Source organism: Aeromonas sp. 601039, assembly GCF_049174415.1.
Taxonomy (GTDB): domain Bacteria; phylum Pseudomonadota; class Gammaproteobacteria; order Enterobacterales; family Aeromonadaceae; genus Aeromonas; species Aeromonas veronii_A.
Genome location: NZ_JAAKTL010000009.1, coordinates 57,097 through 114,767, shown reverse-complemented (window position 1 = coordinate 114,767; position 57,671 = coordinate 57,097). Strand labels below are relative to the sequence as shown.

General features: G+C 56.4%; 52 protein-coding genes and 1 tRNA gene (2 of these 53 only partly in view). 32 read left to right on the top strand and 21 right to left on the bottom strand.

The features are described from left to right. Positions 1-330: the 5' portion of a TlpA family protein disulfide reductase gene (locus G5195_RS09905; RefSeq protein WP_279486932.1), read on the bottom strand. The gene continues 153 nt to the left of window position 1, outside the view; only the first 330 of its 483 coding nucleotides appear in the window; the start codon lies at positions 328-330; the stop codon falls past the left edge of the window. 60 nt (positions 331-390) lie between these two features. On the opposite strand from G5195_RS09905, the gene arsC reads away from it, so the two are divergent. Both arsC and G5195_RS09895 read left to right on the top strand, forming a co-directional pair. Then, entirely contained in the window at positions 391-741 is a 351-nt protein-coding gene (gene arsC, locus G5195_RS09900; protein ID WP_005333838.1) for an arsenate reductase (glutaredoxin), read from the top strand. Beyond that, entirely contained in the window at positions 738-1,121 is a 384-nt protein-coding gene (locus tag G5195_RS09895; RefSeq protein WP_005344724.1) for a DUF2069 domain-containing protein, read from the top strand. The genes arsC and G5195_RS09895 overlap by 4 nt, the downstream gene beginning before the upstream one ends. Positions 1,122-1,177: 56 nt before the next feature. Here the strand turns inward: G5195_RS09895 and G5195_RS09890 are convergent, their stop codons facing one another. Together G5195_RS09890 and G5195_RS09885 are read right to left on the bottom strand one after the other, a co-directional pair. After that, positions 1,178-1,786 (bottom strand): ACP phosphodiesterase, encoded by a 609-nt coding sequence (locus G5195_RS09890; protein WP_279486933.1) that lies wholly within the window; start codon positions 1,784-1,786, stop codon positions 1,178-1,180. An 83-nt stretch (positions 1,787-1,869) separates the two neighbouring features. Further along, a complete protein-coding gene (locus G5195_RS09885) occupies positions 1,870-2,175 on the bottom strand; it encodes a hypothetical protein (protein ID WP_421236080.1) in 306 nt (101 codons plus the stop codon). Between G5195_RS09885 and G5195_RS09880 the strand changes: the two genes are divergently transcribed. Together G5195_RS09880 and iadA are read left to right on the top strand one after the other, a co-directional pair. After that, positions 2,174-2,956 carry an ABC transporter substrate-binding protein gene (locus G5195_RS09880; RefSeq protein WP_421236079.1) on the top strand — a complete coding sequence of 261 codons (783 nt, stop codon included), beginning with the start codon at positions 2,174-2,176 and terminating at the stop codon, positions 2,954-2,956. The two genes, G5195_RS09885 and G5195_RS09880, sit on opposite strands and share 2 nt — an antisense overlap. A gap of 66 nt (positions 2,957-3,022) precedes the next feature. Then, positions 3,023-4,153 carry a beta-aspartyl-peptidase gene (gene iadA / locus G5195_RS09875; RefSeq protein ID WP_421236078.1) on the top strand — a complete coding sequence of 377 codons (1,131 nt, stop codon included), beginning with the start codon at positions 3,023-3,025 and terminating at the stop codon, positions 4,151-4,153. Between the two features lie 103 nt (positions 4,154-4,256). Here the strand turns inward: iadA and G5195_RS09870 are convergent, their stop codons facing one another. Beyond that, positions 4,257-5,159: a lysine exporter LysO family protein gene (locus G5195_RS09870; protein ID WP_058059015.1), complete on the bottom strand. Its 903-nt coding sequence runs from the start codon at positions 5,157-5,159 to the stop codon at positions 4,257-4,259. Positions 5,160-5,691: 532 nt separating this feature from the next. On the opposite strand from G5195_RS09870, the gene G5195_RS09865 reads away from it, so the two are divergent. The 11 genes from G5195_RS09865 (at position 5,692) to G5195_RS09815 (ending at position 16,719) form a co-directional block, all read left to right on the top strand. Continuing rightward, positions 5,692-6,462 carry an ABC transporter ATP-binding protein gene (locus G5195_RS09865; protein WP_005337310.1) on the top strand — a complete coding sequence of 257 codons (771 nt, stop codon included), beginning with the start codon at positions 5,692-5,694 and terminating at the stop codon, positions 6,460-6,462. A 49-nt stretch (positions 6,463-6,511) separates the two neighbouring features. Further along, a complete protein-coding gene (locus G5195_RS09860) occupies positions 6,512-7,285 on the top strand; it encodes an ABC transporter substrate-binding protein (protein ID WP_005337307.1) in 774 nt (257 codons plus the stop codon). Positions 7,286-7,496: 211 nt separating this feature from the next. After that, positions 7,497-8,237 (top strand): ABC transporter permease, encoded by a 741-nt coding sequence (locus G5195_RS09855; protein WP_005352911.1) that lies wholly within the window; start codon positions 7,497-7,499, stop codon positions 8,235-8,237. 3 nt (positions 8,238-8,240) lie between these two features. After that, on the top strand, positions 8,241-8,933 hold the full coding sequence (locus tag G5195_RS09850; RefSeq protein ID WP_005337302.1) for an ABC transporter permease: 693 nt from the start codon (positions 8,241-8,243) through the stop codon (positions 8,931-8,933). Positions 8,934-9,110: 177 nt separating this feature from the next. Continuing rightward, positions 9,111-9,770: a TIGR01621 family pseudouridine synthase gene (locus G5195_RS09845; RefSeq protein WP_421236077.1), complete on the top strand. Its 660-nt coding sequence runs from the start codon at positions 9,111-9,113 to the stop codon at positions 9,768-9,770. Next, the gene (locus G5195_RS09840) at positions 9,770-10,480 is read left to right on the top strand and encodes an HAD family hydrolase (RefSeq protein ID WP_421236076.1); all 711 of its coding nucleotides are present in this window, start codon (positions 9,770-9,772) and stop codon (positions 10,478-10,480) included. Before G5195_RS09845 ends, G5195_RS09840 begins: the two co-directional genes overlap by 1 nt. 224 nt (positions 10,481-10,704) lie before the next feature. Further along, entirely contained in the window at positions 10,705-11,841 is a 1,137-nt protein-coding gene (gene hppD, locus G5195_RS09835; RefSeq protein WP_421236075.1) for a 4-hydroxyphenylpyruvate dioxygenase, read from the top strand. Further along, a complete protein-coding gene (locus tag G5195_RS09830) occupies positions 11,834-12,985 on the top strand; it encodes a homogentisate 1,2-dioxygenase (RefSeq protein WP_421236074.1) in 1,152 nt (383 codons plus the stop codon). The genes hppD and G5195_RS09830 overlap by 8 nt, the downstream gene beginning before the upstream one ends. 10 nt (positions 12,986-12,995) lie before the next feature. Further along, complete coding sequence (locus G5195_RS09825) at positions 12,996-13,991, top strand: fumarylacetoacetate hydrolase family protein (RefSeq protein ID WP_421236073.1); 996 nt, start codon at positions 12,996-12,998, stop codon at positions 13,989-13,991. Positions 13,992-14,130: 139 nt separating this feature from the next. Then, positions 14,131-14,766: a maleylacetoacetate isomerase gene (gene maiA, locus G5195_RS09820; RefSeq protein WP_005361400.1), complete on the top strand. Its 636-nt coding sequence runs from the start codon at positions 14,131-14,133 to the stop codon at positions 14,764-14,766. A 456-nt stretch (positions 14,767-15,222) separates the two neighbouring features. Continuing rightward, positions 15,223-16,719 carry a C69 family dipeptidase gene (locus G5195_RS09815; RefSeq protein WP_421236072.1) on the top strand — a complete coding sequence of 499 codons (1,497 nt, stop codon included), beginning with the start codon at positions 15,223-15,225 and terminating at the stop codon, positions 16,717-16,719. A 169-nt stretch (positions 16,720-16,888) separates the two neighbouring features. Here the strand turns inward: G5195_RS09815 and G5195_RS09810 are convergent, their stop codons facing one another. Then, a complete protein-coding gene (locus G5195_RS09810; RefSeq protein ID WP_216953357.1) occupies positions 16,889-17,413 on the bottom strand; it encodes an acyloxyacyl hydrolase in 525 nt (174 codons plus the stop codon). A 1,170-nt stretch (positions 17,414-18,583) separates the two neighbouring features. Here G5195_RS09810 and G5195_RS09805 point away from each other — a divergent pair. The 12 genes from G5195_RS09805 (at position 18,584) to G5195_RS09750 (ending at position 34,023) form a co-directional block, all read left to right on the top strand. Continuing rightward, positions 18,584-18,958, top strand: a complete 375-nt coding sequence (locus G5195_RS09805) for a hypothetical protein (protein WP_201996467.1) — start codon at positions 18,584-18,586, stop codon at positions 18,956-18,958. A gap of 25 nt (positions 18,959-18,983) precedes the next feature. After that, entirely contained in the window at positions 18,984-20,753 is a 1,770-nt protein-coding gene (locus G5195_RS09800) for a polysaccharide biosynthesis/export family protein (RefSeq protein WP_421236085.1), read from the top strand. 64 nt (positions 20,754-20,817) lie between these two features. Continuing rightward, positions 20,818-21,618: an ABC transporter permease gene (locus G5195_RS09795; protein ID WP_421236071.1), complete on the top strand. Its 801-nt coding sequence runs from the start codon at positions 20,818-20,820 to the stop codon at positions 21,616-21,618. Positions 21,619-21,629: 11 nt separating this feature from the next. Further along, positions 21,630-22,280 (top strand): ABC transporter ATP-binding protein, encoded by a 651-nt coding sequence (locus G5195_RS09790; protein ID WP_421236070.1) that lies wholly within the window; start codon positions 21,630-21,632, stop codon positions 22,278-22,280. A gap of 15 nt (positions 22,281-22,295) precedes the next feature. Then, positions 22,296-23,513: a sugar transporter gene (locus tag G5195_RS09785; protein ID WP_421236069.1), complete on the top strand. Its 1,218-nt coding sequence runs from the start codon at positions 22,296-22,298 to the stop codon at positions 23,511-23,513. A gap of 76 nt (positions 23,514-23,589) precedes the next feature. Next, positions 23,590-24,585 carry a KpsF/GutQ family sugar-phosphate isomerase gene (locus tag G5195_RS09780; RefSeq protein ID WP_421236068.1) on the top strand — a complete coding sequence of 332 codons (996 nt, stop codon included), beginning with the start codon at positions 23,590-23,592 and terminating at the stop codon, positions 24,583-24,585. A 204-nt stretch (positions 24,586-24,789) separates the two neighbouring features. After that, positions 24,790-28,326 carry a hypothetical protein gene (locus tag G5195_RS09775; RefSeq protein WP_421236067.1) on the top strand — a complete coding sequence of 1,179 codons (3,537 nt, stop codon included), beginning with the start codon at positions 24,790-24,792 and terminating at the stop codon, positions 28,324-28,326. 9 nt (positions 28,327-28,335) lie between these two features. Further along, positions 28,336-29,133 (top strand): 3-deoxy-8-phosphooctulonate synthase, encoded by a 798-nt coding sequence (gene kdsA, locus G5195_RS09770; RefSeq protein WP_421236066.1) that lies wholly within the window; start codon positions 28,336-28,338, stop codon positions 29,131-29,133. Positions 29,134-29,229: 96 nt separating this feature from the next. Beyond that, positions 29,230-30,027, top strand: coding sequence for a 3-deoxy-manno-octulosonate cytidylyltransferase (kdsB, locus tag G5195_RS09765; protein ID WP_421236065.1), 798 nt, complete (start codon positions 29,230-29,232; stop codon positions 30,025-30,027). 95 nt (positions 30,028-30,122) lie between these two features. Beyond that, positions 30,123-32,114, top strand: coding sequence for a capsular polysaccharide biosynthesis protein (locus G5195_RS09760; protein ID WP_421236064.1), 1,992 nt, complete (start codon positions 30,123-30,125; stop codon positions 32,112-32,114). Between the two features lie 7 nt (positions 32,115-32,121). Beyond that, entirely contained in the window at positions 32,122-33,456 is a 1,335-nt protein-coding gene (locus tag G5195_RS09755; RefSeq protein ID WP_216953368.1) for a capsule biosynthesis protein, read from the top strand. 60 nt (positions 33,457-33,516) lie between these two features. Then, positions 33,517-34,023: a hypothetical protein gene (locus tag G5195_RS09750; RefSeq protein WP_227342501.1), complete on the top strand. Its 507-nt coding sequence runs from the start codon at positions 33,517-33,519 to the stop codon at positions 34,021-34,023. A gap of 317 nt (positions 34,024-34,340) precedes the next feature. Here the strand turns inward: G5195_RS09750 and asnB are convergent, their stop codons facing one another. The 4 genes from asnB to G5195_RS09730 form a co-directional block, all read right to left on the bottom strand. Further along, positions 34,341-36,005, bottom strand: a complete 1,665-nt coding sequence (gene asnB, locus G5195_RS09745) for an asparagine synthase B (RefSeq protein WP_005352808.1) — start codon at positions 36,003-36,005, stop codon at positions 34,341-34,343. 192 nt (positions 36,006-36,197) lie between these two features. Beyond that, positions 36,198-36,566, bottom strand: coding sequence for a cupin domain-containing protein (locus G5195_RS09740; RefSeq protein WP_421236063.1), 369 nt, complete (start codon positions 36,564-36,566; stop codon positions 36,198-36,200). A 130-nt stretch (positions 36,567-36,696) separates the two neighbouring features. Then, positions 36,697-38,271: a cation:proton antiporter family protein gene (locus tag G5195_RS09735; RefSeq protein ID WP_005352794.1), complete on the bottom strand. Its 1,575-nt coding sequence runs from the start codon at positions 38,269-38,271 to the stop codon at positions 36,697-36,699. A gap of 54 nt (positions 38,272-38,325) precedes the next feature. Then, the gene (locus G5195_RS09730) at positions 38,326-39,075 is read right to left on the bottom strand and encodes an HAD-IIA family hydrolase (RefSeq protein ID WP_005337281.1); all 750 of its coding nucleotides are present in this window, start codon (positions 39,073-39,075) and stop codon (positions 38,326-38,328) included. 197 nt (positions 39,076-39,272) lie between these two features. On the opposite strand from G5195_RS09730, the gene G5195_RS09725 reads away from it, so the two are divergent. After that, positions 39,273-40,337 (top strand): adenosine deaminase, encoded by a 1,065-nt coding sequence (locus G5195_RS09725; protein WP_421231788.1) that lies wholly within the window; start codon positions 39,273-39,275, stop codon positions 40,335-40,337. 111 nt (positions 40,338-40,448) lie between these two features. Here G5195_RS09725 and G5195_RS09720 read toward each other — a convergent pair whose 3' ends face one another. From G5195_RS09720 to G5195_RS09705, 4 genes are all read right to left on the bottom strand, one after another. Next, positions 40,449-41,435, bottom strand: coding sequence for a zinc-binding dehydrogenase (locus G5195_RS09720; protein WP_421236062.1), 987 nt, complete (start codon positions 41,433-41,435; stop codon positions 40,449-40,451). Between the two features lie 147 nt (positions 41,436-41,582). Then, positions 41,583-42,704 carry an alkene reductase gene (locus G5195_RS09715; protein ID WP_421236061.1) on the bottom strand — a complete coding sequence of 374 codons (1,122 nt, stop codon included), beginning with the start codon at positions 42,702-42,704 and terminating at the stop codon, positions 41,583-41,585. A gap of 196 nt (positions 42,705-42,900) precedes the next feature. Beyond that, positions 42,901-44,436, bottom strand: a complete 1,536-nt coding sequence (locus tag G5195_RS09710) for a TerC family protein (RefSeq protein WP_266135625.1) — start codon at positions 44,434-44,436, stop codon at positions 42,901-42,903. Positions 44,437-44,737: 301 nt separating this feature from the next. Beyond that, positions 44,738-45,664 carry a cation diffusion facilitator family transporter gene (locus G5195_RS09705; protein ID WP_266135624.1) on the bottom strand — a complete coding sequence of 309 codons (927 nt, stop codon included), beginning with the start codon at positions 45,662-45,664 and terminating at the stop codon, positions 44,738-44,740. Between the two features lie 166 nt (positions 45,665-45,830). Here G5195_RS09705 and G5195_RS09700 point away from each other — a divergent pair, with 166 nt between their 5' ends. The 4 genes from G5195_RS09700 (at position 45,831) to G5195_RS09685 (ending at position 52,096) form a co-directional block, all read left to right on the top strand. Continuing rightward, positions 45,831-48,902 carry an FAD-binding and (Fe-S)-binding domain-containing protein gene (locus G5195_RS09700; protein ID WP_421236060.1) on the top strand — a complete coding sequence of 1,024 codons (3,072 nt, stop codon included), beginning with the start codon at positions 45,831-45,833 and terminating at the stop codon, positions 48,900-48,902. Then, the gene (locus G5195_RS09695) at positions 48,902-49,390 is read left to right on the top strand and encodes a hypothetical protein (protein WP_421236059.1); all 489 of its coding nucleotides are present in this window, start codon (positions 48,902-48,904) and stop codon (positions 49,388-49,390) included. Before G5195_RS09700 ends, G5195_RS09695 begins: the two co-directional genes overlap by 1 nt. Before the next feature lie 168 nt (positions 49,391-49,558). Then, complete coding sequence (locus tag G5195_RS09690) at positions 49,559-50,020, top strand: hotdog fold thioesterase (protein WP_227342547.1); 462 nt, start codon at positions 49,559-49,561, stop codon at positions 50,018-50,020. Positions 50,021-50,200: 180 nt separating this feature from the next. After that, a complete protein-coding gene (locus G5195_RS09685) occupies positions 50,201-52,096 on the top strand; it encodes a DEAD/DEAH box helicase (protein ID WP_199258754.1) in 1,896 nt (631 codons plus the stop codon). 450 nt (positions 52,097-52,546) lie between these two features. Here G5195_RS09685 and G5195_RS09680 read toward each other — a convergent pair. From G5195_RS09680 to G5195_RS09645, 8 genes are all read right to left on the bottom strand, one after another. Beyond that, positions 52,547-52,634, bottom strand: a tRNA-Ser gene (locus tag G5195_RS09680). 145 nt (positions 52,635-52,779) lie between these two features. Beyond that, a complete protein-coding gene (locus tag G5195_RS09675; RefSeq protein ID WP_120414070.1) occupies positions 52,780-53,397 on the bottom strand; it encodes a TPM domain-containing protein in 618 nt (205 codons plus the stop codon). A gap of 20 nt (positions 53,398-53,417) precedes the next feature. Then, positions 53,418-54,143, bottom strand: coding sequence for a TPM domain-containing protein (locus G5195_RS09670; protein ID WP_005346567.1), 726 nt, complete (start codon positions 54,141-54,143; stop codon positions 53,418-53,420). Beyond that, on the bottom strand, positions 54,140-54,730 hold the full coding sequence (locus G5195_RS09665; protein WP_005346564.1) for a LemA family protein: 591 nt from the start codon (positions 54,728-54,730) through the stop codon (positions 54,140-54,142). Before G5195_RS09665 ends, G5195_RS09670 begins: the two co-directional genes overlap by 4 nt. An 85-nt stretch (positions 54,731-54,815) precedes the next feature. Further along, on the bottom strand, positions 54,816-55,553 hold the full coding sequence (gene mepA, locus G5195_RS09660; RefSeq protein WP_421221592.1) for a penicillin-insensitive murein endopeptidase: 738 nt from the start codon (positions 55,551-55,553) through the stop codon (positions 54,816-54,818). After that, positions 55,547-56,452, bottom strand: a complete 906-nt coding sequence (locus G5195_RS09655) for an amino acid ABC transporter permease (protein ID WP_216978993.1) — start codon at positions 56,450-56,452, stop codon at positions 55,547-55,549. The genes mepA and G5195_RS09655 overlap by 7 nt, the downstream gene beginning before the upstream one ends. Beyond that, positions 56,452-57,273 (bottom strand): transporter substrate-binding domain-containing protein, encoded by an 822-nt coding sequence (locus G5195_RS09650; protein ID WP_043823663.1) that lies wholly within the window; start codon positions 57,271-57,273, stop codon positions 56,452-56,454. The genes G5195_RS09655 and G5195_RS09650 overlap by 1 nt, the downstream gene beginning before the upstream one ends. Before the next feature lie 2 nt (positions 57,274-57,275). Beyond that, on the bottom strand, positions 57,276-57,671 hold the 3' end of the coding sequence (locus G5195_RS09645) for an amino acid ABC transporter permease (protein ID WP_216978992.1). 402 nt of this gene lie beyond the right edge of the window; only the last 396 of its 798 coding nucleotides appear in the window; its start codon lies beyond the right edge, outside the window — the gene reads right to left on this strand; its stop codon occupies positions 57,276-57,278.

The following is a 57,671-nucleotide window of genomic DNA, read 5'->3' as shown; positions in this document are numbered from 1 at the left end:
ATTGGCAATAAGGAGCGGCACCTTGATGTGGTACTGCGCAGCCAGCTTGTCCAGCTCTGCTGGCGTGGTCGGGTCGTAGTTGATGGCCACCACTGTGATCTGGCCTTCTGCCGCCAGCGCGTTGAGGTGCGGCATCTCCCGCAGGCAGGGGGCGCACCAGGGGGCGAAGTAGTTGATCAGCAGCGGCTTGCCGGCAAAGTGGCGCAGGCTAACCGGCTGCCCTGTTGCATCGGTAAATTCGGGGGCGGGTGTGCAGGCGCCCAGCAGGCCCACCACAATCAGCCAACAAATTCGTTTCAATTCCTTTCCACTGCTGCTTACCCTGACCATCACTTTCCCCTACAATAGCGCCGTTTCTAATCCCATCTTGCGATTAATCAGGGAGTTACCATGAGCGAGACCCAAATCTACCACAATCCGCGCTGCTCCAAGAGTCGCGAAACCCTGGCCCTGCTGGAACAGCACGGGATCGCCCCTGATGTGGTGCTCTATCTGGAGCAGGCCCCGAGCGAAGATGAGATCCGCAACCTGCTCTCTCTGCTTGGTTTTAACGATCCCCGCCAGCTGATGCGCACCAAGGAGGATCTCTACAAGGAGCTGGGATTGGCCGATGTCAGCGGTGATGCCCTCATCCGCGCCATGCACCAGCATCCCAAGCTGATCGAACGCCCCATCGTCATCAAGAATGGTCAGGCCCGTATTGGTCGCCCGCCGGAGCAGGTGCTGGAGATCCTCAAGTGAGCACCCGCTTCGCACGTTGGCTGACTCTGGTCGGCTTCTTTGGTCTGCTGGGCTGGGTCATCCTCTGGCATCTGTGGCTGTCGCCCCATCCGGACCTCAACCCCTGGCTGCTGCCGGTGATCTGGACGGTGCCGCTGCTCTTCCCTCTCAAGGGGATAGTGCAGGGCAACCCCTACACCCACGCCTGGGGCAACTTCGTGTTGATGCCCTATTTCCTCCACGCCCTCACCCTGATCACCACGGATGAGGGGGAGCGGTGGCTGGCGGTGGTGGAGCTGGTCTTCACCACTATCGCCTTTGTCGGCACCATCTATTACGCCCGACTGCGTGGTCGGGAACTTGGCTTAAGCATTCGCAAAAAGAAAGATGAAGCCAACTGATGACAAACGCCCCGCAAGGGGCGTTTTTTATGGGGAAGCGGCTCTATCCAGAGGGATCACTGTGCCCCTTGGGCTGCCCGATATTGGGCAAGTTGCTGCTGGCTAAAGTCCATCAGCGCGGGATAGAAGCGCAGAAATCCCGCCTCGCATGTTTGCCACTGAGATTCATCGAGGGTCAGCAGCGCCTCTCCCAGTTGTACCGGGCGACGCAGTCGGCGGCCGATGCCATTCAGCGCTTGCCCCAGCCCCTCCCTGTGGCGGTAGGAGGCGAGCCAGTTCTGCTCGGCCATCCGTTTGAGGGGGAGTGGCAGTCCATCCGGCAGGCGTGGGTGATCCGCCAATAGCCGCTCATAACTGCGTTGCAGGAAGCGGGGCAGGGGCTCGGTGCTGAACAGTCCCCAGTGCAGGCTCAGCCAGTGGTCGTAGATCATATCCACCACTATGCCGCCAAAGCGGCGCCAGGGGGCCTCGAAACAGGCGACGGCCGCCTTGTGCTCGGGGTGGCTGTCGGTGAAGGCATCAATTTTGCGGTGCAGCCAGATCCCCTCATCGAAGTGGGCGGCAAGCCCCGTGGGCAGCGTGCCTTTGACGAAATCGCCGAGCAGATTGCCGGTGAGGGAGCTTCGGGTGTGGGCAGCCAGATGGAGATGGGCCAGAAAATTCATCGGTCGCTGTGTGTCTGTTATGGGATGGCAAGGTGCTTCGAGCCTAACGGATCCCGCCTGCCTTGACCATGATCGGGATTTTGCTACTGCCTGGCGGCTGCCTCTTGCCGGGCAAAATTCGGGCGTGCTAAGGTGATTGCCATCTTTGTCACAGGACGCGACAAACCACCATGATGCGCAAAGCCAGAGGCTTTTTTCTGGCCTTCTACTTCAAGCCTTTCTATCTCTCCGAGTGGTTCGACGAATAGATCGAACCCCTGGAGCAGTTCACTGACGCCCGCTCGGGCGTGATCTCGCTCATCCAGATTTTGCCGCTTTTGGTCATCGCATGTATTCGCCTGCGGTGCATTGTCCGCGCCTGTGCGCTTTTTATGTAATGGAGTACTCATGATGAAGATCAGACTGACCCTCTCAGCCCTGTTTGTTGCCGGCCTGCTGGCCACCCCCGCTATGGCCAAGGAGTGGAAAACCGTGCGTTTCGGGGTGGAGGGGGCCTACCCGCCCTTCTCCTGGACCGATGCGTCGGGCGAGATCAAGGGGTTTGATATCGACCTCGCCAACGCCCTTTGTAAGCAGATGGCGGTCAAGTGCGAGTTGGTGGCGCAGGATTGGGACGGCATGATCCCGGCCCTGCTGTCGCGCAAATACGACGCCATCATCGCCGCCATGTCGATCACCGACGAGCGGCGCCAGAAGGTCGATTTCACCGAGAAATATGCCCATATTCCCAATCGCTTTGTGGCGGCCAAGGGGACAGAGCTGACGCTGACCCCGGAAGGCATGGCGGGCAAGCGCATCGGGGTGCAGCGTGCCACCACCCACGACAAGTACCTGACCGACAATTTTGGCTCGAATGTCACCATCGTCCGCTACGGCAATGCCGATGAGGCCTATCTCGATCTGAAGGCGGGTCGGGTGCTGGCCCTGCTGGCCGATGCCTCTGCCATCGAGCAGGGGCTGCTTGGCAAAGAGGGGGGCGACAAGTTCGACTATGTGGGGCCCGCCCTGACCGATCGCCAGTGGTTTGGTGATGGCATGGGGATCGCCGTGCGCAAGAGCGATAAGGAGCTCAAGGGCAAGCTGGACGAGGCGATCAAGGCCCTGCGTGCCAACGGCACCTATCAGCAGATCAACCAGAAGTACTTCAAGTACGATATATATGGTGGTTGACGGGGGGAGGGAGCTTGCTCCCTCTCTTTTCATTGGGCAAGCGACAATCGTGCAAGGAGGATCGCCATGTTGACCCTGATCGAGGGGGCCGAGATCTTCAGCCCTACCCACCTTGGCCAGCAGGATCTGCTGGTGGCCGATGGCCGTATCGCCTGGATGGGCAAGGGGTTGACGGTGCCCGCAAACTGGCCGCTGCACAGGGTCGATGGTCGTGGCCGCTATCTGGTACCTGGGCTGGTGGATCCGCTGGCCCATATCACCGGCGGCGGCGGGGAGGGGGGCTTTGCCTTTCGCACCCCTGAGCTGGCGGCGAGCGAGGCGCTCAAGGTCGGCGTCACTACCCTGGTGGCGGCGCTTGGCACCGACAGCCTGACCCGCACTCCCGCGCAGGTGCTCGGCAAGGTGCGCGAGTTTCGCGCCGCCGGGGTGAGCGCCTTTATGTATACCGGCTCTTACCATCTGCCGGTCAAGACCCTGACCGGCACGGTGGAGTCGGACATCATCCTGATCCCCGAGGTATTGGGGGTGGGGGAGGTGGCCATCAGCGACCACAGATCCAGTGCGCCGACCCACGACGAGCTGGCCAGGCTTGCCAGCGAGGCGCGAGTGGCCGGGCTGCTTGCGGGCAAGAGCGGGGTCAGCTTCTTCCATGTCGGGGATGGCAAGGGGGCATTGGCGCCCCTGCGGGCCCTGCGCGATGAGACCGACATTCCGCTGCGCCAGCTCTATCCCACTCACTGCAACCGCAACCCCTGGCTCTTTGCCGAGGCCATCGAGTGGGGCAAGGCGGGAGGTTGGGTCGACCTCACCACCTCGAGCTTTCCCGATCTGCTGGAGGATGGGGAGCGGCTTGCCGCCGATGCGTTTCTCGAGCTGCTGGCTGCCAACGTGCCTGCCGATCGCATCACCTTCAGCTCGGATGCCAACGCCAGCCTGCCGCGCTTTGATGGCGAAGGGCGGCTAATCGAGATGCGCTGTGGTCAGATTGCCAGCCTGTGGCTGCAGTGTGTGCGCGCGACCCGGCTCGGTGTCTCGCTGGAGAGGGCGTTGGCCGCGGTGACGAGCAATCCGGCACAGGCGCTGGGGCTTGGCAGCAAGGGGCGTATCGGGGTCGGGCAGGATGCGGATCTGCTGCTGGTGCACGACCGGACGTTTGCTATCGAGCGAGTGATGAGTGGCGGCCAGTGGCGCGAATAAGGCTGCGGGCAATATCGCAGCCAGTGCGAGTGCGTGGTTGCTCCAAACAGCAAAAGCCCGACAACAAGGTCGGGCTTTTTTATCTGCAATGTGGAAATCAGGCTTAGATCGCCAGAAACCCGAGGATCAGGATGGGGCCGAGCAGGCTCAGGATAAAGCCGGAGACAATGGCCACCGGCACCACCTGAATGCCCCCTGATTTCTGGATAACCGGCAGGGTGAAGTCCAGCGCCGTGGCGCCGCCGTAACCGATGGCCGCCGAGGGGTGGCGTCGCATCAGGACCGGGATGATCAGAATGGCGATAAGCTCACGCCCAAGATCGTTGATAAAGGCAGCAGAACCGAGCACCGGCCCCAGTTTGTCGGCCACCAGAATGCCGGAGAGCGAATACCAGCCGAAGCTCGAGCTCATCGCCAGACCATGGGCAAAGGGCATCCCCAGCAATTGGGCCGCCAGCAGGCTGCCCAGCCAGCTGCTGAGGATGACGGTGGCGGCGATTTTCATTCCCCAGGGGTTGAGCAGGATCTGGCGCAGCCGCATGCCGGAGTTGCGCATCTGCACCCCGATGAGAAACAGCAGCAGCATCAGGGCCCACTCGCTCCACTTGTCGATGGGCAGGGCGCGCAGATCCACCAGCAACCCGAGCAGCACACCGCCGAGCACCACAAAGCAGAGCTGCAGGGATTCCCACAACAGGTGCAGCTTGCTCGGCATTTTGCTATCGCTCGCCTCGTGGGTCGGCGGCGTGCGCTTGTCGAGCCACCAGAGGGCCAGCAGGTTGCAGATCGTGATCGCGGTCAGCATCACCCCGGCGACTTTGAAGATCACCGCCAGATTGCTGCCCAGGTTTTCCACATAGGCAAGCCCGAGCCCCATCAGAAACAGAATGAGGTAGACCATCTTGCCCAGACTCTGGTTGACCAGCTTGATCAGCCGGGCAGAGGAGAGGGGAATCAGATAGCCGATTGCCAGTGGCAACAGGATCAGCAACACATTGAGCAGCATCGAGGCCTCGATCACAAAAACTGATAAAAATACCACCTTATCATTACTTATTGGCTCTGTGTCACATATCTATCGCTTTCATGGCCGAAAACAGCCCTTTTGGGGGCAGATTGTTACTTTTTTGCCACAACCTCTCTGTTTGATAAGGTTCTGTGCGAGCCCGAGTGCACCAATGAAATCAAGTCGATCCGATCGGAGGGCCGATATTTCGCTCGGCAAGGGGGTGCATAAAGCCATTTTGGTACCGGTTTGGCACACATCACGCTTTTCTCTTGCCACTGATATGATTGGGGTATAAAAAGGCGGTATCGGAATAGCCATTGAAACGGCTGTTTATGCAAACAAAGTGCTGAAAAATACGCAAAGAGCGAATAAAAATAGAGCGAATCCCCTGAAGACCCTCGTTCTGTATTGTTTTTTCACTATCCGGGTGATATTTTCGCTGAAGGTTGCCATCGGTTAACTTTTTGTTAAATGGACGATGGTTGAGTCACGCCCCTGCGGCGTCTAGGGACAGACAAGGTTGTAATGGATGAGCGACGTTGCCGCACTGGAAGTACGTGATCTGCACAAATATTTTGGCACCCACGAAGTGCTCAAGGGCATCGACATGACCGCCCACAAGGGGGATGTGATCTCCCTTATCGGCTCCTCCGGCTCGGGGAAGTCGACCTTTCTTCGCTGTATCAATCTGCTCGAAACCCCCTCATCCGGCACCGTCTCGCTCCATGGCGAGCTGATCCGGATGAAAACCAGCCGCGCCGGCGAGCGGTTGCCCGAGGATATGCGTCAGGTGGAGCGGATCCGCAGCCGGCTGGCCATGGTGTTTCAAAGTTTCAATCTCTGGTCACACATGACCATCATGCAGAACATCATCGAAGTGCCGATCCAGGTGCTCAAAGTGCCTCGCGCCGAAGCACTGGCCAAGGCAGAGCAACTGCTCAACCGGGTTGGACTCTGGGAGCGGCGTGACTACTATCCCGGCCACCTCTCCGGTGGTCAGCAGCAGCGGGCCGCCATTGCCCGTGCGCTGGCGGTAGAGCCCGAGGTGATGCTGTTTGACGAACCCACCTCGGCGCTGGATCCCGAGCTGGTGGGGGAGGTGCTCGGTCTGATGCGCGAGCTGGCCGAAGAGGGGCGCACTATGCTGGTGGTGACCCACGAGATGTCGTTTGCCCGGGATGTATCGAACAAGGTGATGTTTCTGCATCAGGGGCGGGTGGAAGAGGAGGGCAACCCCAAGGAGATTTTCGCCCATCCCAAATCTGAGCGGTTCAAGCAATTCATCTCCTCCATCTACTGATGGCGGGATGCCTGGTTACCCAATCAACTGTTTTATCAAGGAGAGATACATGAACAAGCTGATGCTGGCGACAGCCGTAGTTACTGCCCTCGCGTCCGGTAGCCTGATGGCAAAGGAGTGGAAAGAGGTCCGGATCGGGGTTGAGGGTGCCTATCCCCCCTTCTCCTGGACCGAGCCCAGTGGCGAGGTGAAAGGCTTTGATATCGACATCGCCAACGCCTTGTGCGAAGAGATGAAAGTGAAGTGCACCCTGGTCAAGCAGGACTGGGACGGCATCATTCCGGCGCTGCTGTCGCGCAAGTTTGACGCCATCATCGCCACCATGGATATCACCGAAGAGCGCAAGAAGAAGGTGGACTTCACCCAGAAGTACCAGCACATTCCGGCCCGCTTTGCCGCCAAGAAGGGCACTGATGTGCAGCTCGACAAAGCCTTTATGGAAGGCAAGTCCGTCGCGGTGCAGCGTGCGACCTCCATGGATACCTTTATTACCGACAACTTCCCCAACGCCACCATCAAGCGTTACGGCACGGCCGATGAAGCCTATCTCGATCTGAAATCCGGTCGTGTGGACTATGTGCTGGCCGACTCTGCCGCCATCACCGACGGTCTGTTGAAGAAAGAGGGCGGTGATGCCTTCGAATTCGTCGGCCCGAAACTGACCGATCCCAAGTGGTTTGGCGAGGGGGCCGGTATTGCGGTGCGCAAGGCTGACAAGGATCTGAAAGAGAAATTCAACGCCGCCATTCTGGCGCTGCGTGCCAACGGCAAGTACAAGGAAATCAACGACAAGTACTTCGAGTTCGACGTTTACGGAGAGTAAAACAAAGAGACGTTTACGGCGAGTAAGTCCAAAGACGTCTACGGCAAGTAACGACAGGTTTATCCCGTCAGTAGTCATCGGGCCCGTCACCTCCCTGAGGGAGTTTACGGGCCCGCATTGATTGCAATGGAGTTGCACATATTTCATTCGGACTGCTATGGAGCCTTCTGGTTAGCAGGTGCGTGAAGATTCAGTGGCGATGGAGCTGCATATGTTTGATTTGAAAGGATACGAAGCCTCGCTGCTGGAGGGCGCCTGGGTCACCCTGGAAGTGGCGCTGGCCTCCCTGCTGCTGGCGTTGCTGCTGGGGATGCTGGGGGCGCTGGCCAAACTCTCTCCCTACAAGTGGGCCAGGGCCATCGCCACCGGCTACACCACCATTATTCGCGGCATCCCCGATCTGGTGCTGATGATGCTGCTCTTCTTTGGCGGCCAGGTGCTGATCAACGGCATCTGCACCTGGGTCAACGAGACTTACAACAGCTGGTTACTGGAGAGTAATCCCAATCAGGAGTGGGTCTCCCTGCTCCCGGACTATATCGACATCAGCCCCTTTGTGGCCGGTGTCGCGACCATCGGTTTTATCTTCGGCGCCTACATGACCGAGACCTTTCGCGGCGCCATTCTGGCGGTGGACAAAGGCGAGCTGGAGGCTGCACGGGCCTTTGGCATGCGGGCAACCCAGGTGTTTGTGCGGATCCTCTTCCCCCAGATGATGCGCCACGCTCTGCCGGGGTTTGGCAACAACTGGCTGGTGCTGCTGAAAACCACCGCGCTGGTCTCCATCATCGGCCTCGATGACATGGTGCGCAAAGCCTCGCTGGCGGCGGGCTCGACCCAGCAACCCTTCACCTTCTACATGGCGGTGGCGTTAATTTTCCTGATCTTCACCGCAGTCTCCACCTCGGCGCTCAAGTGGGCCGAGCGTCATTACGCCATCAAGACGAGGTAAGCCATGGATTTCTCAATCATTCTCAAAGAGTGGCCCACCTATTGGGAGGGGCTCTATACCACCGTCTGGCTGGTGGCTCTCTCTCTGATCCTTGGGTTGATGCTGGCTGTGCCCATGGGCATCCTACGCAATAGCCGCAACTGGCTGATCAAGGGGCCAATCTGGGCCTATATCTACTTCTTTCGCGGCACCCCGCTGCTGGTGCAGCTCTTTATCATCTACTACGGCGCCGCCCAGTGGGAGTGGCTTAAGAACAGTGCCGCCTGGTCGCTCTTCTCCGAAGCCTGGTTCTGCGCTCTGCTGGCCTTCACTCTCAATACCGCCGCCTATACCGCCGAGATCGTGCGCGGGGCGGTACACAACATGCCGCGCGGCCAGATTGAGGCAGCCAACGCCTTTGGCATGACCCGCTGGCAGACTCTGACCCGGATCATTTTGCCCAACTCGTTTCGTCGGGCACTGCCGGCTTACAGCAACGAGGTGATCTTCATGCTGCAGGGCTCGGCGGTGGCGGGCATCATCACCATCGTCGATCTGACCGGCGCGGCGCGGATCATCAACTCCCGCTACTACAGTCCGTTCGAGGCGTTTTTGACCGCAGGGCTGCTCTATATGCTGCTCACCTTTGTCATCGTCTGGCTGTTCAAGAAGTGGGAAGCGCGCTGGCACGCCCACCTGCGCCCGCGCAATGTGTAAGGTGTGATCTGCCAAGATGAGTGAAAATGGCCCCGCCTGTTTGCAGGCGGGGCCATTTTTCATCTTCATCGTCTGCCCGCCCGGTTTGCCAAATGGCGGCCGAGCAGGGAGAATGCAGCACTCCCAAGCGCCGCCAGCCGTTGGCTGCGTGCCTTATTCCCCAGTTCCCGAGGTTTTATGTACCGGATATTGTTTGAGCATCCCGCTTTCCTGGTTATCGACAAGCAGCCCGGCATCGGCATGCACGACGAGCAGGGCGACGGGGAGTCGGTCAATCCGGGGCTGGTCAATCGCGTGAAGGCCGATACCGGGCTGACCCTCTATCCGGTGCACCGGCTCGACAAGATGACCTCCGGCCTGGTGCTGCTAGCCCGCACCACAGAGGCTAATCGCGAGCTGAGTATGGCCTTTGCGGCCCGCGAGGTGAGCAAACAATATCTGGCGCTCTCCGATCGCAAACCCAAGAAGAAGCAGGGTTGGGTGAAGGGGGATATGCAAAAGGGGCGCGGCGGCAGCTGGATGCTGGCGCGTACTCTGGATAATCCTGCCATCAGCTGGTTCGATTCAGTGTCGGTGCGCGAGGGGCTGCGGCTCTATCGCATCAAGCCCCAGACCGGCAAGACCCACCAGATCCGGGTTGCCCTCAAAAGCATCGGTGCCCCCATTCTCGGGGATGAGCGCTATGGCGGTACGCCAGCCGATCGCGGCTATCTGCACGCCTGGCGACTGAGTTTTACGCTGACGGGGGAACCGTTCGATTTTGTCTGCCCGCCCGATGTGGGGAGTGAATTTGTCACTCCCGAGCTCACGGCAGCCATCGCAGCCCTTGCGCCCTGATGCTGATGCGCCCAGCGCCTGACGCCATGATCCATTCAGCGAAAGAGCGTGATCCTGACGGACGTGCGCCGCGCTGGATCCTGGCCGACTTTGACGACACCCTGGCCCCCAGTGACAGCCACGCCGGTCTGCTGCGCTATATCCTGCGCCGCCGGATCTGGCCGCTGCTGCTGTTGCCAGTGATTGCGCTGGGTGGGTTGGTCTATTTGTTGCCAAGTCAGCTGCTACCCAGCCAGCGGCGGCGCGGTATCTCCCTTATCTGGTGGGCCATCACGTTGGGGCTTTCCCCTTTGGGCTGGCGCAAGCTGGTGCGCGCCTATTGCCGCACCAGGCCGGGGCTGTATCGTCAGGCTCGCGAATTGCTGCAAAGCGAGGGCGCGCGCTGCTGGGTGATCTCCGCCAGTCCCTGCGCGCTGGTGCGAGCCCAGCTTCATCAACAACTGCCCGGCCAGTTGCCTCACCGGGTCATTGGCTCGCAGATGCACTACCGTTTTGGCGGCCTGATGCCGCGCTTCTATTGCCACGGCCAGCACAAGCTGTTGCCGGAGATTTGCGCCCTCGATGTCGAGCTGGCGCTTAGCGACAGCCTGCACGATCTGCCACTGCTGGGGTTGGGGAAAGAGGCGTGGCTGATCAATCCAACGCCCACGCGACTGCAAAAAGCCCGGGCCTGCTTGCCCCATCTGCTGGTCAAAAACTGGCAACTGTAATGCAAAGCTGACAGCCATGCGGGTCGTCACCGTTTGATCCGCAAGGCTGTGGCTTAAATGTCACAATTCATTTACATCCTTTGCTGCCAGCTGCGAAAAACTATCTGCAACCCGCCTCTTCTCTTCCTGCTACGCCCTGCTTCTAATGAAACAAGTTGTTAACACTTGCCGCGCCGCTGGGTGCTGCAATCCGTTTTAACCGAATCAAGAGCAAGGAGCGCCCGATGAATGCCACCTCTTCCGCCACCCATACCATCAATCCGTTAGGCACAGACGGTTTCGAGTTTGTCGAGTACACAGCCCCCGATGCCAAAGGGATTGCTGCCCTCAAGAGCCTGTTCGTTTCGCTCGGGTTTGCCGAGGTCGCCGGGCACAAACACAAGCAGTGCTGGCTCTACCGGCAGGGGGATATCAACTTCGTGGTCAATGCCGAGCCTCACTCCCAAGCGGAGCAGTTTGCCAGCCTGCATGGGCCGAGCGTTTGCGGCATGGCGTTTCGGGTAAGTGATGCGGGCAAGGCCCAGCAGTTCGCCATCGCCAAGGGGGCCAAGCCCTTTGTCGGCAAGATTGGCCCGATGGAGCTCAATATTCCCGCCATCTACGGTATCGGCGAGAGCACGCTCTCCTTTGTCGACCGTTATGGCGACAAGGGTTCCATCTATGACGTGGATTTTGTCTTCTACCCCGACTGGCAGTCCCGGATGGCAGAGGTAGATGCCGGTCTCATCGAGATCGATCACCTGACCCATAACGTGCATCGCGGCAATATGGATGTCTGGTCCAACTTCTATGAGCGGATCGGCAACTTCCGTGAAATTCGCTACTTCGATATCGAGGGCAAGCTGACCGGGCTGCACTCTCGCGCCATGACTGCCCCCTGCGGCAAGATCCGTATCCCCATCAACGAGTCGGCGGATGACAAGTCCCAGATCGAGGAGTACCTGCGTCAGTACAAGGGGGAGGGGATCCAGCACATCGCCATGGCCTCCAGCGATATCTACCACACCATCCGCACCCTGCGCAGCCGCGGTACCGGCTTTATGCCGACGCCCGATACCTACTACGAGAAGGTGAACAGCCGGGTCGAGGGGCATCAGGAGGATCTGGCGGCCCTCAAAGAGCTGCGTATCCTCATCGACGGCTCTCCTACCAAAGATGGCATCCTGTTGCAGATCTTCACCGACACCGTGATAGGCCCGGTCTTCTTCGAGATCATCCAGCGCAAGGGCAACGAAGGGTTTGGCGAGGGCAATTTCAAGGCGCTGTTTGAATCGATCGAGCTGGACCAGATCCGCCGTGGTGTGCTGGATGGCGGCGAGGATGAGACGGGTGCCCGCAAAGAGGGAGCGAGCGATGCGTAACTGGATTAACTTCCCCCATCGGGAGGGGACCCACTCCCGGCAGGCCCATGCCGACCTGCCGGAACAGGCTATCTATGAGCGCGAGCTGGGGCGCAGCGGCTTTTTCGGCCCCGCCACCCACATGCACCACAAGCATGCCCCCACCGACTGGAGCAGTTGGGAGGGACCGCTGCGGCCACGGCTGTTTGACCTCAATGCCCTGCAAGAGGAGGTGAGTTCCCTCTCTCCCTGGGTGGCTCCCGACATTCTCAGCAACCCCCACTGCCGCTATCGCATCTGGCGGCTCTCCGAGACGATGCCGTTTCTGGTGCGCAACGCCGACGGTGACGAGCTGCTCTTTATCCACGAAGGGAGCGGAGAGTTCTTCTGCGATTACGGCCATCTGACTCTGCGGGACGGCGACTACGTGGTGATCCCCCGTGGCACCATGTGGCGCATCGAGCCGACGGCGCCCCTGTTCATCCTGATGATCGAGGCGGCCAACGACAGCTATCAGCTGCCGGACAAGGGGCTGGTGGGCAATCATGCCATCTTTGACTCGGCGGCGCTGGATGTGCCCGCCATCAACGAGCGCTTTTTGGCTCAGCAGGATGAGAATCCCTGGTCGCTGCAGGTGAAGCGCCACGATCAGGTGTCGGTTATCACCTGGCCGTTCAACCCGCTGGATGCGCAAGGGTGGCACGGGGATTTGTGTGTGGTGCGCCTAAACTGGCGGGATATCCGCCCGCTGATGAGCCACCGCTACCATCTGCCGCCGTCGGCCCACTCTACCTTTGTGGCGAGCCGCTTCGTGATTTGTACCTTCGTGCCGCGCCCCATCGAGAGCGATCCCGGCGCCCTCAAGGTGCCCTTCTACCACAGCAATGACGATTACGACGAAGTGCTCTTCTACCATGCCGGGGACTTCTTCAGCCGGGACAATATCGAGCGGGGCATGGTCACCTTCCATCCCGCCGGTTTCACCCACGGCCCCCATCCCAAGGCGTTTGCGGCAGGGCAGGCCTATGCCAAGAAGTTCACCGACGAGGTGGCGGTGATGCTCGATACCCGCGATGCGCTGAACGTCGGCAGTCTGTGCGAAGGGATCGAGAACACCCGGTATGTCTCCAGCTGGCAGCGACCGGACGCTGCTGCCGGCAAATAAGGAATCGCTTATGAAATTGGCAACATTGAACAATGGCAAGCGCGATGGCGCTTTGGTGGTTGTGAGCAGGGATCTGGCCCGGGCGGTGCGGGTGAGAGAGATTGCCCCGACTTTGCAGGCCGCCCTCGATGAGTGGGCCGAGGTTGCCCCCAGGCTGGAGGCTGTCTATCAGCAGCTTAACGAGGGCCGTGTGGCCGAGGCGTTCCCCTTTGATGAAGCGTCTTGCCTCTCTCCGCTGCCGCGTGCCTATCAGTGGGCCGATGGCAGCGCCTACGTCAACCATGTGGAGCTGGTGCGCAAGGCCCGCGGTGCCGATATGCCCGAAAGCTTTTGGCACGATCCGTTGATGTATCAGGGGGGCTCCGACAGCTTTTTGGCTCCCCGCGGGCCGATTGTGATGGGCTCCGAGGAGTGGGGGATCGATTTCGAGTCGGAAGTCGCCATCATCACCGACGACGTGCCGATGGGGGTGAGCCCGCAGGGGGCCGCCAGCCACGTCAAGCTGCTGATGCTGGTCAATGACGTGAGCCTGCGCAACCTCATTCCGGGGGAGCTTGCCAAGGGCTTTGGCTTCTTCCAGTCCAAACCGTCCAGCGCATTCTCGCCGGTGGCCATCACTCCGGATGAGCTCGGCGATGACTGGCGCGATGGCAAAGTGCATCTGTCGCTTCTGACCCACCTCAACGGTGCCCTGTTTGGTGCGCCCGAAGCCGGGGTGGATATGACCTTCAACTTCTTCGAGCTGATTGCCCATGCCGCCAAGACCCGCCCCCTTGGTGCGGGCTGCATCATCGGCTCGGGCACCGTCTCCAACTACGATCGCAGCGCTGGTTCATCCTGCATCGCCGAGCGCCGCATGCTGGAAATTCTTGATTGTGATCAAGCTATAACCCCCTATTTGCAGTTTGGTGATAGAGTGTCGATCGCGATGGAAGATCGCTCTGGCCAAAACCTGTTTGGCACCATCTCTCAACAGGTGGTGCCAGCGAGCGGTCAGGGAGGTTGATGACCAGCGCCGGTTGGCGGCAAGGATATTCGGGATATGTCCGGATCACGACGAGCCCTCAACCGGTGCCGGATACACAAGGAGGCAGGTGGTGAGCACCTGCCGGGCTTCGGGCCCAGATAAGATGCAGGGACAGATTATGTTGCAGTTGTTTGGCTATTGGCGTTCGTCGGCAAGTTTTCGGGTGCGGATCGTGTTGCAGCTCAAGGGGCTCGCCTACGAGCAGCATCCCATCAATTTGCGGCAAGGCGAGCAGAGCGAGAAGGCCTATCGCCGGATCAACCCGCAAGGGCTGGTGCCGTTTCTGGTGGATGGCGATGTGCAGATCGGTCAGTCGGTCGCCATCATGGAGTACCTTGACGAGACCTATCCCGCCTACTCCCTGATGCCCTCTTCCCCCGACGCGCGGGCCCGGGTGCGCCAGATCGTCAACATGATCGCCTGTGATATTCACCCGCTCAACAATCTGCGGGTACTCAACTATCTGGAAGAGCACTTCAGGGCCAACAACGAGCAGGAGGCCCGCTGGTATCGCCACTGGATTGACGAGACTTTCACTGCCCTCGAACAGCTGTTGATGACCACCGCCGGTGTCTACTGCGTCGGCAACGAAGTGACCCTGGCTGACTGCATGCTGGTGCCCCAGGTATACAACGCCCGCCGCTACGACATGACCCTGGACGATTACCCCACCATCCGCCGCATCGTCGCCAACTGCGAACAGTTGCAAGCCTTTATCAAGGCCGCCCCCGCCAACCAGCCGGATGCGCAGTGACCTACTGACTTGAATCGCGGGATGGCGTCAGCACGCCATCCCGCGCGTTATATCTCCTCATCTCTTTATTTCCCTTCTGTATGCGCCTTGCGTGCCTTGTGTTGACGGCTGAATGTCGCCAAGGATCCTGCACTTGTCACACTTATCAACATTTTGCATCGATTGAGTCTTTATTGTTGGTGTTTTGGGCTGTCAGTCACACTCAAGTCAGTTGATTGGGCCTAGTATCGCCACGCCAGCGGGACAGCGGAAAGCAGAAATGCGCACAGGTCGCCTATCAGGGGGCCTGGCTACCTCCCTGGTTTCCATGGTTTATTCGCACTGCTCTTTTTCGTGTTTACGGTTTGATGGCCCGCACTGCCCGCCCGTGTCACCGCGCAGATCCCTTGTGACAGCGGCAGGTTGACTGGCGCGCCACCGCTTATTTGCAACCACTCTGTGCAACAAGGAGATCTTATGTATTCCTTCAAAAAGTGCGTCGTCGCACTCTCCATCAACCTTGCTCTCTTCTCGTCGGCGTTCGCCTGTACCACCTTGCTGGTCGGCAGTGAAGCCAGCGCCGATGGCTCCATGATGGTGGCCCGCAGCGCCGACAGCGATGCCCTGAAAGCCCAGCATTTCGTGATCCATCCGGCCAAGCAGGGGCAGAGCGGTATGCACAGCTCCAAGGCTCACAATGGCGCCAATGATTTCAGCTACCCCTTGCCGAAAAACTCCCTGCGCTATACCACGGTACCGAACTGGAAGACCCAGCTGCATGGCGCCACCGGGTTCAACGAGAAGGGAGTCGGGGTGAGCGGCACCGAGTCCATTTTTGCCTCACCCGAAGCGCTCGCCTTTGACCCCTATGTGGAAGATAAGGGGATCACCGAGGATGACATTCCCGATGTGTTGCTCTCCCGGTCCACATCGGCCCGCGAGGCGATCTCGTTGCTTGGCAACATCATCGAGACCATAGGCGCGGGAGAGGGATTTGGTGTCGCCGTGGTGGATGATAACGAGCTTTGGTATCTGGAGACTGCCACCGGCCATCACTGGATGGCGCAGCGTCTGCCGAAAAATCACTACTTTGCCACCGGCAATCAGGGCCGCCTGCAGCAGTACGATCCCGCCAGTGCCGATATGATGGGATCGAAAAATCTGATCGAATTTGCCACCGAGAAGGGGCTCTACCATCCGCAAAAGGAGGGGGCGTTCAACTTCTCGAAAGCCTATACCCGTGATGACGAGCGGGACCGTACCTATAACGATCCGCGGGTCTGGACCATCCAGCAGATGTTCAACCCCTCGCTCAAGCAGGCGGTGGATGCCGGTCGTCAGTTCCCGGTCACCCTCGCCCCCGAGAAGAAGATGACGCTAGAGGAGGTCAAGGCGGTGCTGCGCAATCACTATGACGGCACCGAGCACGATCCCTACAGCAAGGGGTTGAACGGTCAGGAGCCGTGGCGCCCTGTCAGTGTGTTCCGCACCTACGAGTCCCACGTGATGCAGGTACGCCCCTGGATGCCGCGTGAGGTGGGGGAGGTGACCTATGTGGGCCTCGGCATGGCGGACTTGACCGCCTTCGTTCCCTACTACAGCAGTCTGGAAGCCTATCCGGCCCACTATGCCATGGGTAGCGACAAGGCCGACAGCGACTCCATCTACTGGAAATATCGCAAGCTGCAGACCCTGGTGATGACCGATTACCCCAAATTGGCCCCCATAGTGAAGCAGGCGTACCAGAGCTGGGAGGCGAAGATCGCCAAAGAGCAGAAAGAGATGGAAGCCAGCTACCTGAAAACGGTCAAAACCGACAAGGCCGCCGCTAACAGCATGCTCAACGACTTCAATCTGCGGGTGATGAAGGAGGCGGAAACGCTGACCGAAGATCTCACCAACCAGATCTTCACTGTACGCACCCAGGATATTCAGGCCGATATCTTCTTCGCCAACAAGGCGAAAAAGGACTGATTGCCCCCATGATGTGGTAAGGCGGCAGAGCGTGTCGTCATCCATGTCTTGAGTATGGTGATCTTCTCACTGTCACCTTTGTTATCAGAAGACGACATAACGAAAAGCCTTCACGGGAGTGAAGGCTTTTTTGCAGAGTGTTCAGATGAGCACGACGAAGCCTGTCTGGCTAAAAACGGTACTCGATATGGAGGGTATGGCTGTCCAGCCCCGGGTTCTTGTCATACATATAGGCGTTGGACATGTGCTCATACTGATAGCCGATCAGCCAATTCTTGGTGATGGCGTAACCGAGGCCGATACCCAGAGCGAACTGCAAGGGACCGCCGTAATCCTTGTAGCCGTGGCCGCGGGTGCCAAATTGATACTGATCGAGCCAGACCATTTCGCCGGGGATCCAGGTCACCCAGTTACCCCATTGGCATTCGATACGGGCACCGCCTCCCAGTCTTGCTGTCTCTTCATCTTCTACCTTGAGGGTACCGCCACGCACTCCCAATCCAAATTGACAGGCCGAGTCTCCCCAGCGCCAGAACATGTGGTGAAACTTGGCATCGGCGATCTTGATGTCGAGCTTTTCATTGCTGAACGCCTTGCCCAGCTGCAGGGCAAGAATATTGTCATTGGCCACGGCCCCTGTGCTGGTGAGCAGTGAAACCAGCAGGCCAATCCTTGATAGAGTGTTAGCGTCCATGCCCCCTCCAATGTCGTTGAGACCCTGTGGTGCCGATTCAATCGGACACATATCAGGCATAGTCAACAGGCAATAACCCTGTCAATCACGGCCAGAAAAACTAAAAAAAACCATGTTGGCGAATAAATGGTCTATCGCTTTTATGTTCTCAATAACGGGGGAAAAACGGAGTCTGGCTGAACGTTATTTGAACAGTTTGTTATGTGTGATGTTAATGGCGGTCACTTTTCAGGCAATGGCTGAGTGGATTGATGGGGATATCAGAGAGGTTGCCGAACTCGAATAAAGTATTGCTAACCATATTTTAATTGAAAGTTCAATGGATGTGACTCGCAAAAATTAATTTCTTTTTGGAGGAGCGAGGGATAATTAAGAAATTTCTAAATTAATCTTGCTTGTCGTCAAAAATATTTACACCGTACGAATACATTTATTACCAATGCTGCTTTGAGTGTAAATCTTTTAAAAACAGAGTCTTGTGTCCCTCTTTGTCGTGTGAAGAATGCAGGTGAGTTTTTTGAGTGTTGACCCAATTGTGGCTAATTGATAGCATTCGAAAAAAATGAGAATAAGTATGATATACGTCACATTGTGACGTTTTCATGAACGGGATGGGTGCTTACATCGCAATCAATTCTTGCTGGCTTTTTGAGCTGGCATGCTTCGCTATTTTCCTTCCTGTTTTTATTTTACAACCAAATTGTCTGTTTTTTGTCCGGGAAGGTGTCATTGCCGTGCGGTAGCTATGGCAAAAAAACAGTATTTCGCATCAATATCGCTACATCTTTACAGCAATTGAGCAGCATTGCTCATTTTAGGGCTCATGCCTACTCCTGATGAGACTATTGCTGTTCTGTCTGAGATCCATCATATATCGTGTCTTGCTCGATTCACTCAGAACATTCTGAAATGCGTACTGTAAATGGTAATTTTTTGAGCAAACCGCTCTTGTTCAGACTGCCTGGTATCGCTTCGCAGTCTCGGCAGATTGTCTGTTGATGAGGAACTCAAAACCCGCTTTTGCAGTTGCAGGGCTGGGGATGAACAGCCACATGTCAGTTCGTTTTTTGGTCATGAAAGATAATGAGTCGATCGGCAATAGCGTTGCCAGACCATAAGGCGACCTGGTTTTAACAGATCAACACTTGACTCCATGGGAAATATTGACACATGAATTTTGCAACGCGGTTATTGGCCATATCGTTAGCCATACAAGTTGGTGGCTGTGCATATGAGCCAAAGCAGGTAGAAGCGTCTCGTCCTCTCGTCAACCCGTCTGTTGCTACCGAATTGTATGCCATGCCTCCCGACCTGCAGCAGGCGCTGAATACACTGCCACAAGGCGCTGCATTCAGTAGAAACAATGTTACCTATACCCTGGGGCAACGCTATGTTTCGGCTCTGGGTCTTGAGTGCGTTGAGCTGTTGTTTAACAGCATGCAAGGCCATTCGCAAAGACGTGCGGCATGCAAGACTGAAGAACAATGGTATCTGATACCTCAACTGGAACAGACCTCTGTCAGCAACCTTCTTGCTGAGCAATAAAATGAAGGCACATGTTTTGAACAAAATGAAAATTTATCAGCTCAGCACACTTCTGTTTCTCATCAGTACATCCTGCGCAACCATGGCCGTTGCCGCCCCGGATTTAGCGCAAGCAAATGGATCATCATTTGGTTACACCCTTTCAGGAAAGGCTGCTGAAAACACCGGCCCCCAGCTTGGTGGTCAAGCAGCACTGAGTGGGCAGGCCAACACAAGTTCAACGACCGGGAGTTTTACTCAACAGAATCGTCAAGGAATGTTGTTACCCGGTGAGGCAGATGTACGTAAATTACTGCCCCAGGCAGAGGTTGGATTACCTCCTCCTTATGGCGCCAATCTGTTTGCCGGTGGCTATGAGACCGAACGCAGCGATGGCCTGAATGACAATTATCTGATTGCGCCAGGGGACAAACTTAATATCTGGATCTGGGGGGCCGTCAATTTTTCCAATGTAGTGACGGTAGATAATCAAGGCAATATTTTCATTCCTGATGTCGGCCCGATAAATGTCAAGAATGTACCTGCCAGCCAGGTCAATAATCTGGTGACCAGCAGGATTGGTGATGTTTTTACGAATAATGTCAATATCTACGTCAACCTGCTGACAACAACTCCCGTGAGTGTGTTTGTTACTGGCCCGGTAATACGGCCAGGCCAGTATGCGGGTCAATCCTCTGACAGTGTGCTCTATTTTCTCAAGCGGGCAGGGGGGATAGACTCGGAGCGCGGCAGCTATCGTCAAATTAAGGTATTACGCCAGAACCAGGTCATCCAAAAAATCGATCTGTATGAATTCATGCAGCAAGGCAAAATGCCCAAGCTCTCTTTTAAAGATCAGGATGTCATCCTGGTAGAGCCACAGGGCCCGATGATAAATGTCGCGGGCAAGGTGCGTAACCCATTCCGTTTCGAATTGACTCAGCGCAATACGCTAGGCTCGGAGTTGGTCAACTATGCTCTGCCGCTTGCCAAGGTGAGTCATGTCGGGGTGATAGGTGACCGTCCAAGTGGTCCATTCTCCATCTATTTACCTTACAAGGATTTTGCCAGCCTCCAGCTTAAGGATGGTGACAAAGTCTTGTTCAACGATGACATGCATGCTCAGGTTTATGATGTGCAGGTCGCTGGTAGCTATATGGGACCCTCATATTTTACAGTGCGCAAGCAGACCAAACTGCATGAGCTGCTCAACCATATTCCCATTGACCCACAGCTTGCCGATTACCAATCCATCTACCTGATGCGCAAGAGTGTCGCTGCGCGGCAAAAAGAGATGTTGGAAGAGTCGCTCAACCGGTTGGAACGCAGTGTGTTTACTGCTCCTGCCAGCTCGGATGGTGAAGCGTCGATCCGTGCCAAAGAGGCAGAACTGGTGATGCGCTTTGTCGAAAAGGCCAGAAAAATCCAGCCACTTGGCAAGGTGGTGGTCGCAGACAAGGGGATTGTTGCGAACATTCAGTTGGAACAGGGTGACCAGATTGTCATACCGAACAGAACTGACCTGATTCAGGTCGGTGGGGAAGTATTGATGCCACAGGCCGTCGTCTACAACGCCAATGCGACTCTCGATGACTATGTGGCATGGGCTGGCGGATTCACCGAGCGTGCGAATGACCAACGGATTGCCGTGGTTCATGCCAACGGGTTGGTGGAGTTTAAAAATAAGGGGAGTGTCCAGCCCGGTGATCAGATCCTGGTGTTGCCCAAGGTTGACAGCAAAACCATGCAATCGGTCAAGGATATTACTCAAATTATCTATCAGATCGCCGTGGCTGCTAACGTAGCAATTAACTAAGCCGCTGATTGCGGCGTAAAACAGACTCGCCCCCGGCGAGTCTGTTATACGGTAGAGCGACTTAATGAATAAACCGATTCTTAATCAAACGCCGCGTACCTCCTTACAGGTATTGCGAGATGTTGTCTTTGGCCTGCTTATTCGCGAGCTTAAAACCCGTTTTGGCAGCTATCGCTTGGGGTATGCTTGGGCACTACTGGATCCACTGCTGATGATCGGTGCCTTTAGCCTGATTTTTGGCTTGCGCGGTCATAGCGGATTTGGCGGAGCGCCAGCACCACTATTTATCACCGCAGGGTATCTGCCTTTTATTTTTTTTAAAAATGTGGTCAGCAAGCTGCAATCTGCAGTCAGCGCCAATATGGGGCTGTTCTGTTACCGCCAGGTCACTCCGTTCTCAACGTTTATTGCCCGTTTTATGCTCGAAACCATGGTCGGGATGCTGGTGGGGGGGGTATTAATATTGGGACTAATCTGGTTTGGCTTTGATGCCATTCCTGCCGATCCGCTGCAGGTGATCCTTGTCTATCTGCTGTTGATGGTATTCTCGTTTTCTCTCGGAATTGTCTTTTGCGTGATCTGCAATTTGGTGCAAGAGGCCGACAAATTCCTCAACCTACTGATGATGCCATTGATGTTTATCTCATGCGTCATGTTCTCGCTCGCCACCATCCCGGCCCAATATCGGCACTGGTTTTTATGGAATCCGCTGGTGCATGCTCTAGAGCTTATTCGCAGTGGCTGGATTGCCGGCTACAGTAGCCCCTATGTCAGCTCGAGCTATCTGGCTGCTGTCACCCTGATACTGCTCACCTTCGCCATGAGTTGCTATCGGTTAAGCCATCGCCGCCTTATCGCCAGTTAAAGTGAAACCTGATGATCGTTCTTGACTCTGTTACCAAGTACTACCCGACCAAATTTGGTCGTAACTATGTGCTGCGCGATGTATCGCTCACCCTGCCTCGGGACCGCAATATCGGCATTCTGGGGGTCAACGGGGCGGGCAAATCGACCCTGCTACGACTGCTCGGGGGCATGGATATGCCCAACCGTGGCAAGGTGAGCCGATATTGCCGGGTATCCTGGCCACTGGCATTGGGGGGGGGCTTTCAGGGCAGCATGACGGGGCGTGAAAATACCCGTTTTGTCTGCCGCATTCATGGGGTGCGCGAGACGGCAGCTGTTGAGGAGTGGGTCAAGGAGTTCTCCGAGATTGGTCAGCATTTTGAACTGCCGATCAAAACCTACTCCAGCGGCATGAAATCAAAGTTCTCTTTTGCCGTCAGCATGGCTTTCGATTTCGATATCTATCTGACCGACGAGATCACCTCGGTGGGGGATGCCCGTTTTAAACAGAAGTGCATCGACGTCTTTAACAAAAAGCGTGAAACCGCCAGCCTTATCATGGTATCACACGATATGAAAAACCTGCGCCAGCAGTGTGATATGGGCATGTTATTGCGCAATGGCCAGCTGGAAGTGTTCGACAATATCGACGACGCCATCCGTATTTATCAAACTTTGTAACAAGCAAGCCTAACCATGACTCATCCTATTCCTGCGAACAAACCTCTCCGTCTGCTGCGCAAATTGCGCAATCAGCCCAAACGATTTTTTATTGACTCCAGTGGTTACAAACTCGCTCATCGTTCCTGGCAGCAAAGCCTGAAACTGGGCAGTTTTTTATGGGTGGTGGTCAGTTTTGTTGTCGCATCACTCTATTTTGGCGGGATTGCTTCAGACCGTTATGTCAGCCGCAGCGAAATCATCATAAAGCAGGCAGATCAAATCAAAATGTTGCCCGATGCCCTGTCTATGCTGGGGCTGGGTGGCAGCAATCATCAGGATGTACTGCTGGTACAAGACTATCTGCGCTCTTGGGATCTGCTGGCAAAACTGGATCGGGAACTGGCGTTGAAGGCGCACTACCAAGGCAGTAATGCTGATTTTTTCTCACGCTTGTCGAGCAGTGCCACCCGCGAAGAGTTTCTGGAATATTACCGTGACCACCTGACCTTGCGTCTTGATGAACTCTCCGGGGTATTAACCATCGAACTGCAGGCATTCGATCCTGCATATGGCCAGAAGGTAGTCAGCTTGATGCTGAAAGAAGCGGAAGGCTTTATCAACAAGCTGGGCCATCAGGTCGCCATGGACCAGCTCGCGTTTGTCGAACAAGAGGTTAACCGTTCTCATCAACGCTTGCAGGCAGAGAAAGCCAAGGTGCTGGCGTTTCAAAATAGCCATCAGCTAATTAGCCCGGAATCGACCAGCACTGCACGCCTTGGTGTAGTCAGTGAAATTGAAGCTGAACTGGTGCGCCAGCAGGCAGAACTTAAGCAATTGCGCAGTTATATGAAAGAGAGTGCCCCAGGGGTGGTATCGGTGCAAAGTCGTGTTGATGCGTTAAGCAAGCAACTAAAACAGGAAAAGGCGAAATTGACCACCCATGATGCCGGTGCTGGCAATCAGGTGACGCCTGAGGCGATGAACGAAATCACCGCCCAATATATGGATTTGCAAACCCAGGCTACTCTGGCTGCCGATCTCTACAAGACCGGGTTGATCAGCCTGGAGCAAACCCGTGTAGAAGCCTATCGCAAACTTAAACACTTATTAGTTGTCACGCGTCCGACATTGGCGGAAGAGGCTGAATATCCACGCCGTATCTATAACCTGACCACAGTTGGAGTATTACTCTGCCTGTTTTATGGTTTGGTGATAATGGGATTGGCCACGCTGCGTGAACATCAGGATTGATAACTCACTCTTTTGAGTGATGTATGGCACCACAAAGTTGGTATTTATAAAAACAAAATAGGGATAAACGAAAGTCATGAAAACGCAACAAAGTGTAGATATTCGCAATTTTTATGATGAAGTGCCGTTTGATGGAGATGTAATGGATAGCATCAAGCAGACTTTCAAGCAGCAGGGCAATACATTACTTACACTGGCTGCCGAGTTTAATAGGGCACAGTACAAGCTGGCACTCTCTTTGATGATCCAGTGCAAAGGGCATGTCATTATCTGTGGTATGGGTAAATCTGGCCATGTAGGTCGTAAAATATCGGCCACCCTTGCTTCTACAGGTACCCCAAGCTTCTTCGTTCATCCCGCCGAAGCATTTCACGGTGATCTGGGGATGATTACCCCTGACGATGTGGTGGTGCTTATCTCCAATAGTGGTGAAACTGACGAAGTATTAAAACTAATCCCTTCACTCAAGAACTTTGGTAATCGCATTATTGCCATTACCGGTGGTATGCAATCCACCCTGGCAAAAAACGCCGATGCCGTATTGGAAATAAAAATGCAAGGGGAGTCTTGCCCCAACAATCTCGCACCTACCACCTCCACCACCTTGACTATGGCGATCGGTGATGCACTGGCATCAGCCCTGATGAATAAACGCCACTTTATGCCTAACGACTTTGCCAAGTTTCATCCTGGTGGCAGTTTGGGCCGTCGTCTGCTGACTCGCTTAAAAGATGTGATGAGTACCCGTTTGACCAAAGTCACTCCAGATGCCCCCTTAAAAGAGGTTATTGTTGGAATGACACAAGACCAGCACGGTATTGCATTGGTGATGGAAGAGGAGAAGTTAATTGGCGTGATTACTGATGGGGACTTACGAAGATCTATGATGCGTGATGATTTTGATCTAAATATTATGACAGCTCGTCATATTATGACATGTTCACCTGTGACCGCTTATTCTCATATCATGTTAAGTGATGCTGAAGCAATGATGAGGGAACATCAGATTAAACAGTTGTTAGTTGTTGATGCCCAATCTTTGCCTGTAGGGATAATCGATTTCTATCACTAAATTTTCCACGCACGATTTTAATTATCTTTGATTTTTCTGCAATAATAAAGATATTTTCAATGTTTAAAAATTTTTATGAGTCGACTTCAGCAATAAAACACTTAAAATAGAGATTTATTATTAAATGTAAAAACACTTTATCTTTATATAAAAAGAATCTTTAAAATGAGATTGCATTGAGTATTTTTAATATGGGGTTTGTTTATGTCAGTTAATAATGTTTTTCCAGAATCTATTGAAAAAATTTTGTATTATTTGGAGCCGCAGATAGAACTGGAGGACCCTTTATTCAGATATGCAACATTTAGATCTCATATAATTCCAGAGATTAAATGTCTAAAATCGTTTAAGTCATCACTTGAAATAAAAGTTATACTAAGTGAAATAATATATGCAAAGGCTATCTCCGAAGGCCTTGAAATTTCTGGTTGCGAATGCATAATTATAAATAGTAAAGATATAGATAGTATTAGTGGTGATAATTATGAAGCGTCAATGAGGTGGGCGAAAGGCGATATTTCAGCAAGTGAGATAAAAGAGATTCCGTCATTGATAGCATCAAAACTAGATGGTTTTTATCCTGACGTCACTATTACATACGAATCACCATCTCCATTCATGAAGTTAGCATTCCCTGATTCCGTGCATTTAAATAGTATGTTTGGTGCATTTTCTAGGGCTCCATTTCCTGCATTTGGAATATTAGATCCATATGGACTGTACAAAGATTCTTATCAGTCAGTTTACAGGGAAAAATTAAAAGAGGGTTCACTGGATAGCAACAAATCTGATTTATTAAGGCTAATTAGAAGAGATGCTGCGAAATCTCTAGCAAAGAATCTTCCATATAAGAGATTTATATCTGAAATATATGAAGAATTTGATGCTGCATATATTGTAGCCTGTCAGATAGATAAGTATTTTGCTTTCAACGCCTGCTCTGATTTTTCTTCTCAATATGAAGTTGTAGATTTCGCCTTATCGAATACGCCTAAAAATATAGCCGTTATTGTAACTGAGCATGGATACCGCCGACAAATATCAAATGAGCAAGTAGATAAGTTAAAGGAAAAGTATTGTAACTTCGTATATCTTGAAAATAGTGAGAATGTACCAGGTCCTTCACAATTTCTAGTTCCATATATTGATGGCGTATTAACTGTATCTTCATCAATTGCATACCAGTGTGCTCTTTGGCGAAAACCACTATTAACGGTAGGACGTTCGCATGTTGATATTATGTCTACCTCTATTGATATAAGTGAGTTTATTGAACAGGTTATAGACCAAAAGTCTATTAATAATGATATCCTTCTTTATAATCTATTGGCAAAAGTACATCTTTCTCATAAGTTTGATATCTTCAATGGTGAAAATTATTTCAATAGAATGAATAATATTTACCAAACAATTAAGTTTGGTAGTTTAGATGATCTTTTTTCTGATGAAATTTCTGTACCTGAACTCAGAAAAAGACTTTGGGAAGGAAGAAAAGGCTGGTTGTTAGATAAAGAAATCGCAATGAGAAAAATAGAAGTTCAAGCAGATCACTTGAGGGTAGCAATGGCCGAAGCAAAAGCTATCTCTTTTGATTTATTTGATACCTTAGTTGAGCGAGATTTTATAGAACCCCATGAACTTTTTCTTTTCATTGAGCCTAAAGTACAAGAGATAATAGGAAATAGGAATTTCAAATTCCATGATATACGAAGACGAGCTGAAGCTGATGTTAGGAGACCAACTCAAGGACATTTTGAAATAACCATAGATCAGATATACGAAAAAATTGGTGAGTTGACTGGATTAGATGACAGAAAGCTTGCATTAATCATGAAAGTTGAAATGGATGCTGAGTTATGTCTTGTTCATCCAAAGAAAAAAATGATTAAAGAGTTCAAGTTTGCAGAGTTGACTTGTACGATAAGAACAATAATTACAGATATTTATTTTGAAAAAGAGTTTATAGATAAGGTGGTTCATAAAATTGGTTTAGACAGGCATGTAGATATATTAATGTCATCTGCCACCAATAAAACAAGAAAACATAACGGCACAATATACCCAGAATACTTACAGTTGATAAAAGAATTTAATATTGAAGCTCGCCAAGCTCTTCATGTCGGTGATAATAAAACAGCCGATGGCGATATGGCTAAAAGGAATGGTTTACGTAGTTATGTGTTTCCTAAGGCGATGGATAACTATAGACGTTCAAAAGCAGCAATGGTGTTGGAGAAAACATTTTCTGCAAAACACTCATCAACATCTATATTGAATGGTGTGTTCGCCAATAGATTTAATAGTGACCATTGGAACAAGTTTGATCCCACAGATACCTTTTCTGGTTCACCATATAAATATGGGTACATGGCTATAGGCCCAATGGTTTTAGGATTTACTCAATGGTTATATAGAAGAGCAAAGCAAACTGGAACTAAACATCTATATTTCCTTGCTAGAGATGGATGGATATTAAAGGAAGCATTTGACACACTATACAAAAAACATGAGGATGCACCTAAAACTCATTATTTATATGCATCTAGGAGAGCTGTAACATTACCTTCTATTTCAAATGTAGAAGATATTATTGAATTGGCATCTCAAAATTTTAATCCACGTAGTCTTTCTAGCCTACTAAAATCAAGATTCGATTTAGAGTGGGGTGAGATTGATAAAAAGCTATCAAAGAAATATAAATATAGAGCTGATAGTATTGTCACCCCATCTTTTGAGACCAAAAAACTACATGATTTCTTAAAGGAAATCTCGAGCCTAATACTTGAGAAAGCAAATAAAGAACGTTCTACACTACTGGAATATCTTGAAGGTGAAGATTTTATTGAAAATGTTGGCAAAGGTCATACCGCTGTTGTAGATATTGGTTACAGTGGCTCAATGCAATTTTATCTTGGGAAAATACTTTCAACAGATAAAATAGGTGGTTTTTATTTTTTGACTCACAATCATTCAAGAAATAATTTTGGGAATGCTATTTTTGATGGTTATTTACAAGGGTTGGATGATCATCGTATAGCATATCGTCACCAGTTAAATGATCATGTTTTTGTATTTGAGGCTGCGTTGAGTTCCCTTGAGGGTAGCTTAATTAACTTCACTAGGGAAAATGGAAGATTAAAAATAAATCTTTTAGATGCAGAAGAAGAAAGAACACGTAAGCCTATACTCGAAAAAATTCACCGAGGCTCGAATGATTTCGTCAGAGATATTAGTTTGAGGTTTGAAAAGTATAAAGATTTGTTTGAGATATCTCCATTATTATCAACAAGAATCATACTGGATTATGCGAATCATCCATCGCCAAAAGATGCATGTATTTTTGATAACTTTGAAGTGGAGAATTTATTTGGTGGTGGTTCGGTGTGGCTTATTGCCAAACCTAATAAAAATCATGTGGATATAAATGGTTTTATTAAACCAGATGTCGCTCAGTTGTTGATAGAACAATCAAAGTGGAAAAATGGAGCAAGGCAGCGATATAAACTACTCTCTCCTACTAATACTGTAGATAAAAAAACACTGAAAAGCAATGTAGTTGGCAAGGAAAAGACTATTGTTGTTGATATGAAAAATAAGAAGCGGTCGAAATTAAAGAACACGCCATATCGTTTCTTTAATGATGCTAAAAATCCTATAATAAGAAACTTGAAATGGTTTTTTGAACCACAAACATCTAGATCTAAAGTATTAAGCCTAGTATTACGAAAAACTATCAATTAAGGAGGCGAAGTGTTTTTAATAGCTGGTCCCTGTGTTATTGAATCCGAGCAACTGGTGATGGATGTCGCTGGTCGTATTAAAGATATCACCGCCAAACTGGGCATGGAATATATTTTTAAATCCAGTTTTGACAAAGCAAACCGTAGTTCAACCGGCAGCTTCCGGGGCCCCGGTATGGAGCGGGGTTTACAGATCCTGCAAAAGGTTAAAGAGACCTATGGTCTACGCGTTCTGACCGATGTACATGAAGATACGCCAGTAGAAGAAGTGGCCAGTGTCGTCGATGTGTTGCAGACCCCGGCCTTTTTGGTGCGTCAGACCAACTTTATTCAGCGTGTCGCACGCTGTGGCAAGCCGGTGAATATCAAGAAAGGGCAATTCCAGGCTCCCTGGGATATGGAGCAGGTTGTCAAGAAGTGCCATGAGGTGGGTAATCAGGATATCTGGTTGTGCGATCGTGGTACTTCCTTTGGTTACAACACCCTGATCTCTGATATGCGTGGTTTGCCCATCATGCGCCGCACCGGTTGCAAAGTGGTATTTGATGCAACCCACTCCGTACAACAACCGGGCGGACAGGGTGCCACCAGCGGTGGTCAGCGGGAATTTGTTCCCGTGCTGGCTCGTGCAGCGGTTGCAGTGGGAGTGGATGGTCTCTTTATGGAAACCCATCCCGAGCCAGCCAAGGCGCTCAGCGATGGCCCGAATATGCTGCCTCTTTCCGTTATGGAGGAGATGCTGACAGTGTTGGCGGAGCTGGATGAGATCACTCGTGCTCATCGTTTTCTGGAAGATGCGCTGATCTAAAGCGGCTAATGCCAAGGAACTTATGGCTGTGTAAGTAAAGGGGTACCTGTGGGTACTCCTTTTGCGTTTATGACCGATTGAAATTGGGTGTTGTCTATGTCGTACAAAATTGTGATCCCCGCTCGTTATGGCTCCAGCCGTTTACCGGGTAAACCCCTTGCTTTGATTAACGGTCGCCCCATGGTGTGGCATGTTTGGCAGCGAGCTTTGGAGACCGGCATTCCTGCCTCAGATATCTGGGTGGCGACGGATGACCAGCGTATCTATGACGCTGTTATGGCATTTGGTGCCAATGTCGTCATGACCGGTGTTCACCACAGCTGTGGTACTGACCGTTTGGCAGAAGTTGCCGCTCAGCAGGGGTGGGGTGACGAAGAGATAGTGGTCAATGTGCAGGGCGATGAACCATTGTTGCCTGCCCATCTTATTCGGCTGGCGGCAGAGACGCTGGCAGCAGATGAGGAAAGCGGCATTGCGACACTCGGTTGCCCTATCGTTGATTTTGCCCAAATCATGGCGCCACAGTGCGTCAAAGTAGTTACAAACAAAGCCGGTCAAGCACTCTACTTTTCTCGTGCACCCATTCCGTGGGATCGCGACGTTTTCACTTCTGAAAATCTAAGCAATCTGAATCATGCTGCTGCCGTTGCGCCAAACTGGCTACGCCATATCGGTTTGTATGCCTATCGGGTGAAAACACTGGTATCGCTCAGCCATCTGAGCGTTTCGCCGTTAGAGCTGTTGGAGTCACTGGAGCAATTGCGAGCCCTTTGGCATGGTATCAAGATTGCTGTCGCCCGAGTGGAACAAGCGCCTCCCCATGGTGTCGATACGCCAGAGGATCTGGCTCGTATTCAGCGCCATTTCGAGTCTGAGGTTGTCGCTCCACAATGACAATTTGGGTTAGCAGCAAGGGATTATATTCCCGTCGTGATCAGATTGAGCCTCTATTTGATCAGTCCGTTGCTTGTTTTACGTCCAACGCTTCATTGGAGGCTGGGGATTTGCTTGCTGGCTGGGGCCAAAAAGCCAATACCAGGCAGATTAAGCAGAAGGCACAAGCGTTAGGATTGCCCTATTGGCAGCTTGAAGATGGTTTTATCGGTTATATCGGCCATCCCGCCAGGGGGGGCAAGGCGGTCTCGCTGATCGCCGATCCGGTGGGGATCTATTACGATGCCCGCCAGCCCAGCCAGCTTGAGCAATTGATTGCCACCCCGTGCGAGCCACAGATGTTGGCTCGAGCCGAACGATTGATCGGTGAGCTGGTACGCCTCGGGGTCACCAAATACAACTGTTATGCCACTGCCCCCGGTCAGTCGATTGCCAGCGGCAGCGTGACCGCCCTCTCTGCTGTCGGGGACTATGGCGGCTTGCCATCAGGGCTTGCCACACGTCTGCAGCAGAGCGCCAAACCCAGGATCCTGCTGGTCGATCAGGTCTCGGGGGATCTCTCCATTCCGGGGGCGCTGGCCAGTGAAGCTGATTTTGTGGCGATGGTGGAGGCGGCCCGCCGCAATCATCCCGATGCGCGCCTGTTGCTGCGCACCCATCCCGATACTCGCCTTGGCAAGAAGCGCGGGGTGTTGGCCCGGCTGAACCTGGATGATGTGGAGATTGTGGCCGATCACTGCCATCCCCATGCGCTGCTCAATGTGGTGGATGCGGTCTATACGGTGTCATCACAGCTTGGTTTTGAGGGCCTGTTGCTTGGCAAGCCGGTCTATTGTTTCGGTATGCCGTTTTATGCGGGTTGGGGGCTGACCCATGACAGCAAGCAGTGTGAACGGCGCAACGTAAAAGTGTCGCTCGCCCAGCTGGTCGCGGCAGCCTTGATCCGCTATCCCCGCTATCTCGACCCTGTGCTGGGACAGCGTTGCGAGGTCGAGGAGGTGATCGCCATTATTGACAATCAGCGCCGCCCCGCGCCGCGCTGGCGCCGACTCTATCTGGTGGGGTTCTCTTTGTGGAAGCGGGCATTTATGCAGGCGTTTTGCCAGCATTTGGCCGATGAGCTGCGCTTTGTGCGCAAGCCACCCAAGCGGTTGACCGGTGACGAGCAGATATTGGTGTGGGGTAGCCGCCACCCCGATCTCGCCTCTGCAATCCGGGTCGAGGATGGTTTTATTCGCTCGAGGGGGCTGGGCTCCAATCTCTGTCGTCCCTCCTCCTTGTCACTGGACCCGGTCGGGATCTATTTCGACAGTCGCACTCCCAGCGGGCTGGAACAGTTGCTCAACTATCAGGAGTTGACAGAGGCGGAGGTCAAGCGCGGGGATGCGCTGCTCGCCTTGCTACGGGAACACAGGGTCAGCAAATACAATGTGGGCGAGCCGCAGCACTACACCAGGCCCGATGATGGCCGTGAGCTGGTGCTGGTGGTGGGTCAGGTGGATGGCGATGCCTCCATCCTGACCGGGAGCCCCCATATTCGCAGCAATGAGCAGTTGCTGTGGGCGGTGCGAGCGGCCAAACCCGATGCTCATATTCTCTACAAGCCACACCCTGATGTGGTGGCGGGCAATCGTGGCGGGGCGATTTCTGCGGCCTGTCTGGTGGAGTGTGTCGATAGCCAGGTGCTGGATATTGGGCTCACCAGCCTCTATCCCCATGTGGATGAGCTGCATACCATGACCTCGCTCAGTGGCTTCGAGGCGCTGGTGCAGGGGGTCAAGGTGACGACCTGGGGCCAACCCTTCTACAGTGGCTGGGGGTTGACCACGGATGCCAATCCGCCTGCTCGTCGTCAACGTAGTCTGCCGCTGGCGGCGCTGGTCTATCTGACGCTGGTTGCCTATCCGCTCTATCTCGATTGGCAGACCGGGCTCTGGATAAGTCCGGAGCAGTTGATCCACCAACTGGCGAAGCAGGGACACTCATCGGCCCAAAAAGCGAGCCGCTGGCAACGCTGGCAGCTCAAGCTCGGTTACTTGTTCCAGACGCTCATGCAGCGCCCCTCTCTCTCCCCGTTTTTGAGATAAGTCGTCAATGAAGATTTTGTTACTGCAAGGCCCGCTTGGCCCTTTCTTTCAGACCCTGAGTCGCCAGTTGACCGAGGCGGGACATCAGGTGGTGAAGATCCATTTCAATGGCGGGGATGAGTGCTGGCCCTGTGCCGGAAAAAATCTGCGTTTTCGCGGGAAACCGGAGAGCTGGAACGCCTTTTTCCGCCGGGTGCTCAAGCAGCAGGGTATCGATACGGTGATCTGTTACGGGGACTGCCGTTATTACCATCTGGAGGCTGGCCGTATCTGCAAGTTGAAGCGAGTGCCATTCTGGGCGATGGAGGAGGGCTATCTCAGACCCGATTTCGTCACGCTGGAGCAGGGTGGGGTCAATGCCTTCAGCCCCTGGTATGAGCGGCGCGATCAACTTGCCCAACTGGATTGGCCTGTGCCTTATGACAGCTCGCTCAAGGTGGGCAAGACCTTTGCGGTGCGCGCCTGGTATGCCAGTCGCTACCACATCAACAAGTCGCTGTTCCGTTGGCGTTATCCCCACTTTGTGAATCACCGTCCCTGGAGTCTGGTGCAGGAGGCGATGGGGTGGGTCTGTGGCGCCATGGTGAAATACGGCAACTTGCGCCAGGATCGCGCCCTGCTCAAGGCGTTGCCGCAGCACGCCGGGCGGATCTTCTTTGTGCCACTGCAAGTGACCGAGGATTTTCAGATCCGGGAGCACTCTGACCTGAGCGGGGTGGAGGAGATGGTTGCGCAGGTGATCAACTCCTTTGCGGAGCATGCCAAACCCGAAGATGTGTTGCTGTTCAAGCACCACCCCATGGATCGGGGCTATGTCAGTTATCGTGCCCAGATAAACAGACTCATTGCGGTGCTTGGCCTGGAGGGGAGGGTCTTTTACGGTTATGAACTGCCGCTGCCAACCCTGTATCCCTTGCTCAAAGGGGTGATCACCATCAACAGCACGGTCGGTCTCTCTGCTCTGCTCCATGATGTACCCACCTTCTGCATGGGGCGGGCACTCTATGACATTGACGGTCTGACCACCAAAGGTTCGCTGGCCTCCTTCTGGCACTCGCAGAGCCCGGTATGTGCCGAGACATTCAAACGGGTGCGCCACTCCTTGCTCCATCTGACCCAGCTCAATGCCAGTTTTTACCGTCATCTGAAAATGAGTGCGCTGGCGGTCATGGAAAAAATGAAGCTTTCAGCGCCGAATATGCGTGATGAGCTTGTATCGCCGGAACGCCGTATGAGGGTGAATAATACCATGTGCCTTACATTACCCTGGCTGGCCACTCTCGATGGTATTAGCGACCCGTTTACATCTATCGGTTCAACCGCTCTGATGTTACTCGTTTGATGTCTGCCTATTTTTGATTTAGTGTGTTAGTGAGAGGTAAATAAAACCAGGAAGGTTAACATGAACATTCACGGTTGCTTGTTATCCATTGGACTCTTGGGGTTGCCGACTTTTTCCATGGCAGCTGAACATGATCTTTCACTTATTATTCACGGGGCATCAATACACAGTGATTGTTCGCAGGGAACAGGAAAAAAAAGCAAAACCTGTGACTTTAATGGTTTTAACCCGGGATTGGGATTGGCGTGGGTGTTCTTGGGTGACAACGACACGGGAAAACTTGCGCTGCGCGGCGGGCTTTATCGGGATTCTCTAGAAAATACAGCTGGTTATGCGGGTTTCTCTTATCGGAAAGAGTGGTATCTCACCGAACATGTTTTTGCTGGGGTAGGGGCGCAGGCTGGTTATCTCAACGGTTCGGGTATTGATGGTTTTGCCGCTTTGCCGATAGTGATACTGGGTTACAAGTCAGTTGCATTGGAAGTCGGTTATGCACCCAAGGTTGATTGGGTACCTGGGGGAGACCATGTCGCGGTCACCACCTTCTCATTGCGATGGACGCTGTAATATTAGCGAAATATGATCGCCATTACGCATTGTACTTTGTCATTTTGTCACGTTTTTTTAATACACATTTGTGGTGGATATAATCTGGCAAGCTGTGTGAAATATATTTCAGGCCAGATTTTGACTTGTGAGTCATAAAATGATGCCCCATTTTATCTGAGCAACAATTATTGTGGATTTATTTCAAGATGAGCTAAGTGGCATATTCATTTATCAATATTGATTGCATCTGGAACATTTAAAAATAAAAAGCCCTTCACCATGGTGAAGGGCTTTTTGCTATCTGGCGTTAGCCGATGGGGTCGCCCCGCTCTGGCTTAGTAGCCCTGCTGGTGCACGTCCATCACGGCGCGGCCGGACGGGTCGGCCATCTCCTTGAACTTGGCATCCCACTCCAGCGCGGTGGGGGTGGAGCAGGCGACCGACTTGCCGTAGGGCACGGTACGGGCGGCAGCTTCCAGCGGGAAGTGCTCGTCGAAGATGGCGCGGTAGAAGTAGGCCTCCTTGGTGAGCGGGGTGTTGATGGGGAAGCGGAAGGCGGCCGCTTCGAACATCTGATCCGTCACTTCCTGCTCCACCATGGCTTTCAGGCTGTCGATCCACGAATAACCTACGCCGTCGGAGAACTGTTCCTTCTGGCGCCATGCCACTTCGTGGGGCAGCAGATCTTCAAACGCTTCGCGCAGGATGTGCTTCTCGATCTTGCCCTTGCCACACATTTTGTCGGCGGGCTGCAGGCGCATCGCCACGTCCATGAACTCCTTGTCGAGGAAGGGCACGCGACCCTCCACACCCCAGGCTGCCATCGACTTGTTGGCGCGCAGGCAGTCATAGAGGTGCAAAGAGGCGAGCTTACGCACGTTCTCTTCGTGAAATTCGCGGGCGTTGGGCGCCTTGTGGAAGTAGAGGTAGCCGCCGAACAGCTCGTCGGAGCCTTCGCCGGAGAGCACCATCTTGATCCCCATCGCCTTGATGTAGCGTGCCATCAGATACATCGGCGTGGAGGCGCGGATGGTGGTGACGTCATAGGTCTCGAGGTGATAGATGACATCGCGCAGGGCATCCAGACCCTCCTGCACGGTGAAGTGGATCTGGTGGTGGATGGTGCCGAGGTGATCAGCCACCTTGCGGGCGGCGGCGAGATCCGGCGACCCTTCGAGCCCTACGGCGAAGGAGTGCAGTTGCGGCCACCAGGCTTCGCTCTTGCCATCGTCCTCGATGCGGCGTGCCGCATAGAGCTTGGTGATGGCGGAGATAACGGAGGAGTCCAGCCCGCCGGAGAGCAGCACGCCATAGGGCACGTCACACATCAGCTGGCGTTTGACCGCCGCTTCCAGCGCCGCTTTCAGCTCGGCCTTGTCGCTGACGTTGTGCTCGACCGCGGCGTACTCCATCCAGTCGCGCTTGTACCACTGTTTGAGCTCGCCATCCTTGCTCCACAGATAGTGTCCCGGCGGGAAGGTTTCGACGCTCTTGCAGACCGGCACCAGCGCCTTCATTTCGGAAGCGACATAGAAGTTGCCGTGCTCGTCGCGACCGGTATAGAGGGGGATGATCCCCATGTGATCGCGACCAATCAGGTAGGCATCCTGTTCGGCGTCATAAAGAATGAAGGCAAAGATGCCGTTGAGATCGTCGAGAAACGCCGGGCCTTTCTCCTTGTAGAGAGCCAGCAGCACTTCACAGTCGGATTTGGTCTGAAACTGGAAGTCGACCTTGAGGGTCTTTTCCAGCTCCTTGTGGTTGTAGATCTCGCCGTTGACCGCCAGCACATGGGTGCGCTCGGGGTTGTAGAGCGGCTGGGCGCCATTGCCCGGATCGACGATGGCCAGACGCTCGTGCACCAGAATGGCTTTGTCTGAGCTGTAGACGCCGGACCAGTCAGGCCCGCGGTGACGAAGTCGCTTGGACATCTCCAGAGCCGATTTGCGCAGGGCTACTGCATCGGACTTGATATCCAGAATGCCGAAAATTGAACACATTGGCGGTAATCCTCTTGATTTTTATATGAGCCCCCCACGTTTGGGCTCGAAATTCCATTTACATTCCTCGTCAGACACAATGCCTAGCGGAAAAACCTTTTGCAAGCGGGAAAACCGCAGAAAATCATGCCGTAAGCGTCAAGCAGATCAACAGGATAAGGGTTGCTGCAACGGGGCCGGGTGACGTGAACGTCAAGCCGAGGCGGGTTCGAAGATCACATAGACCTTGCGACAGGGGGTAAGGGTCTCCCACTCTCCGACAAAGCCTGCCGGAATCACGAATTGATCGCCGGGTTTGAGGGCCAGCTGGCCGCCCAGATTGTCGTGGATCACCACATCCCCCTCCAGCAGTTGGCAATATTCGTGCTCGGTGTAGTGGATGGCCCAGCGGCCAGGCTCGCAAGCCCAGAAGCCGATGTGAAACTGCTGGCTGGGATCGGAGTAGTGGTTCCACACCGTCTGACTCGGGTTGCCCGCTTTAATGCGTTCGGGGGCGGGCATCAGTGGGGTGGGGGTCGCATCGTGGCGATCGAGCAAAATCCAGTCGTTGAGAGTCTTCATGGTGCCTCCTTGGCTGCGGCAGATAGGAACGCGGGGCCATCCCGGCCCCGCGTTTGTTCGTTTTATTAAACGAGGTTGTGCATAACTTAAACGATGTGCATTCCCTTGCCAAGAGCCGCTGGCCTCAGGATCAGAGCGGCTGCAAACGGCGGATCACATGGCGGGCAAAGCCGCTGCCCGCTTCGTTGTAGACGTTGAACACCGCATCCACCCCCTGCTCCTGCAGGGAGGCGATATCATCCTCGAAGCGGACGATGGCGGCGATCTTGCCGTTGAATCCATGGCTGCGCAGCTTCTCGATGGCGTAGAGGTTACCCGAGTGGTGGGGCATCGCCAGCAGCACCAGATTGACTTGATTGGAGAGCAGCACCTTGTCCCAGAAGTCGGTATCGGTGGCATCCCCCTCGATGACGTTCATCCCCTGGGCTCGCAGGGTGGGTAGCTTCTCGCTGTCGTTCTCCACTCCGAGGATGACGTTGCCGTACTTGTTCTCCAGCTCGAAGTAGGCCCCCTGACCGATCCGCCCCATACCGAGGATGATCACCTCCGCATCGCCCAATTCGATGGGTCTGTCTTCCGGATGGAGGTTGCTTGCCTGCAATCCCCGCAGCCAGTGGCCGATGCGGTGATAAATGCGCTCGCTCTGGGCATTGAGCGGGGCAGAGATCATAAAGCTCGCCGCCAGCGCCAGCGAGACCGCCACCAGCCACTCGTGGGAGAGCCAGCCCGCCTTGGCGGCGATGGCCGCGACGATCAGGCCAAACTCCGAGAAGTTGGTGAGCGCCAGGGTCGAGAGGAGGGCGGTACGCACCCTCAGGTGGGCGCCGCTGTAGACCAGATAGTAGAGAACGCTTTTGAGCGGCAGGGCCAGCACCAGCGCCAGTGCCAGCAGCATGGTGTCGTGGGTCGGCAGGCCGTTGAGGCCGATGGTGAGAAAGAAGCAGACCAGAAAGAGGTCTTTGAGGTTGAAGAGCGCCTTGGCCAATCCCGCCGCCGCCGGATGGGAAGCGAGCAGCATGCCGATGATCAGTGCCCCGAGATCCGGTTTGAGACCGACTACTTCAAAACCGGCGGCCCCGACCACCAGTGCCAGAAAGACTCCGAACAGCACCTGCAGCTCGCCGTGACCGGCCCGCTCCAGCAGCTTGAACAGCAGCGGGCGCAGCAGCGGCAGTCCCAGCACCCAGAGCGCCCAGATGCTGGGCCACTTGCCGCTGGAAAAGGCCAGAAATGCCACGGCGAACACATCCTGCATCACCAGCACCCCGATGGCGATGCGGGCGTAGAGGGCATTCATGTCGCTGCGATCTTCCAGCACCTTGACCGCAAAGACAGTGCTGGAGAAGGAGAGGGCAAAGCCCAGCAGCAGCGCCAGCTTCCAGTCCAGCGACAGGGCGAGGTGGAGCCCCAGTCCCTTGCAGACCAGCAGCACCACGGTAAAGAGCAGGGTGGAGAGCAGCAGGTGCAGGCTGGTGGTGCCCCACACATCGCGCCGCATCAGGGTTTTGATATTGAGCTTGAGGCCGATGGTGAACAGCAGCAGGGTGACGCCGAGATCGGCCACCTCGCTCAGGGCGGGGGTATTTTCATATCCCATACCGTTGAGGATAAAACCGGCGGCCAGAAAGCCGAGCAGGGGGGGCAGGCCAATCAGATTGACTACCATGCCGCAGCCAAAGGCCACGGCGATCAGAATGGGTTCCATAACAGATCCTGCAAGGGCAGGAGAGACCTGCCCTGTTTAACGCTTGGGTGGTGATTAGACGATATCGATGTCGACCACGGAGTCGAAGATGTGGTTCGGTCTGAACGGCATGCGGTCGATATCGGCGACCTTGCTCACCCCGGAGAGCACCAGCACCGTCTCGAGACCGGCCTGAAAGCCCGCCAGAATGTCGGTGCGCAGGTTGTCGCCGATGATGATGGTGTCGTCGGAGTGGGCCTCCATCCGGTTGAGCGCTGCACGGATGATCCAGGCGCTTGGCTTGCCGACATAGAACGGCTTCTTGCCGGTCATCCGCTCGATGGGTGCGCACAGGGCGCCGCAGGCCGGGTGCATCATGGGACCGTGGGTGTCGGGGTTGGTGGCGATAAAGCGGGCCCCCTGATCCACGAACTTGGCTCCCTGTTGCATCATGGTCCAGTTGTAGTTGCGGGTCTCGCCCACTACCACGAAGTCCGGGTCGATATCGGTGATGGTGAAACCGGCCTTGTAGAGCTCGTGGGTCAGCGCCCCTTCACCGATCACATAGGCTTTCTTGCCATCCTGACGCTTGAGGAAGTCGGCGGTGCCCATGGCGGAGGTATAGAAGCACTCCTCCGGCACTTCGATCCCGGCGGAGCGGAAGCGGTTTTGCAGATCTTTCTGGGTCTGGGCCGGGTAGTTGGTGAGGAACAAGAGCTTGCTGCCCTGCTCCAGCAGGCGATGGACGAAACGGTCGGCACCGGGGATGAGATCGTTGTTGTGCAGGATGACACCGTCGATATCGCAGATGACGTTCTTCTTCATGAAAACTCCTTGTCAGGGCGCAGGCGAGCCGCCAATCGTTAAGATGTTCAATCATTTATGATTTTTGTGACGCCATTATAAGTCTGTTTGATGACAAGTCTCCCCTGTCTCGCCACTTCGGTGCACAATAAAGCTGCCGTCGGGTCAGTCTGGTGGAGGGGCTGACGCCGGATCACTTTGCTGATGGAGCCGTTGCCATGGACACCCCGATTCCCAAGCCAGTCACCCCCGAACACCTCACCGCCGCGCAATTTATCGCCGGACTGCCGAAACTGGAGCTGCACCTGCATATCGAGGGCAGCCTCGAACCCGAGCTGATGTTTGAGCTGGGCCGCCGCAATAATGTGCCACTGCCCTGGCCCGATGTGGCCAGCGTGCGCGCCGCCTATGACTTTGACTGCCTGCAATCCTTTCTCGACCTCTACTATCGCGGCGCCAGCGTGCTGGTGACCGAGCAGGACTTCTTCGACCTCACCTGGGCCTATCTTGAGCGTTGCGCCGCCGACAAGGTGGTGCATGTGGAGATCTTCTTTGACCCGCAGACCCACACCGCCCGCGGTGTCCCTTTTGCTACTGTGCTGGGCGGCATCGAGCGGGCGCTGCAGATCGGAGAGCAGGAGTTTGGCATCAGCTGGCGCCTTATCATGAGCTTTTTGCGCCACCTCAGCGAAGAGGATGCCTTTGCGACGTTGGAAGAGGCTATGCCCTTCCTGTCACGCATTCATGGCATCGGCCTCGACTCGGGGGAGAAGGGCAATCCGCCCAGCAAATTTGCCCGTATTTTTGCCAAATGCCGCGAGCTGGGGCTGCCGGTGGTGGCCCACGCCGGTGAAGAGGGGCCTGCCGACTACATCTGGCAGGCGATCAACGAGCTGCAGGTATGCCGTATCGATCACGGGGTGCGCTCGGCCGATGATCCCGAGCTGCTGCGCTATCTGGCGGATACCCGGCTGCCGCTCACCGTCTGCCCTCTCTCCAACACCCGGCTCAAGGTGTTCGGCGATATGGCCCAGCACAATGTGTTGCGGCTGCTGGAGCAGGGGCTCTGCGTCACCATCAACTCGGACGATCCCGCCTACTTTGGCGGCTATATGAATGCCAACTTTGCGGCGCTGGCCGATGGCCTTGGCGCGACCATGAGTCAGCTCTGCCGCTTGTCGCTCAATGCGGTGGAGGCGAGCTGGCTAAGCTTGGCCGACAAGGCGCGGCTGACCCGTGACATTCGCACTCATGCCGCCCGCCACGGGGTGCAGCTGCACTGAGTCAGGCGCCAATGAAGTCGAGATGACATGCACTATATAAAGAGAGGCCCGCCGTCACTGGCGGGCCTCTTTCGTTTCAATGGTCGGTGTGGTTATCAGGGAAAGTCAGCGTTATGCCACTCGCACCAGAAACTTCTCACCCTGTCCTTCGCGCTTGAAGCGCTCGAGCAGGGTAGGCAGCACCTCAAAGTCGCCGACCACCAGCGGCGGCAGGGTCAGCTCGCCGCTCGCTATCTGCTCCATCATGGCGACCCCGGCGGCCACCAGTCGGCTCCACTGTTTGTCCGAGCCAAAGGCGTGCTGGGCACCCAGTGCAATCTCGTGTAACGAGTGGCAATGGGCAAAGGCGGGCAGCGGATTGTGCGGGATGCGCCCCAGCACAGTCACCATATGGCCGTAGTAGCCCAGCGCGGGCAGCAAGCTCTCTGCCTGTTGGCTGGAGACCAGATCGATGATCCCCTCGAACGGCTCGTTGCCGTTGGCCGCCTGCAAGGTGGCCAGCCACTCGGGATCCCGATAATCGGCCACCCCCTGCACGCCGATCTGTTTGAGCCACTGATGGTGGCGTGGGCTGGCGCTGGCAAAGACTCGCGCTCCTTGCTGGAGGGCGAGCTGCACCGCAAAGCGGCCGACACTGCTGCCGGCGCCGGTGATGAGCAGCGCTTCCCCGTGCAGGCGCGGCAGCTTGGCCAGCGCCTGCCACGCAGTGAGGCCGGGACAGGGCAGGGCGGCGGCCGCCTCGTCACTCAGGGCATCGGGCACTGGCAGCAGGGCGCGGGCTGGTACCCGGGTGTGGCGGGCAAAGCTGCCGTGGTGGCGCAGGTCGGTGTGATAGGCGACCCGGGCACCGAGGCGCAGATGGCTGACGTTGGCGCCGAGGGCCACGATAGTGCCCATGCCATCGACGCCGGGCACCTGACCCTCCTGCCAGTTGGAGTGGCCATATTCGATCAGCTTCCAGTCCACCGGGTTGAAAGCGATAACCCGGTTGGCTACCAGTACCTCGTCAGGGGCGAGCGGTGCCAGGGGCAGATCGGCGAGGGTCAGCTGGGTCGGTTCACCGGGGGCATGCCAGCACCAGGCTTGGGTGTGATTCATGATGACTCCTTGTGAAAGCGAGGGGAGAGAACAACGAGATCATTGCAACAGTGATTCGGTCAGTCATATCACTGTTGCTAATGGGCAACAATACGGCAGGCCCCTACCTGTGGGGCCTGCTTCACGTGGCCGATTAGTCATCGGCAATCAGCGGTTGACGGTTGCGTCATCGGCCTGATAGACGGGGTAGTCGGTCAGCCCTTCCTCGCCGCCGCCGAACAGGGTGGCCGGATCGTGGGGGGCCAGCGGATAGCCGTGGCGCAGCCGGTTCGGCAGATCCGGGTTGGCAACGAAGGGGCGGCCAAAGCCAATCATGTCGGCCCAGCCCGCGTCGAGGGCGGCGCGTGCGCGATCACCATCATATTTACCGGCGTAGATCAGGGTGTTGGGGAAGGCATCGCGCAGACCCAGCTTGAAGTTCTCCGGCATCAGGGGGGCATCGTCCCAGTCCGCCTCGGCAATGTGCAGGTAGACCACGTTGAGCTGGCCCAGCAGGCGGGCGGCCGCCAGATAGGTCTCCTGCGGATTGGCATCGACTGTGCCGTTGAGGGTGGTGAGCGGCGCAAGACGCACCCCGACACGTTCGACCCCGATTTCACTACTGACCGCCTCTGTCACCTCTTTGAGAAAGCGCAGCCGGTTTTCCAGCGATCCGCCATAACTGTCGGTGCGGGCGTTGGATTCGGAGTCGAGGAACTGGTTGATCAGATAACCGTTGGCGGCGTGCAGCTCGATGCCGTCAAAACCGGCGCTGATGGCGTTGCGGGCCGCCTGACGGAACTGGCCCACCACCGCATCGATATCGGCTTGAGTCATGGCGCGCGGAGTGACGGTCTCGACAAAGCCGGGGGCATCGCTGCCGTTATCGACGAACACCTTGACGCCCACTGCGGGCAGGGCTGAAGCGGAGATGGGCTGGGCGCCGCCGATGTTGTCCGGATGGGTGACCCGGCCCACGTGCCAGAGCTGGGCGAAGATGGTGCCCCCCTTGGCGTGCACGGCATCGGTTACAAGCTTCCAGCCAGCGATCTGCTCTGCGCTGTAGATGCCAGGCGTCCAGGCGTAGCCCTTGCCCATGGGGTCGATTTGGGTGCCTTCGCTGATGATCAGGCCCGCCTCGGCGCGCTGGGCGTAGTAGCTCGCCATCATGGCGTTGGCCACATCACCGGGCTGACTGGCACGGGAGCGGGTCATGGGGGGCATGACGATGCGGTTGGCAAGGTGCAGCTGGCCAAGGCGCAGGGGGCAGAACAGGTGATCGTGGCTCATCTTGAGTTCCTCATGGTGGAAGTTAGGCCACTTTATGCCGCCATCTTGTTGTGAAAAAGAGGGGTAATTGCACAAGAGAATTGTGCTTGATGCAGCAATCAGCACAAACCGCCGGGAAAGAAGGCGTTGAGGCATAAAGTTGAAGCATAAAAAAGAGGGCCGTCTGGCCCTCTTCTGTATTCTGCTGGTGGCAGGCTCAAGCCGCGGCGGGCATCACTTTCACCCGCTCGATGCGCCGCTCGCTCACCTCGATCACCTCGAAGTTGAGCTGCTGCAGTTGCAACTGCTGACCCGGGGTGGGCAGAGTGCCGAAGTGGGAGAGCAGCATGCCCGCCAGGGTCACGTATTCATCGCTCTCGCTCACCAGCCCCTCGTGCTCCAGCACCTGCTCCACATGGTGGATGTTGGTGCTGCCGTTGATCAGCCACCCTTCGCCATCGCGCACGATATCCGGGGTTTCGTCCTCGTCCGGCAGCTCGCCGACGATGGCCTCCAGCAGATCGTGGGTGGTGACCAGCCCCTGGATCACGCCAAACTCGTCGGAGACCAGAATAAGGCTCCCCTTGGCTTTGCGCAGCTCCGCCAGCAGCTTAATCACGTTGATGGTCTGCGGCACGATAATGGGGTCGTTCTGCTTGGCCAGTTCGCTCAAGGATTGCCCTTCGTTCAAGGCAAACAGCAGGTCGCGCGCCTTGACCACCCCGATCACCTCGTCCAGATCCCCGTCACAGATAGGGAACAGGCTGTGGGGCTCGCGCTGCAGCAGGGCACGGATTTCGTCGCTGGAGTCGTTGATATCGATCCAGGCCATCTCGGAGCGCGGGGTCATGATGGTGCGAATGGAGCGCTCGGCCAGCGACAGCACGCCGGTCACCATATAGCGCTCCTCCTCGCCAAAGCTGAGCGGTTCGGCAGGTGCGGCATCCAGATCGTCATCCGGTCTGTCCTGATACGCCTTGCTCCCCATCAATTTGAAGATGGCGGCGGTGGTGCGCTCACGCAGGGGCAGCTTGGATTCGTGACGCATGGCGCTGCGCTGGGCCAGCTGGTTGAAAAACTCGATCAGCACCGAGAAGCCGATGGCTGCGTAGAGGTAGCCCTTCGGAATATGGAAGCCAAAGCCCTCCGCCACCAGGCTGAAACCGATCATCAGCAGGAAGCTCAGGCAGAGCACCACCACGGTCGGGTGGGCGTTGACGAAGCGGGTCAGCGGCTTGGAGGCGAGCACCATCACCACCATGGCGATGGTCACGGCGGCCATCATGACGCCAAGGTGTTCCACCATGCCGACGGCGGTGATGATGGAGTCGAGCGAGAAGACCGCATCGAGCACCAGAATTTGGGCGATCACCACGCCGAAGCTGGCGTAGGCGCCGACAGGGCCGTCATCCTGGGGTTTGGCTTCCAGCCGCTCATGCAGCTCGGAGGTAGCCTTGAACAGCAGGAACAGGCCGCCTCCCATCAGGATCAGGTCCCGACCGGAGAAGGGGTGATCCCACAGGTGCAAAATCGGGGTGGTCAGGGTGACCAGCCATGACATGACGCTCAAGAGCCCAAGTCGCATCAGCAGGGCCAGCGACAGGCCGATGATGCGTGCCTTGTCCCGTTGGGCGGGGGGCAGTTTTTTCACCAGGATGGCGATAAAGACCAGGTTGTCGATCCCCAGCACGATTTCCAGAATGATCAGGGTAAACAGACCGATCCAGATATGGGGATCCAGCAGCAATTCCATTGTATGACCTCAATAAAAACAGACAGAGCAGAGAGTGATCACGGCGCACGATGGCCGCAGTAACAGCAAGGCAAAGGTGTTATTCAGAGGCGCTGATGAAGCAGAAAAAGATAGGCTTTGACAGAGAGAGACGAAGGGCAACTTCGGGGATTGTCCATGATGGGCAATAAAACCTCGGGTGAAAAATGAGCCCTGATGATAGCGGCTGGCGCCGATTTGGCAAGAGCCGCGTCAGTGGGCGTAATCGGGGGTTGTGATGCGACAGGGGGAGGCGGCGGTGCCGCGCTCCCCCGTGCGGTCGTTACAACCAGCGCTTTTCGCGGGTGAAACAGACCGACAGCCAGGCATCCCCAAGGCTATCGCCGAGGCGGGACCAGAGCTCCTGGCGCAGGGCATCCTGCCGTTCGACCGGCCACTCCTGGCCCGGTGCCACCAGAATGTTCAATTCCAGATCGAAGCGGCGCCCGCTCTTGGCCAGATGGCTGTAGCACTCGACGCCATGGCGCTGGCGCAGCGCCTCGACTTCGCTCTCGACCAGTTGGGAGACATCCCCTCTGGGGGCAATTTTCAGCACTTCCCGCAGGTTGCGACCGAGCACCTTGATGGGAATGAGGGTGGCACAGAGGGCCAGCAGCGAGACCAGCACCGGGTCTATGTAGCGGTTGTATTGGCCGTAGCCGATGGCATCAAGGCCAATGGCGACCACGAAACCGATAAGCAGGGTGGCGCTGAGCAGGGTATCCACCAGCCACTCCTTGGAGTCGACCCGCACCAGCTCGGAGTCTACCTGTTCGGCAACCTGGGCTTCGATGCGATAGATGATGGCGCAGAAGAAGGTGGAGACGGCGGCATAGATAAGGGCGTGGCCGAGATCGATCTCTCGTCCGCCATCCAGCAGGGTGGTGATGCCGCTATAGAGAGCGCCAAGGCAGAGCAGCAGAATAATGGAGCCGTTGATAACGTTGGTGATGGGCTCGAAGTGGGCGTAGCCATACTGGAAGCGCGCATCGGAAGGACGGGTAACGAGATAGGCGGTAACAAGACCGAGGCCTGTCATGCCCATGCTGAACAGGGTGAAGATACCATCGAGCATGATGGCGTTGGAACCGACGAAGAGGCCGTAGCCGATGCCGAAGATGGCAAAGGTGATACAACCGAACAGCGACAGGGTAAGCGCCTGTTTTTCGGTGGTGACCAGCGTACTGATAACATGGCTGTGGTGAGCCATAAAAGTCCTCCTTTCAAATGGTGAATATTGCCAAGCGCAAGCGGTTTTCTAGCTGATATACTGCCCGCTCACATGTGAGCGGACTGGCCTGACTGCCATTGACAGGCGGCTGGCCAGTCGTTGTCGCCGGCGTGCCGGCATCAAGCAAATAAGGGAACAAGGATTCATGATCCCGAGACTCGATTACCAGGACAGTTTGTCACCCACAACCCTGTCGTTCCTAGAGTTGCTAGGGCGCAGCGCCTTTCGTGGTGATATCGAAAAGTCTTATGCAAGCCGATTAGCGATGGCGACGGATAACAGCGTCTATCAGGTAGTACCTCAGGCGGTTCTCTATCCGCGCAGTGCGGATGACATAGCAGTGATGCTCAAGCTGGCGGCTGAGCCGGCGTTCGCCTCCCTGAGTTTTTTCCCTCGCGGTGGCGGTACCGGCACCAATGGCCAGTCATTGGGCGGCGGCATTATCGTCGATCTCTCCCGTTATATGAACCAGATCATGGAAATTAATCTGGAAGAGGGGTGGGTGCGTGCCCAGGCCGGGGTGGTGAAAGACCAGCTCAACGCCTATCTCAAGCCCCATGGCTACTTCTTCTCGCCGGATCTTTCCACCTCCAACCGCGCCACCTTAGGGGGCATGATCAACACCGACGCCTCGGGGCAGGGGTCCCTCGTTTACGGTAAAACCTCGGATCACGTGCTGGGTCTCAAGGCGGTGCTGGAGAACGGTGACATCATGGCCACCGAGCCGCTGACCGGTGAGCGACTGGCCGACAAGCTGGCGCTGGAGAATCGGGAAGGGGAGATCTATCGCACCCTCTATCGCATCGGCAAGGAGCGTCGCGCCGACATCGAGGCGACCTTCCCCAAGCTCAATCGCTTTCTGACCGGTTACGATCTCAAGCACCTCTATCAACCCGATACCGACACGCTGGATGTGAGTCGGGTGCTGTGCGGCTCGGAAGGATCCTTGGGCTTTATCACCGAGGCCAAACTAAATATCACCCCCATCCCGCGCTACCGTACGCTCGTGAACGTCAAGTACGACAGCTTTCCTTCGGCTCTGCGCAACGCCCCCTTTATGGTGCAGGCGCAAGCGCTGTCGGTGGAGACGGTGGACTCCCGGGTGCTTGGGCTGGCCCGTGCCGACATCATCTGGCATTCGGTGAAAGAACTTATTCAGGATGTGCCCGGCAAGGATCTGCAGGGGCTCAACATCGTCGAGTTTGCCGATACCGACGAGGCAGAACACAAGGCCAAGGTGGCGGAGCTCTGCCGCCGTATCGACGACCTGCTGGCCAAGGGCGAGGCGGGGATCATCGGCTATCAGGTGTGTGACCACCTGCCGAGCATCGAGACCATCTACACCATGCGCAAGAAGTCGGTGGGGCTGCTGGGCAACGCTGAAGGACGCAAGAAGCCGGTCGCCTTCACCGAAGATACCGCCGTGCCGCCAGAGTCACTGGCCGATTTCATCATGGAGTTTCGTGCCCTGCTCGACGCCCACGGCCTCGACTACGGCATGTTTGGCCACGTCGATGCCGGTGTGCTGCACGTGCGCCCTGCGCTGGACTTGTGCGATCCCGAGCAGGAGGTGCTGCTGCGCCGCATCTCCGATCAGGTGGTGGCGCTCACCGCCAAATATGGCGGCCTGATGTGGGGCGAGCACGGCAAGGGCTTTCGTTCCGAATACAGCCCCGCCTTCTTTGGCGAGCTGTGGGAAGAGCTGCAGCGGGTCAAGGGGACGTTCGACCCGGCTAACCGCATCAACCCGGGCAAGATCTGTATCCCCTACGGTAGCGGCGCCGAGCTGGTGTCGGTGGATGGCCCCAAGCGCGGCAAGTATGACCGCCAGATCCCGCTCGCGGTGCGCACCAGCTACACCCGCGCCATGGATTGCAACGGCAATGGTCTCTGTTTCACCTTCGAGACCGACTCCCCCATGTGCCCCTCGGTCAAGATCAGCCGCGATCGCCGCCACTCCCCCAAGGGGCGGGCGGGCCTGATGCGTGAATGGTTGCGTCAGCTGGCGGAGCAGGGCTTCGATCCGTTGGCGGAAGAGGTGGCACTGCAATCCGGTGGTGTGCGCTTCAAACAGCTGGTGGACAAGGTGCGCAACAGCTGGGCCAAACAGCGCGGCGAGTATGATTTCTCCCACGAGGTGATGGAGGCGATGGCTGGCTGTCTGGCCTGCAAGGCGTGCACCAGCCAGTGCCCGATCAAGGTGGATGTACCCGATTTTCGCGCCCGCTTTATGCAGCTTTATCACGGCCGCTACCTGCGCGCCCCCAAGGATTACTTCGTCGGCACGGTGGAGAGCTATGCGCCGTTGCTTGCCAAGGCGCCGAAGCTGGTCAACTTTTTCCTCGAAAAAGAGTGGGCCCAGAAGGCGACCGAGAAGAGCATCGGCATGGTGGATGTGCCGCTGCTCTCAGTGCCGACCCTTGCCGAGAGCCTGCACGATAACCGTGCCCGCTATTTTGATCTGCCGGGACTGGAGCGGATGAGCGTCGAGCAGCGCAAGCAGGTGGTGCTCATCGTGCAGGATCCCTTCACCAGTTATTACGACGCCCCTGTGGTGCGCGACCTGGTGAAACTCGCCAGCAAGCTCGGCTTCCAGCCCTACTTGCTGCCCTTTAAACCCAACGGTAAACCCCAGCATATCAAGGGGTTCCTGCGCGCCTTTGCCCGCACCGCCGCCAACAGCGCCCAGTTCCTCAACAAGGTGGCGGCGCTTGGCATTCCCATGGTGGGGGTGGATCCGGCCATGGTGCTCTGCTATCGCGACGAGTATGCCAAGGCGCTGGGGTCGGCCCGCGGTGATTTTCAGGTGTTGTTGCCGCAGGAGTGGCTGCTCTCGCTGCCAGAAGATCAACTGCCTGCTCGCACTGACAAGACCAAGAGCGAGGAGGGGGGCGAGCCCTGGTATCTCTTTGCCCACTGCACCGAGAAGACCGCCAAGCCCTCCACTCACGGCGACTGGAGCACCCTGTTTGGCCGCTTCGGGGCCAGCTTGCAGCCAGTCTCTGTGGGTTGCTGCGGTATGGCGGGCACCTATGGTCACGACGTCAAACAGGTGGAGAACTCCAAGGGCATTTATGGGTTGAGCTGGGCTGACCCGCTAGCCCGTCTACCCAAAGCGCGCTGTCTGGCGACCGGCTATTCGTGCCGCAGTCAGGTCAAGCGGATGGAGGGGGAAAAGCTCAAACATCCATTGCAAGCCCTGCTGGAGCTGCTCTGATGCTGACGTTTCCCAAGCGGTTTCGGGTGGCGAAGGCCTATCGGCACCCGCGTTTCTTGCTATTACCCGCCACCCCCGCTCAGGCGGTGGTGGAGTTTGTCGCCATGTTGCGCGAGCGTGAGCAGCTCCATCAGCTGTTTCGCCCGAATGATATCTGGCCCTCCGCCAACTTCAGCCTGAGCCAGCACGAAGGGGATCTGGAGTGGCAGCAGTCGGAGTTTCTGGCCAAGCGCTCCTTTGCCTATGGCCTCTGGAGCCCGGATCGGGAGCCGCAATTTTGGGGCGGGGTTTATCTCTACCCCTCGGTGTTGCCTGAGGTAGCGGTGGAGCTCTTCTTCTGGAAGGTGGCCGAGGCGCCAATCACGGATGAGGAGCTGGAGATTCAGCTGCGCGACTGGCTCGCCAACGTTTGGCAGTGGCCAGAGCCCCGCTTGCCGGGGCGAGAAGTGCCCTGGGCTGAGTGGCCCGGCGTTACCTACCCCTGGTGACATCCCGCTTAAGGGCATGATTGTGTAACACGCAGTTCCGAGTCGGGGCTGCGTTGTTAACATGTCACCCGGTAACCAACAACTCATATAACCGAACCATTTTGTCGATGGAGGGCGTTTCACTCATATCGGTACGCATTCATCGCTTACATAAGGAGTCTGCTCGCAATGAGCCACGATATTGCGCCCATCTGGCGTAAACCCATGAGTCTGGAGGGACTCAACGCCACCTCTCGCAACACCCTGATGGCCCATCTCGATATCGTCTACACGGCTTTTGGCTCCGATTGGCTGGAAGCGATCATGCCGGTGGATCACCGTACGCACCAGCCCCTTGGCATGCTGCATGGCGGCGCATCCGTGGTGCTGGCGGAAACCTTGGGATCGATTGCCGCCAATATGGCTGTCGGGCCAGATAGCTACTGTGTGGGGCTGGAGGTGAATGCCAACCATCTGCGAGCCAAGCGGGAAGGGGTGGTGACCGGGCGTTGCACGCCGCTCCATCTGGGAGCAACGACCCAGGTGTGGCAGATTGAAATTCGGGACGAACGTGAGCGTTTATTGTGCACCAGCCGACTGACCATGGCGGTGCTCAAACACAAGCGGGGCAAGGACTCCAGAGAGGAGTGATCTGCAATAACGCACTATGAGTGCAAAATAAGCAAGCCATACTCGCCAGATCCCTCTATAATTGCCAACGTCTTGAGAGGCTTATCACATTTTTCAAGACAGCAGAACAAAGTGGCGCTATAATCGCCGCCTTTTTGCTATTCCGCGGTGTTAGCCGCCTGCCTTAATCTGGAAGAATCTATGTCTGATACCGAACAACTGCCCCTTTTTAGTGAGCTTGGACTGGCCGCGCCTGTATTGAAAGCGCTGCAGGACGTGGGCTATGAGCGCCCGTCACCGATCCAGGCCGCAGCAATTCCCCACCTGATGGCGGGACACGATCTGCTGGGGCAGGCGCAAACCGGTACAGGGAAGACCGCTGCTTTTGCCTTGCCTCTGTTGTCTCGTCTGGAAGCTGGTAACCGCAACACCCAGATCCTGGTGCTGGCGCCTACCCGCGAACTGGCGCTGCAGGTGGCTGAAGCGTGCCAACGCTATGCACACCACATGCCTGATTTCCACGTGCTGCCGATCTACGGTGGTGCCTCCTACGAAACCCAGACCCGCGCCCTGCGTCGTGGTGCCCAGGTTGTCGTCGGTACTCCGGGCCGCGTGATGGATCTGATCCGTCGCAAGAACCTGGACCTCTCCGGCCTGAAAGCTCTGGTACTGGACGAAGCTGATGAAATGCTGCGTATGGGCTTCATCGACGACGTGGACTGGATCATGGAGCAGTGCCCGAGCTCTCGTCAGGTTGCTCTGTTCTCTGCCACCATGCCGGAGCAGATCCGTCGCGTGGCCCAGAAGCACCTGAAGCAGCCCAAAGAGATCAAGATCGCCTCCAAGACTGCTACCGCTACCACTATTCGCCAGCGTTACTGGCAGGTAACCGGTCTGCACAAGCTGGACGCCATGACCCGCCTGCTGGAAGTGGAATCCTACGAAGCCCTGCTGGTATTCGTACGTACCAAGAACGCTGCCGAAGAGCTGGCTGGCAAGCTGGCCGCACGTGGCCACGCCTGTGAAGCGCTGCACGGTGACATCCCGCAGAAGCTGCGTGAGCGTACCGTTGACAAGCTGCGTCAGGGCCAGCTGGACATCCTGATCGCCACCGACGTGGTTGCCCGTGGTCTGGACGTTGAGCGTATCACCCACGTAGTGAACTACGACATTCCGTACGACACCGAATCCTACGTTCACCGTATCGGCCGTACCGGTCGTGCCGGTCGCAAGGGCGAGGCCATCCTGTTCGTGGCTCCGCGCGAGCGTCGCATGCTGCGCGCCATCGAGCACGCAACCCGTCAGGCCATCGAGCCGATGAAGATGCCGAGCACCGAGGACATCAACCAGCACCGTCTGGCCAAGTTCAAGGAGCGCATCCGCGAAACCATGATGGGCGAAGAGCTCGAGATCTACCACAACCTGGTAAACGAGCTGATCGAAGAAGATTCTGCCGATCCGCTGGAGCTGGCTGCCGCACTGGCCAAGCTGGTACAGGGCGACCAACCGCTGCTGCTGGATGACTCCATCCCGGATCCGCTGTTCAACAACAGCAACGATCGTGGTGGCTTCGAGCGTCGTGACTTCAACGATCGCGGCGGTCGTGACTTCGGTGACCGTGGCGATCGTCCGGCCCGTCGCATGCCGTCCCTGGAGCCGCGTCCGCTGAAAGACAACCCGGACGTGGAGATGGAGCGCTACCGTGTCGACGTGGGTGCCCATCACGGCGTCAAGCCGGGCCAGATCGTGGGCGCCATCGCCAACGAAGCGAATATCGAGAGCCGCTTCATCGGCAACATCGACATCGCTGACGACTTCTCCACCGTTGACCTGCCCAAGGGCATTAGCGCCGATGTGCTGGAAGTGATCAAGAAAGCCCGTGTTTGCCAGCGTCCGCTGCAGATCACTCGCTACACCGAGGTGCCGGCCGGTGGCAACACCAGCAGCCGTCCGCCGCGCGGTGATCGTCCGTTCCGTGGCGACCGTCCTTTCAACAAGGATCGCCGTCCGCAGGGTGACCGTCCGTTCAACAAGGATCGCCGCGAAGGTGGTTTCAACAAAGATCGCAAATTCGGTGGCAAGCGCCGCGAAAGCTGATTGCTGATCCCGTTATGAAGAAGGCCGCTCATTGAGCGGCCTTTTTTTGTGCCAGCCTCTCGCGAGGCGGTAAGGTGCTGGTGCGCCGAGGATAACAGGAAAACTGTGCTCAGAGCCTTGTGGTGAGCGCTCAGGCTGCCATAAAGCTGTCATGCTGAGGAGATAGATGACGCCGACGTGGCATGCCTCACCATCGCCCTGAGGGTGGTTTGCTGGGTACCCGTCGCTGAGCGTTAGAAAAGGGGGGCATGCCGGCTAATGACACAACGGCGATGAGCAAGCCCATGCCCAACCAGCTGCTCCATGGGAAGTGCCGGGGAGGTGTTGCTCATACAGGCGATGGTCTGGCGAGAGTGCTCACCTGTTTTTGTCGTTGTTGCCGTTGTCGGCACCGATGTTTGTGTTTTCCGGAAAGCAAAAAACCGACCCTGAGGTCGGTTTTTTTAAATTTGGCGGTGAGGGAGGGATTCGAACCCTCGATACGTTGCCGTATACACACTTTCCAGGCGTGCTCCTTCAGCCACTCGGACACCTCACCAATTTTTCGTTCGCTGCGCTGTTGCGCTGGAACGGGGCGTAATTTAGGGGAAAGGGCTGTGTGGGTCAACCTCTTTTCCCCTTATTTTTCATAATCTTTTCCGAATGCCTAACCCTTGTGCAGAATGCCGGTTTTTTAAACCGGATCAGGGCTTGTCGAGGATGATCAGACTGTCCGGCAGCTCGTTTTGATCCCGGGTGGCCGGGAAGGCATCGGTCAGAATGGCGCTAACGCGCTCCACGCACTCCAGAAAACCCTGTTCGATCTCCTTGTTGCGCACGCGCGCCACGAAGTCGTCGATGATCTCCTGCCACTGGCCGTTGTCGATATGCTGGGCGATGCCGTCATCCACCAGTATTTCTACATAGTGCTCGGCGGCCGAGACGAAGATCAGCACCCCGAGCCGGTCGCGGGTGCGGTGCAGCCCCTGCTCGACAAATTGCAGGCGAGCCATCAGGGCCGCCCGGTGCTGGCGAACCGTCTTCGGGATGAGTCGCATCTTGATGGGGGTCCAGTGGAACAGCAGGCTCAGCAGCAGCCAGACCGACCACTGCACCAGCAGGATTTCGTACCAGCCGAGCCAGAAGCCGAGCTGGAACACCAGCAGCGGGGTGAGCATCGCCAGCAGCGCCGCCCAGAGGGTGGGAATGTAGCGATAGCCATCGCTGGCCGGGGCCAGCACGGTGACCAGTTCAGCATCAGTCTCTAGCTCCGCTTCGCGCACCTTTGCCTGAAGCGTGTGGAAGAACTGTTTAGAAATCATGATTTGTCTCTTTACTCCTGTTACCAGCCACCGGAGGCTCCGCCGCCGCCAAAACTGCCGCCGCCACCGCTGAATCCGCCGCCGGAGCGACCACCAAAGGAGCCGGCACCCAATCCACCGGCCATGTAGGCCGACCGACGTCGTCCTCCCGGCCCACCGCCACCACCGCCGCGCAGGTTGTGGAGCACGATCATCGCAATCACCACCAGAATAAACAGCCAGGGGCCGCCGCCGTTGTCACTTTTCGGCTGCTCGACCGGCTGATACTCTCCGGCGAGTGCCTTCATGATGCTCTGGCTGCCCGCCATGATCCCGGCCACCATATCGCCGCGTTTGAAGGCGGGCAGGATGCGGCCATGGATGATGTTGGCGGCGATGGCGTCGGGCAGGGCGCCTTCTAGCCCATATCCCACCTCGATCCGCACCTTGCGCTCATCCTGGGCGATCAGCAACAGCACGCCATTGTTTTTGCCTTTCTGGCCGATCCCCCAGTGGCGACCGAGCTGGTAGCCGTACTCCTCGATAGTCTCCCCATCGAGGCTGTCGACAGAGACCACCACCAGCTGGATACCGCTGCGCTTTTCAAAGGCGGCCAGCTGTTGGGTCAGTTGATGGGCCTGTTTGCGGGACATCAGACTGGCTTCATCCACCACCCGTCCGCTCAGCGTCGGGAAGTCCGGTGCCGCTTGCAGGGCACTGGCCCAGAGCAGCAGACAGGGAAGAAACCAGCGCAGCATCATCTTCATTGGAAGCTGACCTTGGGCGCCTCATCGGCACCGGGTTTGGCACTGAAACTGGGTTTGGCCTCCAGGTCCGAGTAGAGCAGCTTGGACCAGATGACGCCGGGGAAAGTGCGGATCTCGGTATTGAACTGGCGCACCGCCTCGATATAGTCGCGGCGAGCCACCGAGATGCGGTTCTCGGTTCCTTCCAATTGGGCCTGCAGGGCAAGGAACTGCTGATCCGCTTTCAGCTCGGGGTAGCGTTCTACCACCACCATCAGGCGGGAGAGGGCGCTGGAGAGCTGGTTCTGGGCCGCTTCAAACTCCTTGAGCTGGGCAGGGTCGCTCACCTGCACGCTGCCGACCCGGGCGCGGGCATCGGTGACCGCCTTTAGGGTCTCCTGCTCATGGCTGGCGTAGCCCTTGACGGTGGCGACCAGATTGGGAATGAGGTCGGCGCGGCGCTGATACTGGTTCTCCACCTGCCCCCAGCTTGCTTTAACCTGCTCATCCAGGGTCGGGATGTTGTTCATGCCGCAGCCGGTCAGGCCGAGCAGCAGGGTCAGGGTCAACAGGCTCTGCGTGGTTCTGCGCCAGAGTGATGTGGCCATCTTGTTGTTCTCCTTTGATATTTCGAGTCGATAGTGCGCCATGGATGGTGTACGACCAAGAGTGCACCACCATACCAGCTTGGGGTCAGTTGCCACAACGCGCAGGTAGCTCGGGTCGCTTGTTGATGCCGGAGACCTTGGGCAACTGGGGCTTGTCTTTGAGCCAGGAGGCCAGCTCTTCCCCACAGCCATTGCCGGGCGGAATGGGAGCCTGGGGCTCGCAATCTGGGCTGCCCACCGGGCAGCGCAGCCGCACGTGGAAGTGGCTGAAGTGGCCCACCCAGGGGCGTAGCTTGGCGACCCACGGTTCGTTACCAGCCTGTTGGCAGACCGCGGATTTGATCACCGGATTGACGAAGATGCGGGCCACCTCGGGTTTGCTGGCCGCCAGTCGCAGCAAGGTGAGCTGCTGTGGGCCAAAGCGGCCCGGTAACATCTTGTAGCTGGGTTCGTCGATCAGTGCCCACTCCTTGGGGGCATCCTGCTCCCATTTGCTGATGGGGCGGTTGGCCATGCGAAACCAGATATCGGCATCAAGTCCGGTCTGATGGCTGCGATGGCCAGAGGTAAAGGGGCCGCCCCGGGCCATCGCCAGATCAGCGATGTAGAGATCTGGCAGCCCGGCCATGCGGGTCTGGTTGGCCAGCGTCTGCAGATAGTGGATGAGGTCGGGGTGGCCGTAGTAGCGCAGCCGCTTGGTGCGGATCACCTGATACCCCGGCCCTTCGAGGGGCAGGGATACGCCGTTTTTCAGGCAACCGGCGGCATAACCACCGATGGCTTCCGCTTGCAATACGGCCGCCAGCAACAGGGACGTCAGCATGTGCGTGCTCCTTGTCTTGCTTCGAGTCGGCTCAGCAATACGAACAGACTCAAACATATAAATAAATAGGCCGCGGCCACCAGCAGCCAGATCTCGTAGACCAGTCCGCTGGAGTTGGCCATCTCGGTGCCGACGAAGGTGAGCTCCTGTACCGAGATAAGGGAAACGATGGCGGTATCCTTCACCAGCGCAATGAGCTGGCCGGTGAGGGGGGGGAGCATCAGCAGCATGGCCTGCGGCAGGATCACATGGCGCAGCCGCACCCAGGGGGAGAGCCCGAGGCTCTGCGCCGCCTCCCACTGGCCACGGGGGATGGCGGCCAGCCCGGCGCGGACGATCTCGGCGACGAAGGCTGCGCTGATCATGCCAACGCAGAGGGTGCCTGAGATGAGGTTTTCCCAGCGGGCAGGTGGGCCAAACAACGCGGCTTGCCACGGGGAGAGTGATACGGTGCCGAGCCAGCGGGAGAGGCCGCTCGCAGGCAGCAGCTGGTTGGCGATAAAGAAGTAGAAGATGAAGATAAAGACCAGCGGCGGCAAATTGCGGATCAGCTGGATAAACAGGGTCGCGGGCATCACCAGCCAGGGGCGGCGGCTGAAGGCGGCTACCCCCAGCGCAGTGCCGAGCAGCAGCGCCAGCACCATGCCGAGCAGGGCGATGCGCAAGGTGGTGAGCAGACCGCTGAAAAAGTAGGGCAACTCGCCGTGAGGGCCAGGGGTGAACAGCAGATCGAAGGCCTCATGCCAGCGCCACTGATAGGCCACCCCGATGTGCAGGCGGCTGGCCAGCCAGAGGCCAGCCAGCAGCAGGATCAGGGCGATCGCCCCATCTAGCCAGTTGATGTTCCGACATGCCCCACGGACGATGCGCCGGATGGTCTCTTTTAGAGCAATCAGCATCAGGGATTGGCGACCTGTGCTTCCCACGCCAGCGACTTGAACCAGTAGTCATGGCGCGCCTTGAGCCAGCCATCGGCCTGACGGGCGGCGATCCACTCGTTGAACTGCTCAGCCAGGGCATCATCCCCCTTGCGCAGGGCAAAGCCTTCATCGCCTTGTGCCAACGGCTCGGCAAACGGCATAAAGAGGGCATCCGGGTGGCGCAGCGCCTCTTGCTCGGGTTTCGGGGAAGAGGAGAGGGCGCCGTGGGCGCGGCCGTTCAGCACCTCCTGAAATACCTGTGACTCGTCATCGAACTGGCGCAGGGTGGCCTTGGGGAAGTGTTCTTTTGCCACCTGTACCGGTGAGGCGCCACGACGTACCGCCAGGATCACCCCGCGCTGGTTGAAGTCCGCCACGGTTTTCTTCTCTTTGGCCATGGTGCTGGAGGCGGCCAGCTGCACCCCCGAATGGGAGTAGGCCTGGGTGAAGCGCACGCTCTTCTCCCGCTCGGGGGTGATGGTGAGGCCGCCGATGATGACGTCATACTTTTTCGCCAACAGGGAGGGGATGATGCCATCCCAGGCGGTAGGCACGAACTCTACCTGCCAGCCGTTATCTGTGGCGAGGCGACGGGCCACGTCAATCTCGAAACCGATCAGGGCCCCCTGCTTGTCGCGCATCGCCCAGGGGGCGAAGGTGGACATGCCGACCCGCAGGGTACCGCTCTGCTCGATCTGCGCCTGGGTGTCGGAGGGGGCAGTTTCTGCCAGTGCCGGAGTGAGCAGGCTTGCCAGCAGCAGGGCTGCGCCCGACAGGGTGGTCTTGAATGACAGATTCATGGTTAGCGTCCTTGTTGATCCGGATTCAGGTGACGGGCCAGTGCCCGCGAACAGGCTGACAGCGTCAGGGTTAACAGCAAATAGAGGGCAGCTACGGTAAACCACACCTCAAAGGTCAGAAACGTATCGGCAACCAGAGTACGCCCTTCGTTGGTCAGATCGAAGATGGCGATCACACTCACCAGCGCCGAATGTTTGATAAGGGAGACCAGCTCGTTGGTGAGCGGCGGCAAGGTGATGCGCACCAGCTGGGGCAGGATCACCTTGCGCAGGGTGATGGTTCGCGACAAGCCAAGCGACTGGGCTGCCTCCCACTGTCCTTTGGGAATGGCCTGTACGCCTGCACGCAGCACTTCGGCGGTGAAAGCGCCCTGATAGAGGGAGAGGCTCAACACGGC

Bases quoted from the DNA above. Each gene is read 5' to 3' on its own strand.
- arsC (WP_005333838.1), top strand. From the start codon at position 391: ATGAGCGAGACCCAAATCTACCACAATCCGCGCTGCTCCAAGAGTCGC.
- G5195_RS09890 (WP_279486933.1), bottom strand. From the start codon at position 1,786: ATGAATTTTCTGGCCCATCTCCATCTGGCTGCCCACACCCGAAGCTCC.
- G5195_RS09880 (WP_421236079.1), top strand. From the start codon at position 2,174: ATGATGAAGATCAGACTGACCCTCTCAGCCCTGTTTGTTGCCGGCCTG.
- G5195_RS09885 (WP_421236080.1), bottom strand. From the start codon at position 2,175: ATGAGTACTCCATTACATAAAAAGCGCACAGGCGCGGACAATGCACCG.
- iadA (WP_421236078.1), top strand. From the start codon at position 3,023: ATGTTGACCCTGATCGAGGGGGCCGAGATCTTCAGCCCTACCCACCTT.
- G5195_RS09870 (WP_058059015.1), bottom strand. From the start codon at position 5,159: ATGCTGCTCAATGTGTTGCTGATCCTGTTGCCACTGGCAATCGGCTAT.
- G5195_RS09865 (WP_005337310.1), top strand. From the start codon at position 5,692: ATGAGCGACGTTGCCGCACTGGAAGTACGTGATCTGCACAAATATTTT.
- G5195_RS09860 (WP_005337307.1), top strand. From the start codon at position 6,512: ATGAACAAGCTGATGCTGGCGACAGCCGTAGTTACTGCCCTCGCGTCC.
- G5195_RS09855 (WP_005352911.1), top strand. From the start codon at position 7,497: ATGTTTGATTTGAAAGGATACGAAGCCTCGCTGCTGGAGGGCGCCTGG.
- G5195_RS09850 (WP_005337302.1), top strand. From the start codon at position 8,241: ATGGATTTCTCAATCATTCTCAAAGAGTGGCCCACCTATTGGGAGGGG.
- G5195_RS09845 (WP_421236077.1), top strand. From the start codon at position 9,111: ATGTACCGGATATTGTTTGAGCATCCCGCTTTCCTGGTTATCGACAAG.
- G5195_RS09840 (WP_421236076.1), top strand. From the start codon at position 9,770: ATGCTGATGCGCCCAGCGCCTGACGCCATGATCCATTCAGCGAAAGAG.
- hppD (WP_421236075.1), top strand. From the start codon at position 10,705: ATGAATGCCACCTCTTCCGCCACCCATACCATCAATCCGTTAGGCACA.
- G5195_RS09830 (WP_421236074.1), top strand. From the start codon at position 11,834: ATGCGTAACTGGATTAACTTCCCCCATCGGGAGGGGACCCACTCCCGG.
- G5195_RS09825 (WP_421236073.1), top strand. From the start codon at position 12,996: ATGAAATTGGCAACATTGAACAATGGCAAGCGCGATGGCGCTTTGGTG.
- maiA (WP_005361400.1), top strand. From the start codon at position 14,131: ATGTTGCAGTTGTTTGGCTATTGGCGTTCGTCGGCAAGTTTTCGGGTG.
- G5195_RS09815 (WP_421236072.1), top strand. From the start codon at position 15,223: ATGTATTCCTTCAAAAAGTGCGTCGTCGCACTCTCCATCAACCTTGCT.
- G5195_RS09810 (WP_216953357.1), bottom strand. From the start codon at position 17,413: ATGGACGCTAACACTCTATCAAGGATTGGCCTGCTGGTTTCACTGCTC.
- G5195_RS09805 (WP_201996467.1), top strand. From the start codon at position 18,584: ATGAATTTTGCAACGCGGTTATTGGCCATATCGTTAGCCATACAAGTT.
- G5195_RS09800 (WP_421236085.1), top strand. From the start codon at position 18,984: ATGAAAATTTATCAGCTCAGCACACTTCTGTTTCTCATCAGTACATCC.
- G5195_RS09795 (WP_421236071.1), top strand. From the start codon at position 20,818: ATGAATAAACCGATTCTTAATCAAACGCCGCGTACCTCCTTACAGGTA.
- G5195_RS09790 (WP_421236070.1), top strand. From the start codon at position 21,630: ATGATCGTTCTTGACTCTGTTACCAAGTACTACCCGACCAAATTTGGT.
- G5195_RS09785 (WP_421236069.1), top strand. From the start codon at position 22,296: ATGACTCATCCTATTCCTGCGAACAAACCTCTCCGTCTGCTGCGCAAA.
- G5195_RS09780 (WP_421236068.1), top strand. From the start codon at position 23,590: ATGAAAACGCAACAAAGTGTAGATATTCGCAATTTTTATGATGAAGTG.
- G5195_RS09775 (WP_421236067.1), top strand. From the start codon at position 24,790: ATGTCAGTTAATAATGTTTTTCCAGAATCTATTGAAAAAATTTTGTAT.
- kdsB (WP_421236065.1), top strand. From the start codon at position 29,230: ATGTCGTACAAAATTGTGATCCCCGCTCGTTATGGCTCCAGCCGTTTA.
- G5195_RS09755 (WP_216953368.1), top strand. From the start codon at position 32,122: ATGAAGATTTTGTTACTGCAAGGCCCGCTTGGCCCTTTCTTTCAGACC.
- G5195_RS09750 (WP_227342501.1), top strand. From the start codon at position 33,517: ATGAACATTCACGGTTGCTTGTTATCCATTGGACTCTTGGGGTTGCCG.
- asnB (WP_005352808.1), bottom strand. From the start codon at position 36,005: ATGTGTTCAATTTTCGGCATTCTGGATATCAAGTCCGATGCAGTAGCC.
- G5195_RS09740 (WP_421236063.1), bottom strand. From the start codon at position 36,566: ATGAAGACTCTCAACGACTGGATTTTGCTCGATCGCCACGATGCGACC.
- G5195_RS09735 (WP_005352794.1), bottom strand. From the start codon at position 38,271: ATGGAACCCATTCTGATCGCCGTGGCCTTTGGCTGCGGCATGGTAGTC.
- G5195_RS09730 (WP_005337281.1), bottom strand. From the start codon at position 39,075: ATGAAGAAGAACGTCATCTGCGATATCGACGGTGTCATCCTGCACAAC.
- G5195_RS09725 (WP_421231788.1), top strand. From the start codon at position 39,273: ATGGACACCCCGATTCCCAAGCCAGTCACCCCCGAACACCTCACCGCC.
- G5195_RS09720 (WP_421236062.1), bottom strand. From the start codon at position 41,435: ATGAATCACACCCAAGCCTGGTGCTGGCATGCCCCCGGTGAACCGACC.
- G5195_RS09715 (WP_421236061.1), bottom strand. From the start codon at position 42,704: ATGAGCCACGATCACCTGTTCTGCCCCCTGCGCCTTGGCCAGCTGCAC.
- G5195_RS09710 (WP_266135625.1), bottom strand. From the start codon at position 44,436: ATGGAATTGCTGCTGGATCCCCATATCTGGATCGGTCTGTTTACCCTG.
- G5195_RS09705 (WP_266135624.1), bottom strand. From the start codon at position 45,664: ATGGCTCACCACAGCCATGTTATCAGTACGCTGGTCACCACCGAAAAA.
- G5195_RS09700 (WP_421236060.1), top strand. From the start codon at position 45,831: ATGATCCCGAGACTCGATTACCAGGACAGTTTGTCACCCACAACCCTG.
- G5195_RS09695 (WP_421236059.1), top strand. From the start codon at position 48,902: ATGCTGACGTTTCCCAAGCGGTTTCGGGTGGCGAAGGCCTATCGGCAC.
- G5195_RS09690 (WP_227342547.1), top strand. From the start codon at position 49,559: ATGAGCCACGATATTGCGCCCATCTGGCGTAAACCCATGAGTCTGGAG.
- G5195_RS09685 (WP_199258754.1), top strand. From the start codon at position 50,201: ATGTCTGATACCGAACAACTGCCCCTTTTTAGTGAGCTTGGACTGGCC.
- G5195_RS09675 (WP_120414070.1), bottom strand. From the start codon at position 53,397: ATGATTTCTAAACAGTTCTTCCACACGCTTCAGGCAAAGGTGCGCGAA.
- G5195_RS09670 (WP_005346567.1), bottom strand. From the start codon at position 54,143: ATGAAGATGATGCTGCGCTGGTTTCTTCCCTGTCTGCTGCTCTGGGCC.
- G5195_RS09665 (WP_005346564.1), bottom strand. From the start codon at position 54,730: ATGGCCACATCACTCTGGCGCAGAACCACGCAGAGCCTGTTGACCCTG.
- mepA (WP_421221592.1), bottom strand. From the start codon at position 55,553: ATGCTGACGTCCCTGTTGCTGGCGGCCGTATTGCAAGCGGAAGCCATC.
- G5195_RS09655 (WP_216978993.1), bottom strand. From the start codon at position 56,452: ATGCTGATTGCTCTAAAAGAGACCATCCGGCGCATCGTCCGTGGGGCA.
- G5195_RS09650 (WP_043823663.1), bottom strand. From the start codon at position 57,273: ATGAATCTGTCATTCAAGACCACCCTGTCGGGCGCAGCCCTGCTGCTG.